The sequence below is a fragment of the Salinivibrio sp. ES.052 genome, from assembly GCF_900141775.1.
Classification (GTDB): domain Bacteria; phylum Pseudomonadota; class Gammaproteobacteria; order Enterobacterales; family Vibrionaceae; genus Salinivibrio.
Genome location: NZ_FSRI01000002.1, coordinates 22,501 through 77,659 on the forward strand (window position 1 = coordinate 22,501; position 55,159 = coordinate 77,659).

At 49.7% G+C, this 55,159-nt stretch carries 66 protein-coding genes, 1 tRNA gene and 3 rRNA genes (2 of these 70 running past the window's edge); 11 read left to right on the forward strand and 59 right to left on the reverse strand.

Annotation, left to right across the window (positions count from 1 at the left end):
- The 3 genes from clpB to rluD form a co-directional block, all read right to left on the reverse strand.
- Nucleotides 1–1,954, reverse strand: the 5' portion of a protein-coding gene (clpB, locus tag BUQ98_RS09555) for an ATP-dependent chaperone ClpB (protein ID WP_074213653.1). 623 nt of this gene lie to the left of the window's left edge; the window shows 1,954 of its 2,577 coding nt (coding positions 1–1,954); its start codon is at nt 1,952–1,954; the stop codon falls past the left edge of the window.
- 77 nt (nt 1,955–2,031) lie between these two features.
- Nucleotides 2,032–2,754: a peptidoglycan editing factor PgeF gene (gene pgeF / locus BUQ98_RS09560; RefSeq protein ID WP_074213654.1), complete on the reverse strand. Its 723-nt coding sequence runs from the start codon at nt 2,752–2,754 to the stop codon at nt 2,032–2,034.
- The gene (gene rluD, locus BUQ98_RS09565; RefSeq protein ID WP_074213655.1) at nt 2,754–3,728 is read right to left on the reverse strand and encodes a 23S rRNA pseudouridine(1911/1915/1917) synthase RluD; all 975 of its coding nucleotides are present in this window, start codon (nt 3,726–3,728) and stop codon (nt 2,754–2,756) included. Before rluD ends, pgeF begins: the two co-directional genes overlap by 1 nt.
- Nucleotides 3,729–3,926: 198 nt before the next feature.
- Between rluD and bamD the strand changes: the two genes are divergently transcribed.
- Entirely contained in the window at nt 3,927–4,652 is a 726-nt protein-coding gene (gene bamD, locus BUQ98_RS09570) for an outer membrane protein assembly factor BamD (protein WP_074213656.1), read from the forward strand.
- Between the two features lie 444 nt (nt 4,653–5,096).
- Here bamD and rrf read toward each other — a convergent pair.
- The 43 genes from rrf to fkpA all read right to left on the reverse strand — a co-directional run bounded on the left by rrf (nt 5,097) and on the right by fkpA (nt 33,023).
- Nucleotides 5,097–5,212, reverse strand: a 5S ribosomal RNA gene (gene rrf / locus BUQ98_RS09575).
- Between the two features lie 86 nt (nt 5,213–5,298).
- A 23S ribosomal RNA gene (locus BUQ98_RS09580) occupies nt 5,299–8,188 on the reverse strand.
- Nucleotides 8,189–8,483: 295 nt separating this feature from the next.
- A tRNA-Glu gene (locus BUQ98_RS09585) sits at nt 8,484–8,559 on the reverse strand.
- Between the two features lie 80 nt (nt 8,560–8,639).
- A 16S ribosomal RNA gene (locus tag BUQ98_RS09590) occupies nt 8,640–10,194 on the reverse strand.
- Together the 16S, 23S and 5S rRNA genes with 1 tRNA gene alongside form the textbook arrangement of a ribosomal RNA operon.
- Nucleotides 10,195–10,823: 629 nt before the next feature.
- The gene (gene rplQ / locus BUQ98_RS09595) at nt 10,824–11,210 is read right to left on the reverse strand and encodes a 50S ribosomal protein L17 (protein WP_021024489.1); all 387 of its coding nucleotides are present in this window, start codon (nt 11,208–11,210) and stop codon (nt 10,824–10,826) included.
- A 35-nt stretch (nt 11,211–11,245) separates the two neighbouring features.
- Complete coding sequence (gene rpoA / locus BUQ98_RS09600; protein ID WP_074213657.1) at nt 11,246–12,235, reverse strand: DNA-directed RNA polymerase subunit alpha; 990 nt, start codon at nt 12,233–12,235, stop codon at nt 11,246–11,248.
- A gap of 23 nt (nt 12,236–12,258) precedes the next feature.
- On the reverse strand, nt 12,259–12,879 hold the full coding sequence (gene rpsD / locus BUQ98_RS09605) for a 30S ribosomal protein S4 (protein WP_074213658.1): 621 nt from the start codon (nt 12,877–12,879) through the stop codon (nt 12,259–12,261).
- Nucleotides 12,880–12,919: 40 nt separating this feature from the next.
- Nucleotides 12,920–13,309: a 30S ribosomal protein S11 gene (gene rpsK, locus BUQ98_RS09610; protein WP_021024486.1), complete on the reverse strand. Its 390-nt coding sequence runs from the start codon at nt 13,307–13,309 to the stop codon at nt 12,920–12,922.
- Nucleotides 13,310–13,327: 18 nt separating this feature from the next.
- Complete coding sequence (gene rpsM / locus BUQ98_RS09615; RefSeq protein WP_021024485.1) at nt 13,328–13,684, reverse strand: 30S ribosomal protein S13; 357 nt, start codon at nt 13,682–13,684, stop codon at nt 13,328–13,330.
- A 146-nt stretch (nt 13,685–13,830) separates the two neighbouring features.
- Nucleotides 13,831–13,944 carry a 50S ribosomal protein L36 gene (gene rpmJ, locus BUQ98_RS09620; RefSeq protein ID WP_000868186.1) on the reverse strand — a complete coding sequence of 38 codons (114 nt, stop codon included), beginning with the start codon at nt 13,942–13,944 and terminating at the stop codon, nt 13,831–13,833.
- Nucleotides 13,945–13,971: 27 nt separating this feature from the next.
- Nucleotides 13,972–15,297 (reverse strand): preprotein translocase subunit SecY, encoded by a 1,326-nt coding sequence (gene secY / locus BUQ98_RS09625; RefSeq protein WP_074213659.1) that lies wholly within the window; start codon nt 15,295–15,297, stop codon nt 13,972–13,974.
- A gap of 23 nt (nt 15,298–15,320) precedes the next feature.
- Nucleotides 15,321–15,755, reverse strand: coding sequence for a 50S ribosomal protein L15 (gene rplO, locus BUQ98_RS09630; RefSeq protein WP_074213660.1), 435 nt, complete (start codon nt 15,753–15,755; stop codon nt 15,321–15,323).
- Between the two features lie 4 nt (nt 15,756–15,759).
- Nucleotides 15,760–15,939 (reverse strand): 50S ribosomal protein L30, encoded by a 180-nt coding sequence (gene rpmD, locus BUQ98_RS09635; protein ID WP_021024481.1) that lies wholly within the window; start codon nt 15,937–15,939, stop codon nt 15,760–15,762.
- 5 nt (nt 15,940–15,944) lie between these two features.
- Nucleotides 15,945–16,442: a 30S ribosomal protein S5 gene (gene rpsE / locus BUQ98_RS09640; protein WP_074213661.1), complete on the reverse strand. Its 498-nt coding sequence runs from the start codon at nt 16,440–16,442 to the stop codon at nt 15,945–15,947.
- 12 nt (nt 16,443–16,454) lie between these two features.
- A complete protein-coding gene (gene rplR / locus BUQ98_RS09645) occupies nt 16,455–16,808 on the reverse strand; it encodes a 50S ribosomal protein L18 (protein WP_021024479.1) in 354 nt (117 codons plus the stop codon).
- 9 nt (nt 16,809–16,817) lie between these two features.
- Nucleotides 16,818–17,351 (reverse strand): 50S ribosomal protein L6, encoded by a 534-nt coding sequence (rplF, locus tag BUQ98_RS09650; RefSeq protein WP_021024478.1) that lies wholly within the window; start codon nt 17,349–17,351, stop codon nt 16,818–16,820.
- Nucleotides 17,352–17,364: 13 nt separating this feature from the next.
- Nucleotides 17,365–17,757, reverse strand: a complete 393-nt coding sequence (gene rpsH, locus BUQ98_RS09655; protein ID WP_069362266.1) for a 30S ribosomal protein S8 — start codon at nt 17,755–17,757, stop codon at nt 17,365–17,367.
- Nucleotides 17,758–17,780: 23 nt separating this feature from the next.
- Entirely contained in the window at nt 17,781–18,086 is a 306-nt protein-coding gene (rpsN, locus tag BUQ98_RS09660) for a 30S ribosomal protein S14 (RefSeq protein ID WP_021024476.1), read from the reverse strand.
- Nucleotides 18,087–18,103: 17 nt separating this feature from the next.
- Nucleotides 18,104–18,643 carry a 50S ribosomal protein L5 gene (gene rplE / locus BUQ98_RS09665; RefSeq protein ID WP_074213662.1) on the reverse strand — a complete coding sequence of 180 codons (540 nt, stop codon included), beginning with the start codon at nt 18,641–18,643 and terminating at the stop codon, nt 18,104–18,106.
- A gap of 15 nt (nt 18,644–18,658) precedes the next feature.
- Nucleotides 18,659–18,973, reverse strand: coding sequence for a 50S ribosomal protein L24 (rplX, locus tag BUQ98_RS09670; RefSeq protein WP_074213663.1), 315 nt, complete (start codon nt 18,971–18,973; stop codon nt 18,659–18,661).
- An 11-nt stretch (nt 18,974–18,984) separates the two neighbouring features.
- Nucleotides 18,985–19,356, reverse strand: coding sequence for a 50S ribosomal protein L14 (gene rplN, locus BUQ98_RS09675; protein WP_021024473.1), 372 nt, complete (start codon nt 19,354–19,356; stop codon nt 18,985–18,987).
- Nucleotides 19,357–19,515: 159 nt separating this feature from the next.
- A complete protein-coding gene (rpsQ, locus tag BUQ98_RS09680) occupies nt 19,516–19,770 on the reverse strand; it encodes a 30S ribosomal protein S17 (protein ID WP_074213664.1) in 255 nt (84 codons plus the stop codon).
- A complete protein-coding gene (rpmC, locus tag BUQ98_RS09685; protein ID WP_046074796.1) occupies nt 19,770–19,961 on the reverse strand; it encodes a 50S ribosomal protein L29 in 192 nt (63 codons plus the stop codon). The genes rpsQ and rpmC overlap by 1 nt, the downstream gene beginning before the upstream one ends.
- On the reverse strand, nt 19,961–20,371 hold the full coding sequence (gene rplP, locus BUQ98_RS09690; protein WP_021024470.1) for a 50S ribosomal protein L16: 411 nt from the start codon (nt 20,369–20,371) through the stop codon (nt 19,961–19,963). The genes rpmC and rplP overlap by 1 nt, the downstream gene beginning before the upstream one ends.
- Before the next feature lie 11 nt (nt 20,372–20,382).
- Entirely contained in the window at nt 20,383–21,072 is a 690-nt protein-coding gene (gene rpsC, locus BUQ98_RS09695; protein WP_074213665.1) for a 30S ribosomal protein S3, read from the reverse strand.
- 19 nt (nt 21,073–21,091) lie between these two features.
- The gene (gene rplV, locus BUQ98_RS09700) at nt 21,092–21,424 is read right to left on the reverse strand and encodes a 50S ribosomal protein L22 (RefSeq protein WP_074213666.1); all 333 of its coding nucleotides are present in this window, start codon (nt 21,422–21,424) and stop codon (nt 21,092–21,094) included.
- Between the two features lie 10 nt (nt 21,425–21,434).
- On the reverse strand, nt 21,435–21,713 hold the full coding sequence (gene rpsS, locus BUQ98_RS09705; protein WP_021024467.1) for a 30S ribosomal protein S19: 279 nt from the start codon (nt 21,711–21,713) through the stop codon (nt 21,435–21,437).
- A gap of 20 nt (nt 21,714–21,733) precedes the next feature.
- Nucleotides 21,734–22,558: a 50S ribosomal protein L2 gene (gene rplB, locus BUQ98_RS09710; RefSeq protein ID WP_074213667.1), complete on the reverse strand. Its 825-nt coding sequence runs from the start codon at nt 22,556–22,558 to the stop codon at nt 21,734–21,736.
- Nucleotides 22,559–22,577: 19 nt separating this feature from the next.
- Complete coding sequence (gene rplW / locus BUQ98_RS09715) at nt 22,578–22,880, reverse strand: 50S ribosomal protein L23 (protein ID WP_021024465.1); 303 nt, start codon at nt 22,878–22,880, stop codon at nt 22,578–22,580.
- Complete coding sequence (gene rplD / locus BUQ98_RS09720) at nt 22,877–23,479, reverse strand: 50S ribosomal protein L4 (RefSeq protein WP_074213668.1); 603 nt, start codon at nt 23,477–23,479, stop codon at nt 22,877–22,879. Before rplD ends, rplW begins: the two co-directional genes overlap by 4 nt.
- A 16-nt stretch (nt 23,480–23,495) precedes the next feature.
- On the reverse strand, nt 23,496–24,125 hold the full coding sequence (rplC, locus tag BUQ98_RS09725) for a 50S ribosomal protein L3 (RefSeq protein ID WP_074213669.1): 630 nt from the start codon (nt 24,123–24,125) through the stop codon (nt 23,496–23,498).
- 13 nt (nt 24,126–24,138) lie between these two features.
- Nucleotides 24,139–24,450, reverse strand: coding sequence for a 30S ribosomal protein S10 (gene rpsJ, locus BUQ98_RS09730; RefSeq protein ID WP_002541412.1), 312 nt, complete (start codon nt 24,448–24,450; stop codon nt 24,139–24,141).
- Nucleotides 24,451–24,818: 368 nt separating this feature from the next.
- On the reverse strand, nt 24,819–25,307 hold the full coding sequence (bfr, locus tag BUQ98_RS09735; protein ID WP_074213670.1) for a bacterioferritin: 489 nt from the start codon (nt 25,305–25,307) through the stop codon (nt 24,819–24,821).
- Nucleotides 25,308–25,381: 74 nt separating this feature from the next.
- The gene (bfd, locus tag BUQ98_RS09740; RefSeq protein ID WP_046074828.1) at nt 25,382–25,573 is read right to left on the reverse strand and encodes a bacterioferritin-associated ferredoxin; all 192 of its coding nucleotides are present in this window, start codon (nt 25,571–25,573) and stop codon (nt 25,382–25,384) included.
- 187 nt (nt 25,574–25,760) lie between these two features.
- Entirely contained in the window at nt 25,761–26,945 is a 1,185-nt protein-coding gene (gene tuf, locus BUQ98_RS09745) for an elongation factor Tu (RefSeq protein WP_074213671.1), read from the reverse strand.
- Nucleotides 26,946–27,045: 100 nt separating this feature from the next.
- Complete coding sequence (gene fusA / locus BUQ98_RS09750; RefSeq protein WP_074213672.1) at nt 27,046–29,142, reverse strand: elongation factor G; 2,097 nt, start codon at nt 29,140–29,142, stop codon at nt 27,046–27,048.
- A 75-nt stretch (nt 29,143–29,217) separates the two neighbouring features.
- Nucleotides 29,218–29,688: a 30S ribosomal protein S7 gene (rpsG, locus tag BUQ98_RS09755; protein ID WP_025744277.1), complete on the reverse strand. Its 471-nt coding sequence runs from the start codon at nt 29,686–29,688 to the stop codon at nt 29,218–29,220.
- A gap of 97 nt (nt 29,689–29,785) precedes the next feature.
- Nucleotides 29,786–30,160 (reverse strand): 30S ribosomal protein S12, encoded by a 375-nt coding sequence (gene rpsL / locus BUQ98_RS09760; RefSeq protein ID WP_025673238.1) that lies wholly within the window; start codon nt 30,158–30,160, stop codon nt 29,786–29,788.
- A gap of 177 nt (nt 30,161–30,337) precedes the next feature.
- Nucleotides 30,338–30,628 (reverse strand): sulfurtransferase complex subunit TusB, encoded by a 291-nt coding sequence (gene tusB / locus BUQ98_RS09765; protein WP_074213673.1) that lies wholly within the window; start codon nt 30,626–30,628, stop codon nt 30,338–30,340.
- Between the two features lie 10 nt (nt 30,629–30,638).
- A complete protein-coding gene (gene tusC / locus BUQ98_RS09770) occupies nt 30,639–30,992 on the reverse strand; it encodes a sulfurtransferase complex subunit TusC (protein WP_074213674.1) in 354 nt (117 codons plus the stop codon).
- Between the two features lie 9 nt (nt 30,993–31,001).
- Entirely contained in the window at nt 31,002–31,394 is a 393-nt protein-coding gene (tusD, locus tag BUQ98_RS09775; RefSeq protein WP_074213675.1) for a sulfurtransferase complex subunit TusD, read from the reverse strand.
- Nucleotides 31,391–32,080, reverse strand: a complete 690-nt coding sequence (locus BUQ98_RS09780) for a helix-turn-helix transcriptional regulator (RefSeq protein ID WP_074214197.1) — start codon at nt 32,078–32,080, stop codon at nt 31,391–31,393. Before BUQ98_RS09780 ends, tusD begins: the two co-directional genes overlap by 4 nt.
- 160 nt (nt 32,081–32,240) lie before the next feature.
- Nucleotides 32,241–33,023: an FKBP-type peptidyl-prolyl cis-trans isomerase gene (gene fkpA / locus BUQ98_RS09785; RefSeq protein ID WP_074213676.1), complete on the reverse strand. Its 783-nt coding sequence runs from the start codon at nt 33,021–33,023 to the stop codon at nt 32,241–32,243.
- Between the two features lie 126 nt (nt 33,024–33,149).
- Between fkpA and BUQ98_RS09790 the strand changes: the two genes are divergently transcribed.
- Together BUQ98_RS09790 and BUQ98_RS09795 are read left to right on the forward strand one after the other, a co-directional pair.
- Nucleotides 33,150–34,133 carry a WD40 repeat domain-containing protein gene (locus tag BUQ98_RS09790; RefSeq protein ID WP_074214198.1) on the forward strand — a complete coding sequence of 328 codons (984 nt, stop codon included), beginning with the start codon at nt 33,150–33,152 and terminating at the stop codon, nt 34,131–34,133.
- Between the two features lie 12 nt (nt 34,134–34,145).
- Nucleotides 34,146–34,367, forward strand: a complete 222-nt coding sequence (locus BUQ98_RS09795) for a SlyX family protein (protein ID WP_074213677.1) — start codon at nt 34,146–34,148, stop codon at nt 34,365–34,367.
- Nucleotides 34,368–34,441: 74 nt separating this feature from the next.
- Here BUQ98_RS09795 and slyD read toward each other — a convergent pair whose 3' ends face one another.
- The 4 genes from slyD to kefG are packed head-to-tail and all read right to left on the reverse strand — an operon-like array spanning nt 34,442 to nt 37,570.
- Nucleotides 34,442–34,933 (reverse strand): peptidylprolyl isomerase, encoded by a 492-nt coding sequence (gene slyD / locus BUQ98_RS09800; RefSeq protein ID WP_074213678.1) that lies wholly within the window; start codon nt 34,931–34,933, stop codon nt 34,442–34,444.
- Nucleotides 34,934–34,983: 50 nt separating this feature from the next.
- On the reverse strand, nt 34,984–35,187 hold the full coding sequence (locus BUQ98_RS09805) for a YheV family putative zinc ribbon protein (protein ID WP_074213679.1): 204 nt from the start codon (nt 35,185–35,187) through the stop codon (nt 34,984–34,986).
- Nucleotides 35,188–35,196: 9 nt separating this feature from the next.
- Nucleotides 35,197–36,996 carry a glutathione-regulated potassium-efflux system protein KefB gene (kefB, locus tag BUQ98_RS09810; protein ID WP_074213680.1) on the reverse strand — a complete coding sequence of 600 codons (1,800 nt, stop codon included), beginning with the start codon at nt 36,994–36,996 and terminating at the stop codon, nt 35,197–35,199.
- On the reverse strand, nt 36,986–37,570 hold the full coding sequence (kefG, locus tag BUQ98_RS09815; RefSeq protein WP_074213681.1) for a glutathione-regulated potassium-efflux system ancillary protein KefG: 585 nt from the start codon (nt 37,568–37,570) through the stop codon (nt 36,986–36,988). Before kefG ends, kefB begins: the two co-directional genes overlap by 11 nt.
- Before the next feature lie 198 nt (nt 37,571–37,768).
- Here kefG and BUQ98_RS09820 point away from each other — a divergent pair, with 198 nt between their 5' ends.
- The 7 genes from BUQ98_RS09820 to BUQ98_RS09850 all read left to right on the forward strand — a co-directional run bounded on the left by BUQ98_RS09820 (nt 37,769) and on the right by BUQ98_RS09850 (nt 44,310).
- Complete coding sequence (locus BUQ98_RS09820) at nt 37,769–39,697, forward strand: ABC transporter ATP-binding protein (RefSeq protein ID WP_074213682.1); 1,929 nt, start codon at nt 37,769–37,771, stop codon at nt 39,695–39,697.
- Nucleotides 39,640–40,185 carry a TIGR02444 family protein gene (locus BUQ98_RS09825; RefSeq protein WP_083605266.1) on the forward strand — a complete coding sequence of 182 codons (546 nt, stop codon included), beginning with the start codon at nt 39,640–39,642 and terminating at the stop codon, nt 40,183–40,185. Before BUQ98_RS09820 ends, BUQ98_RS09825 begins: the two co-directional genes overlap by 58 nt.
- The gene (locus BUQ98_RS09830) at nt 40,172–41,134 is read left to right on the forward strand and encodes a hydrolase (protein WP_254813927.1); all 963 of its coding nucleotides are present in this window, start codon (nt 40,172–40,174) and stop codon (nt 41,132–41,134) included. The genes BUQ98_RS09825 and BUQ98_RS09830 overlap by 14 nt, the downstream gene beginning before the upstream one ends.
- A 159-nt stretch (nt 41,135–41,293) precedes the next feature.
- Nucleotides 41,294–41,512, forward strand: a complete 219-nt coding sequence (locus BUQ98_RS09835; RefSeq protein WP_074213685.1) for a YheU family protein — start codon at nt 41,294–41,296, stop codon at nt 41,510–41,512.
- A gap of 54 nt (nt 41,513–41,566) precedes the next feature.
- Nucleotides 41,567–42,436 carry a phosphoribulokinase gene (locus tag BUQ98_RS09840; RefSeq protein ID WP_074213686.1) on the forward strand — a complete coding sequence of 290 codons (870 nt, stop codon included), beginning with the start codon at nt 41,567–41,569 and terminating at the stop codon, nt 42,434–42,436.
- Between the two features lie 249 nt (nt 42,437–42,685).
- Nucleotides 42,686–43,318 (forward strand): cAMP-activated global transcriptional regulator CRP, encoded by a 633-nt coding sequence (gene crp, locus BUQ98_RS09845; protein ID WP_002535199.1) that lies wholly within the window; start codon nt 42,686–42,688, stop codon nt 43,316–43,318.
- Between the two features lie 128 nt (nt 43,319–43,446).
- Complete coding sequence (locus tag BUQ98_RS09850) at nt 43,447–44,310, forward strand: type 2 periplasmic-binding domain-containing protein (RefSeq protein WP_074213687.1); 864 nt, start codon at nt 43,447–43,449, stop codon at nt 44,308–44,310.
- A gap of 70 nt (nt 44,311–44,380) precedes the next feature.
- On the opposite strand, the gene BUQ98_RS09855 is transcribed toward BUQ98_RS09850, so the two are convergent.
- From BUQ98_RS09855 to rpe, 9 genes are all read right to left on the reverse strand, one after another.
- The gene (locus BUQ98_RS09855; RefSeq protein WP_074213688.1) at nt 44,381–45,172 is read right to left on the reverse strand and encodes a DUF1338 domain-containing protein; all 792 of its coding nucleotides are present in this window, start codon (nt 45,170–45,172) and stop codon (nt 44,381–44,383) included.
- Nucleotides 45,173–45,182: 10 nt separating this feature from the next.
- A complete protein-coding gene (astD, locus tag BUQ98_RS09860) occupies nt 45,183–46,664 on the reverse strand; it encodes a succinylglutamate-semialdehyde dehydrogenase (protein WP_074213689.1) in 1,482 nt (493 codons plus the stop codon).
- Between the two features lies 1 nt (nt 46,665).
- Nucleotides 46,666–47,688, reverse strand: coding sequence for an arginine N-succinyltransferase (gene astA / locus BUQ98_RS09865; RefSeq protein ID WP_074213690.1), 1,023 nt, complete (start codon nt 47,686–47,688; stop codon nt 46,666–46,668).
- Nucleotides 47,689–47,717: 29 nt separating this feature from the next.
- Nucleotides 47,718–48,935 carry an aspartate aminotransferase family protein gene (locus tag BUQ98_RS09870; protein WP_074213691.1) on the reverse strand — a complete coding sequence of 406 codons (1,218 nt, stop codon included), beginning with the start codon at nt 48,933–48,935 and terminating at the stop codon, nt 47,718–47,720.
- A 335-nt stretch (nt 48,936–49,270) separates the two neighbouring features.
- Complete coding sequence (locus tag BUQ98_RS09875; RefSeq protein WP_074213692.1) at nt 49,271–49,846, reverse strand: anthranilate synthase component II; 576 nt, start codon at nt 49,844–49,846, stop codon at nt 49,271–49,273.
- A 98-nt stretch (nt 49,847–49,944) separates the two neighbouring features.
- Nucleotides 49,945–52,284: an ExeM/NucH family extracellular endonuclease gene (locus tag BUQ98_RS09880; protein WP_074213693.1), complete on the reverse strand. Its 2,340-nt coding sequence runs from the start codon at nt 52,282–52,284 to the stop codon at nt 49,945–49,947.
- A 200-nt stretch (nt 52,285–52,484) separates the two neighbouring features.
- A complete protein-coding gene (gene trpS, locus BUQ98_RS09885; protein WP_175566313.1) occupies nt 52,485–53,498 on the reverse strand; it encodes a tryptophan--tRNA ligase in 1,014 nt (337 codons plus the stop codon).
- 60 nt (nt 53,499–53,558) lie between these two features.
- Nucleotides 53,559–54,239: a phosphoglycolate phosphatase gene (locus tag BUQ98_RS09890; RefSeq protein ID WP_074213695.1), complete on the reverse strand. Its 681-nt coding sequence runs from the start codon at nt 54,237–54,239 to the stop codon at nt 53,559–53,561.
- Between the two features lie 9 nt (nt 54,240–54,248).
- The gene (gene rpe / locus BUQ98_RS09895; RefSeq protein ID WP_074213696.1) at nt 54,249–54,923 is read right to left on the reverse strand and encodes a ribulose-phosphate 3-epimerase; all 675 of its coding nucleotides are present in this window, start codon (nt 54,921–54,923) and stop codon (nt 54,249–54,251) included.
- A gap of 150 nt (nt 54,924–55,073) precedes the next feature.
- On the opposite strand from rpe, the gene BUQ98_RS09900 reads away from it, so the two are divergent.
- On the forward strand, nt 55,074–55,159 hold the start of the coding sequence (locus BUQ98_RS09900; RefSeq protein ID WP_074213697.1) for a DUF2970 domain-containing protein. The gene runs 103 nt beyond the window's last position; only the first 86 of its 189 coding nucleotides appear in the window; it begins with the start codon at nt 55,074–55,076; its stop codon lies off the right edge, out of view.

Consider the following 55,159-nt stretch of genomic DNA (forward strand, 5'->3'; position numbering starts at 1 on the left):
CTGGAGGTGCTCCCACAAGACGCGCGACTGAGTGTTTTTCCATAAATTCGGACATATCAATCCGGACCATGGCGTCACGACTATCAAACATAAATTCAGCGAGCGACTTACACAGCTCCGTTTTCCCCACCCCTGTTGGGCCTAAAAATAGGAAGGAGCCTATTGGGCGATTAGGATCGGCAAGCCCAGCACGGCTTCGACGAATAGCATTGGCAACCGCGCTGACCGCTTCATCTTGGCCTATCACGCGAGCATGCAATGCCGATTCCATTTTTAGCAGCTTCTCTTTTTCGCTTTCCAACATACGAGAAACAGGGATCCCCGTTTGGCGGGCAATGACATCAGCGATCTCAGCCTCAGTCACCCGGTTTTTCAACAGGGTCATTTCCTGCATCTCGGCTTGACTAGCCAAGTCCAGTTGCTTTTCTAGTTCTGGGATCTTGCCGTATTGCAGCTCAGACATTCGACTCAAGTCACCCGCCCGACGTGCAATCTCCATATCGGTCCGTGCTTGCTCTAAGGCTGCTTTGATATGTTGTGCGCCAGATACCGCGGCTTTTTCGGTATTCCATACCTCTTCCAGTTCTGCATATTCACGCTCTTTCGCCTCGAGCTCTTCGCGAAGCGTCTCTAAGCGCTTTAGACTTGCACTGTCTTCTTCTTTTTCTAACGCTTGCTGCTCAATTTTAAGCTGAACAATACGCCGCTCAAGTCGATCCAGTGAATCAGGTTTGGAGTCGATTTGCATTCGGATGCTGGAAGCCGCCTCGTCAATCAGATCGATGGCTTTATCTGGCAGTTGCCGATCTGCAATATAGCGATGTGACAAGCTAGCAGCAGCAACAATAGCGGGATCCGTAATTTCTACCGCATGGTGCAGTTCATAACGCTCTTTCAAACCACGTAAAATCGCTACCGTGTCTTCAACATTCGGCTCATTCACCAAAACTTTTTGGAAACGACGCTCTAATGCCGCATCTTTTTCTACGTATTGGCGATATTCATCAAGGGTCGTTGCCCCCACGCAGTGGAGCTCACCACGTGCCAATGCAGGCTTGAGCATATTACCCGCATCCATCGCTCCTTCGGCTTTACCCGCCCCCACCATCGTGTGGAGTTCATCGATAAAGAGGATGACATTGCCTTCCTCTTTGGCGAGTTCATTAAGCACCGATTTGAGTCGCTCTTCAAATTCCCCACGGTACTTAGCACCAGCTACCAGTGAGCCCATGTCGAGAGAAAGGACACGTTTACTACGTAAGCCTTCTGGCACCTCACCGTTAACAATACGCTGAGCGAGGCCTTCCACAATGGCGGTTTTGCCGACGCCCGGCTCACCAATCAGCACAGGGTTGTTTTTAGTTCGGCGCTGAAGCACTTGTACCGTACGGCGAATTTCATCATCACGCCCGATTACCGGATCAAGCTTACCTTGCTCAGCCCGTTCGGTGAGATCGATGGTGAACTTCTCAAGCGCTTGTCGATTTTCTTCCGCATTGGGGTCATCAACTTGCTGGCCGCCACGAACTTTCTCTATCGCCTCTTCAACTTTTTGCGAAGTCAGGCCATGACTCCGTAGGAGTTCGCCAAGCTGACCTTTGTCTTCCACCGCAGCCAACACAAAAAGCTCAGAGGAAATATATTTATCTTTGCGCTTTTGTGAGACTTTGTCGCAGAGGTTAAATAGGGTGCCTAGATGATTAGAAAGTTGAACCTCACCGCCGGTGCCCGTGACTTGTGGTAACCGGTCTAGTAGTTCGGAAAGGCTAGAGCGCAACTGGCTCACATCCACGTTCATCATGGTCAATAATGGACGAATCGCACTACTGTCTTGATTCAGCAATGCGGTCATCAAGTGAACGGGTTCAATATATTGATGGTCTCGTCCTAATGCGAGTGATTGCGCATCAGAGATAGCAATTTGAAACTTACTCGTAAAACGGTCAAGGCGCATAGCTCCTCCCATTTAACACCTTTAGTTGATGAATAAATGGGCACGATACAGGTATTTTTCAAGCGTCGAGTATGACTTTATTTTGCTCGCCAGATACACGTTGCCATCCGCCCCGTCTGCCCATCTCTTCGATATGAATAGAACTGGTCAGCTTGCTGATAGGTGCAGAACTCTCCCCCATAGATCGCTGTCACGCCTGCCCGCCTAAGTCGCTGCGTGGCGAGCACATAAAGATCAGCAAGGTACTTGTGATCGCCTTTAGGCATAAAGGCGGCCTTTGCCTCCGGTGACAGAGAGGTAAATGCCAGGTAAACATCTTCTCCCACCTCAAAGGCTTGAGGCCCGATAGCCGGCCCTAACCAAACGAGGCACTGGCTTGGATCCGCAAACATCGATAACGTCGTTTCCAGGACACCATGCAATAAGCCGCGCCAGCCAGCATGAGCCGCAGCAACTTGGCGACCATCATGACTACAATAAAGTACGGGTAAGCAATCAGCGGTCATAACGGTGCACACATGTCCTGTGACGTCTGTGAATGCCGCATCCGCCTCTAAGTTCGGACCATAATGCGGTAAACGTACTACTTGAGTACCATGCACTTGCTCAAGCCAGGTTATATCACCACGAACCTGCCTCGCGAGTGTCACACGATTTTGTTGTACTGCATTCGGCTCATCGCCCACATGCATTCCAAGATTCCAACCGGCAAAAGCGCCTTGGCTCACACCACCCGTCCGTGTTGTCGTTAACGCCTGTATATTATCCGGCGCCGGCCAATCCGGTTGGAGGTACTGCATCAGTATTCATCTTCCCCATTTTGCGCTTGGTCGGCGCGTAAATGTTCGGCTAATGTCACCATATCTTCGGGAACGGGCGCATGCCACTCCATTTTTTCACCAGTGATCGGATGGTCAAGACGTAGCATCGCCGCATGCAAAGCTTGGCGCTTAAACTGCCGTAATGCTTGCACCAAGGTTTCACCCGCTTGGCGTGGTGGCTTTGCTTTACCACCATATAAAGGGTCACCAACGAGAGGATGATTCAAATAGGCCATATGAACACGGATTTGATGAGTTCGTCCTGTTTCTAACCGCAAACGTAACCGAGTATGCCCGCGAAAGTGCTCTGCAACACGATAATGTGTGATCGCGGGTTTACCGAGTTCATGTACCGCCATGTGAGTACGTTTGGTGGAATGACGACCTATCGGTTTATCAATCATGCCGCCCCCGGTCATATTACCGATAGCGATGGCCTCGTATTCACGGGTGATTTTCCGTTTTTGCAAGGCGCGAACTAAGCGTGTTTGTGCCGGAATGGTTTTCGCAACGACCATCAAACCGGTTGTCTCTTTATCCAAACGATGCACAATGCCAGCACGCGGTACGTCGCCAATGTCTGGGTAGCGGTAAAGCAAACCGTTCAACAGTGTACCATCAGGGCAGCCAGCACCGGGATGGACGACAAGCCCTGTAGGTTTATTAATGACGAGAAGATCATCATCTTCATAGATCACATCAAGTGGTATATCTTGCGCAATCCAGCGATCGTCATCTTCGATTTCCGCCGTGATCTCAACCGCTTCTCCCCCCATTACTTTCTGGCGCGGTTTATCAATCGCAATGCCGTCGAGTGATACTTGACCTGCTTGAATCCACGTTTTAATCCGAGATCGCGAATAATCTGGGAATAACTCAGCAATTGCTTGATCAAGGCGCTGGCCCAATTGGTGCTCTTGGATCTGGTGTGATAACTCTATCTGTTGTGCCATATCGAACTTTTCTATGGTTTCTATGACTAAACCCTCGCGACAGTCGTTATAGTGGCGCTCGGCATATCGCCTATAAACACCTTTTGCTATAGTCGCCTGTCACTGGATAAAATAGCCGGAATAATGACATTGTATCTGTTTGCCGCTGTGACCGTAATCCAGATGGCATAAAAACTTTTCAAGGAAGTGCGATAACCCATGAAACGCCTAACCCTTACTGCAATACTGGCAGCCTCTGTTCTCGTCGGTTGTTCAAGCAACAACCAAGTTGTTCAAGACGATCCGCCCTCTAAACTGTACCAGGATGCTGAAGCGCAGTTAAACAAAGGAGCATGGATAACCGCGATTGAAAAGCTTGAAGCGCTGGACTCTCGCTATCCCTTTGGTGCTTATTCCGATCAAGTACAACTGGATCTTATCTATGCCTATTATAAGAATGACGATCTTGCCTTAGCCGAGGCAACTATCGACCGTTTTATGCGCATGCATCCAGCTCACTCAGAAAGTGACTGGGTTGCCTACATGCACGGCCTCGTTCATATGGCACAAGATCGGAGCTTGATTCATGACATCCTGCGTATGGAGCGGGATGATCGAGACCCTCAACCCGCACGTAAGGCATTTTCTGATTTTCACCGCTTACTCGAGCGCTATCCCAATAGCGAGTACGCTGCTGATGCAAAAGCCCGTATGTTGGCATTAAAAAATCGCTTAGCTAACTACGAGCTTGCGACTGCTGATTACTATATTCGCCGAGAAGCTTGGGTTGCCGCGGTTAACCGTTGCCAAGCGTTGCAGCGTGACTTCCCTGATACTGAAGCCGCCAAGGCGTCTTTGCCTCTTATGCTAAAAGCGTATAAAAAATTAGGACTTGAGGAGCCGGCTGAACGTACTCGTAAACTGATGGAGAAGAACCCCGTTTAGCGAATCAAGACTAATCATAGTGATTATAAACCTCCCAAACAAAGGGAGGTTTTTTATGCCCGTTCATTTACCAGCACGCATGTCCTACCTCAATGAGCGAATCCACACATTGAGATATAGAGAGGGTCGGTATCAAGGCCGGCTTTCAGTTCGATATAAGGTTGCTAGTCACTAAGCACACAATAGCGATATCCCCAAGGCAGGGACGAACAGGGATAGAGCGATGAAGAGCCTAGTTCGGGCAGACCTATAAACAAAAAAAGCCCTGACCGTTAGGTCAGGGCTTACTGTTTCTGTCTCATCAAAGTCTTACGCATATCAGCTTTGATGCTTAAATTGCGAGCTATGCGCAGTGAGTTTTGAAGCGAGACGCACAATGTATGCCAATACATGAGCATCGCAGCTATCAAAAATCGCAAGCAATAGGCGCAATTTATAATCAAAGCCTGGCGATGTCCTACTCTCACATGGGGAGACCCCACACTACCATCGGCGCTGCTTCGTTTCACTACTGAGTTCGGCATGGAGTCAGGTGGGTCCAAAGCGCTATGGTCGCCAAGCAAATTCGGTAATCTAGAAAGCTGTTCGTTCTCGCCACAATCAACTGGCTTATTTCGAGTCCAACCCAAAACCTCTTGGGTGTTGTATGGTTAAGCCGCACGGGCAATTAGTACAGGTTAGCTCAACGCCTCACAGCGCTTACACACCCTGCCTATCAACGTCGTAGTCTACGACAACCCTTTAGAGAGCTCGAAGCTCTAGGGATGACTCATCTCGGGGCCAGCTTCGCGCTTAGATGCTTTCAGCGCTTATCTGTGCCGAACTTAGCTACCGGGCAATGCGTCTGGCGACACAACCCGAACACCAGCGGTTCGTCCACTCCGGTCCTCTCGTACTAGGAGCAGCTCCCCTCAATCATCCAACGCCCACGGCAGATAGGGACCGAACTGTCTCACGACGTTCTAAACCCAGCTCGCGTACCACTTTAAATGGCGAACAGCCATACCCTTGGGACCGACTTCAGCCCCAGGATGTGATGAGCCGACATCGAGGTGCCAAACACCGCCGTCGATATGAACTCTTGGGCGGTATCAGCCTGTTATCCCCGGAGTACCTTTTATCCGTTGAGCGATGGCCCTTCCATTCAGAACCACCGGATCACTATGACCTACTTTCGTACCTGCTCGAGCCGTCACTCTCGCAGTTAAGCGGGCTTATGCCATTGCACTAACCTCACGATGTCCGACCGTGATTAGCCCACCTTCGTGCTCCTCCGTTACTCTTTGGGAGGAGACCGCCCCAGTCAAACTACCCACCAGGCACTGTCCTCACCCCCGATAAGGGGGCTAAGTTAGAACATCAAACATACAAGGGTGGTATTTCAAGGTTGGCTCCACGACAACTGGCGTCGCCGTTTCAAAGCCTCCCACCTATCCTACACATGTAGGCTCAATGTTCAGTGCCAAGCTGTAGTAAAGGTTCACGGGGTCTTTCCGTCTAGCCGCGGGTACACAGCATCTTCACTGCGATTTCAATTTCACTGAGTCTCGGGTGGAGACAGCGTGGCCATCATTACGCCATTCGTGCAGGTCGGAACTTACCCGACAAGGAATTTCGCTACCTTAGGACCGTTATAGTTACGGCCGCCGTTTACCGGGGCTTCGATCAATGGCTTCTCTTGCGATAACCACATCAATTAACCTTCCGGCACCGGGCAGGCGTCACACCGTATACGTCATCTTTCGATTTTGCACAGTGCTGTGTTTTTAATAAACAGTTGCAGCCACCTGGTATCTGCGACTGCCCATAGCTCCATCCGCAAGGGACTTCACCGTGGGCAGCGTACCTTCTCCCGAAGTTACGGTACCATTTTGCCTAGTTCCTTCACCCGAGTTCTCTCAAGCGCCTTGGTATTCTCTACCCGACCACCTGTGTCGGTTTGGAGTACGGTTCCTACTTACCTGAAGCTTAGAGGCTTTTCCCGGAAGCATGGCATCAATGACTTCACCACCTTGGTGGCTCGACATCGGGTCTCGACCGTGTGTAATCCCGGATTTGCCTAAGATTACAGCCTACACCCTTGAACCTGGACTACCATCGCCAGGCCCACCTAGCCTTCTCCGTCCCCCCATCGCAGTAAGTAGCAGTACGGGAATATTAACCCGTTTCCCATCGACTACGCCTTTCGGCCTCGCCTTAGGGGCCGACTTACCCTGCCCCGATTAACGTTGGACAGGAACCCTTGGTCTTCCGGCGTGGAGGTTTTTCACCCCCATTATCGTTACTCATGTCAGCATTCGCACTTGTGATACCTCCAGCATGCCTCTCAGCACACCTTCAACGGCTTACACAACGCTCCCCTACCCAATACGATAAATCGCATTGCCGCAGCTTCGGTGTATCGCTTAGCCCCGTTACATCTTCCGCGCAGGCCGACTCGACCAGTGAGCTATTACGCTTTCTTTAAATGATGGCTGCTTCTAAGCCAACATCCTGGCTGTCTGAGCCTTCCCACATCGTTTCCCACTTAGCGATAACTTTGGGACCTTAGCTGGCGGTCTGGGTTGTTTCCCTCTCCACGACGGACGTTAGCACCCGCCGTGTGTCTCCCGGATAGCACTTACTGGTATTCGGAGTTTGCAAAGGGTTGGTAAGTCGGGATGACCCCCTAGCCTTAACAGTGCTCTACCCCCAGTAGTGTTCGTCCGAGGCGCTACCTAAATAGCTTTCGGGGAGAACCAGCTATCTCCGAGTTTGATTGGCCTTTCACCCCTAGCCACAGGTCATCTCCTAACTTTTCAACGTTAGTGAGTTCGGTCCTCCAGTTGATGTTACTCAACCTTCAACCTGCCCATGGCTAGATCACTCGGTTTCGGGTCTAATGCAAGCAACTGTGCGCCCAGTTAAGACTCGGTTTCCCTACGGCTCCCCTATGCGGTTAACCTTGCTACTTACATTAAGTCGCTGACCCATTATACAAAAGGTACGCGGTCACCCCACAAAGGAGGCTCCCACTGCTTGTACGTAGACGGTTTCAGGTTCTATTTCACTCCCCTCACAGGGGTTCTTTTCGCCTTTCCCTCACGGTACTGGTTCACTATCGGTCAGTCAGGAGTATTTAGCCTTGGAGGATGGTCCCCCCATGTTCAGACAAGATATCACGTGTCCCGTCCTACTCGTTTTCACAGATATGGCGCCGTCGGTTACGGGGCTATCACCCTTTGTTGCCAGGTTTTCCAACCTGTTCACCTAACGCCAAGTCTGCTTAAGGGCTGTTCCGGGGTCGCTCGCCGCTACTGCCGGAATCTCAATTGATTTCTTTTCCTTCGGGTACTTAGATGTTTCAGTTCCCCGAGTTCGCCTCTTAGCGCTATGTATTCACGCTAAGATACCTGCTTATGCAGGTGGGTTTCCCCATTCGGACATCCCAGATTCAAATGGCTTTTACTGCCTTATCTGGGCTTTTCGCAAGTTAATACGTCCTTCATCGCCTCTGACTGCCAAGGCATCCACCGTCTACGCTTAGTCACTTAACCATACAACCCCAAAAGGTCTTGCTTATTTACTTTCACTTTTAAAAAGTGAAAACAAACGGTTTAAACAACTAAGGTTTTGTTTTTGCCGGACTCAAAATAGAGACTTTGCTTATTGCTAAGACAAAGCCCAAGCACACTTGATTGTGTGAGTGACATTACATGTCACTGATTGAGAACTTTACTGTCATTCTTAAAGAATGACTTTGTCAGCTTTCCAGATTGTTAAAGAGCATGTGTGTTTATCACGAGGATAAAACGCCACTTCTTAACCACACTCGAAAATGTGTTCATGAAGTGGCGTCCCATAGGGGAGTCGAACCCCTGTTACCGCCGTGAAAGGGCGGTGTCCTAGGCCTCTAGACGAATGGGACACGCTGATATGTTTGGGAACATATCCTCTTATAACTTCAACCTATACAATCTGTGTGAACACTCGCAAGAATAGCGTCAGTAAGGAGGTGATCCAGCCCCAGGTTCCCCTAGGGCTACCTTGTTACGACTTCACCCCAGTCATGAACCACACCGTGGTAAACGCCCTCCCGAAGGTTAAGCTATCTACTTCTGGTGCAGCCCACTCCCATGGTGTGACGGGCGGTGTGTACAAGGCCCGGGAACGTATTCACCGTGGCATTCTGATCCACGATTACTAGCGATTCCGACTTCATGGAGTCGAGTTGCAGACTCCAATCCGGACTACGACAAACTTTAAGGGATTCGCTTAACATCGCTGTCTCGCTGCCCTCTGTATCTGCCATTGTAGCACGTGTGTAGCCCTACTCGTAAGGGCCATGATGACTTGACGTCGTCCCCACCTTCCTCCGGTTTATCACCGGCAGTCTCCCTGGAGTTCCCACCATTACGTGCTGGCAAACAAGGATAAGGGTTGCGCTCGTTGCGGGACTTAACCCAACATTTCACAACACGAGCTGACGACAGCCATGCAGCACCTGTCTCAGTGTTCCCGAAGGCACCAATCCATCTCTGGAAAGTTCACTGGATGTCAAGAGTAGGTAAGGTTCTTCGCGTTGCATCGAATTAAACCACATGCTCCACCGCTTGTGCGGGCCCCCGTCAATTCATTTGAGTTTTAACCTTGCGGCCGTACTCCCCAGGCGGTCTACTTAATGCGTTAGCGCCGAAAGCCAAAGTCTAAAACCTCAACCTCCAAGTAGACATCGTTTACAGCGTGGACTACCAGGGTATCTAATCCTGTTTGCTACCCACGCTTTCGCATCTGAGCGTCAGTCTTTGTCCAGGGGGCCGCCTTCGCCACTGGTATTCCTTCAGATCTCTACGCATTTCACCGCTACACCTGAAATTCTACCCCCCTCTACAAGACTCTAGCCTGCCAGTTTCAAATGCGGTTCCGAGGTTGAGCCCCGGGCTTTCACATCTGACTTAACAAACCGCCTGCATGCGCTTTACGCCCAGTAATTCCGATTAACGCTTGCACCCTCCGTATTACCGCGGCTGCTGGCACGGAGTTAGCCGGTGCTTCTTCTGCAGCTAACGTCAAGCAATGCACGTATTAAGTACACTACCTTCCTCACTGCTGAAAGTGCTTTACAACCCGAAGGCCTTCTTCACACACGCGGCATGGCTGCATCAGGGTCTCCCCCATTGTGCAATATTCCCCACTGCTGCCTCCCGTAGGAGTCTGGGCCGTGTCTCAGTCCCAGTGTGGCTGATCATCCTCTCAAACCAGCTAAGGATCGTCGCCTTGGTAAGCCTTTACCTTACCAACTAGCTAATCCTAACTGGGCCCATCCCAACGCGATAGCTTACATGTAGTGGCCACCTTTGGTCCGTAGACATTATGCGGTATTAGCCGTCGTTTCCAACGGTTATCCCCCTCGTCAGGGCAGGTTCCCAGCCGTTACTCACCCGTCCGCCGCTCGACGTCCAGTATGTCCACCGAAGCTTCAATACTGCCGTTTCCGCTCGACTTGCATGTGTTAGGCCTGCCGCCAGCGTTCAATCTGAGCCATGATCAAACTCTTCAATTTAAGTTCTTTTGTTCGCTTTCCCAAAAGGAAAGACAAACGGCTCGATAAATACTGTTTTGTTCGTCTCCTAAGAGACAAACGAATTGACTGTGCCGAATAACTAAAAGTTATCGTTTGGTCACTCAGTTCATCGAATAAATCTTTTTGTCTATTCTCAACGAGTGCCCACACAGATTGCATAGGTCAAATTGTTAAAGAGCGTTGACTGTGCGAAGCTGCGCTTCGCTTGGTCAGGGCTGCGTATCTTACGCGCCTTACCGTTAAAGTCAAGAAGAAATTTTATCTTTTCTTTTTAGCCAACCGGCCAAAACAAAACCTCTTATTAACTTCCCTAACGCGTTGTCTGCGTTAAGTAGGGGTGCATTCTAGAGAAAACGTGACAACCGTCAACAATAAATTTCATTTTCTTTTTTGATTGGTCAAAATAAAACCTCATCGTCGACTTTTCCAGCATGATGGGCAATATCCATTCAATATGTACTGTTAGGACTCATATCGAGTAACAGATATGAGTCCTAACAGCACTTTGATTTTATCTATGAGTAACTCGTATCTCTACGTTGTTTAAACAAAGAAAAAGCCAGGCGATTAGCCTGGCTTTCTAAATATACTACATAATAATAATTAAATTATTCTGCAGCTTCCTCAGCGTCTTGCTCAGGGCGATCTACGAGCTCAATGTAAGCCATTGGAGCTTTATCACCTGAACGAACACCGCATTTTAGAATGCGAGTGTAACCGCCTGCACGTGAAGCAAAACGTGGGCCGAGTTCATTAAACAGTTTCGCTACCACTTCGTCGTTACGAGTGCGGGCGAACGCTACACGACGGTTAGCAACACTGTCGTTTTTAGCTAAGGTAATCAACGGTTCAATGACGCGACGCAGCTCTTTTGCCTTTGGCAAAGTTGTTTTGATAACTTCGTGAGTTACCAGCGAGCTAGCCATGTTGCTGAACATCGCTTTACGATGGCTGCTGTTGCGATTGAGTTGACGACCACTCTTACGATGGCGCATGACCTAATCCTTCTAACTAAATAATCAGTCTCTGATTAATCTTCAGCGATTGATGCTGGCGGCCAGTTTTCTAAGCGCATGCCTAGAGATAGACCACGTGATGCCAGCACGTCTTTAATCTCAGTTAAAGACTTCTTACCAAGGTTTGGCGTTTTCAGAAGCTCAACCTCAGTACGCTGTACCAGATCACCGATATAGTGAATCGCTTCTGCTTTCAAACAATTGGCAGAGCGAACAGTTAGTTCAAGATCGTCTACAGGACGCAGTAGGATCGGATCGAACTCTGGCTTCTCTTCTTTTTCCTCAGGGACACGGACATCGCGTAAGTCAACAAACGCATCTAGCTGCTCAGCCAGAATAGTTGCTGCACGGCGAATCGCTTCCTCAGGATCCAGTGTACCGTTAGTTTCCATATCAATAACCAACTTGTCGAGGTCGGTACGCTGTTCGACACGCGCTGCTTCCACTTTGTAAGCAATGCGGTCTACTGGGCTGAACGTTGCATCAACAAGTAGGCGGCCGATTGGACGCTCGTCGTCTTCGCTATCAATACGCGCTGACGCTGGTACATAGCCACGACCACGCTCTACCTTGATACGCATGCTAATTTCAGCGTTTGCATCAGTCAGGTGGCAGATAACGTGTTCTGGGTTCGCAATCTCAACACCACCATCATGGGTGATGTCGCCTGCAACAACAGGGCCTGCACCAGACTTGGTCAGAGTAAGGATAACTTCATCTTTACCCTCAACCTTAATGGCTAGGCCTTTAAGGTTAAGTAGGATTTCCAGGATATCTTCCTGAACCCCTTCTTTGGTGCTGTACTCGTGCAATACGCCGTCAATTTCAACTTCCGTCACCGCACAGCCTGGCATAGATGAAAGTAGGATACGACGTAGCGCATTCCCTAGAGTATGGCCAAAACCACGCTCTAGAGGTTCAAGAGTTACTTTTGCGTGCGTCGAGCTAACTTGTTCTATATCAACGAGACGCGGCTTAAGAAATTCTGTTACAGAACCCTGCATTATGTCCTCTCTTTAGTTCAGCTTTACTTAGAGTAAAGCTCGACGATCAGGTGTTCGTTGATGTCAGCAGACAAATCAGAACGCTCTGGTAGGCGTTTGAATGTGCCTTCCATCTTCTTGCTGTCTACTTCGATCCAAGTTGGCAGTTCGCGCTGAGCAGCAACTTCAAGAGCTGCTTTGATACGCGCCTGGTTCTTAGCTTTCTCACGAATGCTAATCACGTCGTTTGCCGAAACCTTGAAAGAAGGTACGTTAACGACTTTACCGTTAACGAGAATCGCTTTGTGGCTTACCAACTGGCGTGATTCAGCGCGGGTAGCACCAAAGCCCATGCGGTAAACTACGTTGTCTAGGCGACCTTCAAGAAGCTGAAGCAGGTTTTCACCTGTATTACCCTTGATACGGGCAGCATCTTTATAGTAGTTACGGAACTGCTTTTCCATTACGCCATAGATACGACGTACTTTTTGCTTCTCACGAAGCTGAACGCCATAGTCAGACAAACGGCCGCGACGCTGACCGTGAACGCCTGGGACGTTATCGATTTTACACTTGGTATCAATCGCGCGTACGCCTGACTTAAGGAACAAGTCAGTGCCTTCGCGACGGCTAAGCTTCAGCTTAGGACCCAAATATCTTGCCATGATCTTTCTCCAATATTCTAAGAAACAGCGCTAGTGCGTATTAAACGCGGCGTTTCTTAGGTGGACGACAACCGTTATGCGGGATTGGCGTCGCATCAACAATGTTAGTGATGCGGAAGCCCGCAGCGTTCAGGGCACGAATAGTAGACTCGCGGCCTGGACCTGGACCTTTAACCATCACTTCGAGGTTTTTCAGGCCGTACTCTTTCGCCATTTCACCACAACGCTCTGCAGCAACCTGCGCCGCGTATGGAGTAGACTTACGAGAGCCACGGAAACCTGAACCACCGGCAGTTGCCCATGCGAGAGCGTTGCCTTGACGGTCAGAAATCGTCACGATTGTGTTATTGAAAGACGCATGAATGTGCGCAACGCCATCAGCGACTTGCTTGCGTACGCGTTTGCGTGCACGAGTTGCTTGTTTAGCCATAGTACTTACCTACCCCGATTATTTCTTGATCGGTTTGCGCGGACCCTTACGGGTACGAGCATTGGTCTTCGTACGCTGGCCACGTAGTGGCAAGCTGCGACGATGACGCAAACCGCGGTAACAGCCAAGGTCCATAAGACGCTTGATGTTCATGGAAATTTCACGACGTAGATCGCCTTCTACGGTGTATTTAGCCACACCGTCACGCAATTGGTCGATCTGTTCTTCTGATAGTTCACTGATCTTTGTGCTCTCAGCAATACCGACATCAGCTAAGATAGCTTGAGAGGTAGTTTTGCCGACACCGTAAATCGCAGTCAGTGCGATAACAGCGTGCTTTTGATCAGGAATGTTAATGCCTGCTATACGGGCCACTATTCACTCCTAGTACTTTTCAAGTAGAACCGCTGCAGAGCCCGTCGAGGATACGCAGCGGCATAACCACTTCTTTTGCACATACAAAAGGTGGGCTGGCTAATGTAGCCAGCCTGACCTCATTTTGCAAGAAAAATATTCTGCTATTAGCCTTGGCGCTGCTTGTGCTTTGGCTCACTGCAGATCACACGAACGACACCGTTACGCTTGATCACTTTACAGTTACGGCAGATTTTCTTAACGGAAGCACGAACTTTCATTGCTAAACTCCGTAAATAGACAACCTATTAGCGGCCGTAGCCTTTGAGGTTGGCTTTCTTCAACACGGACTCATATTGTTGAGACATCAAATGAGTCTGAACTTGAGCCATAAAGTCCATGATCACGACTACTACGATAAGTAGTGACGTACCACCAAAGTAAAAGTGGACATCCCACGCAATCATCATGAACTCGGGGATCAGACAGATAAAGGTAATATACATAGCGCCTGCGAGGGTTAACCGTGTCATTACTTTATCAATGTATTTAGCAGTCTGCTCACCCGGGCGAATACCAGGTACGAACGCTCCTGACTTCTTCAAGTTATCTGCTGTTTCACGTGGGTTAAATACCAACGCTGTATAAAAAAAGCAGAAGAAGATAATCGCTGCCGCATAAAGTATTACGTACGCTGGTTGCCCCGGACTCAGTGCCAATGACACATCGGTTAACCAGCTTGTCTGATCACCCTTACCAAACCAGTTAGCAAGCGTGCCAGGGAACAAAATAATACTTGATGCAAAAATCGCAGGAATAACGCCTGCCATGTTGATCTTAAGTGGCAGGTGCGTGCTTTGCGCTGCAAAGACACGGCGACCTTGTTGCCGTTTGGCGTAATTAACGACGATACGACGTTGACCACGCTCCATAAAGACCACAAAGTAGACGACCGCCAATACGATCACTGCGATACCTAGCAAGAGAAGCGGAGACATGTCGCCTTGACGCGCTTGCTCTATTGTCTGTCCAATTGCGGGTGGCAGACCCGCGACAATCCCGGTGAAAATAATCAGCGAGATACCGTTACCTATACCACGTTCAGTAATTTGCTCACCTAACCACATTAAGAACATGGTACCTGTGACCAAACTGACTACCGCAGTGAAGTAAAATGCAGGACCTGGATTAATCACCAGACCTGGCATCATACTCGGTAACCCAGTCGCGATTCCAATTGCTTGGAAGGTTGCCAACACCAACGTGCCGTAGCGGGTGTACTGGTTAATCTTACGACGACCAGACTCACCCTCTTTCTTCAACTCCGCTAATGCGGGGTGAACGACTGACAAGAGCTGGACAATAATCGATGCCGAAATATACGGCATAATGCCCAATGCCAGTATCGAAGCACGCTCAAGGGCACCACCAGAGAACATGTTAACCAAGTCAATGATGGTCCCTTGTTGCTGTTCGAACAGATCGGCAAGTACAGCAGCGTCAATACCAGGAATTGGCACAAAAGAGCCGGCACGGAATACCAATAATGCCATAGCTACAAAAAGTAAACGACTTTTCAGCTCCGCAACTCCGCCCTTTGCACTACTGAAGTTTTGTCCTGGTTGTTTTGCCATCTGTACCTCGTCCTCGAGCTAAATTATTCCTCGATTTTACCGCCTGCAGCTTCGATTGCCGCTTTAGCGCCTTTCGTGACACGAACACCTTTTACAGTCACTGCGCGAGCGATCTCACCAGACAGTACGATTTTCGCCGTACGCGTGTCTTGTGCGATCACATTCGCTGCTTTTAGTGACTCTAGGCTTACCACGTCACCGTCAACTTTCATCAGTTCGCCTAGACGAACCTCAGCAGACGTTAGGCCTTTACGCGAAGTAAAACCGAATTTTGGCAGACGCTGTTTCAAAGGCATTTGACCGCCTTCGAAACCTGGGCGTACTGAACCACCTGAACGTGATTTCTGACCTTTGTGACCACGGCCACCAGTTTTACCCAAGCCAGAACCAATACCACGGCCTACACGCTTCGCAGAAGGCTTTGAGCCTGCAGCCGGAGATAGAGTATTCAAACGCATGTGATTACTCCTCCACTTTAACCATGTAGTTGACTTTGTTGATCATACCGCGAATACACGGTGTGTCTTCAAGTTCAACAGTGTGGTTGATGCGACGTAGGCCCAAGCCACGCAGGGTCGCTTTGTGTTTCGGCAAGCGGCCGATAACGCTACGAGTCTGAGTTACTTTAATTGTCTTAGCCATGTCGATTACCCCAGGATTTCGTTAACAGGCATGCCACGCTTAGCAGCTACCATCTCTGGAGACTTCGTACCACCCAAACCATCGATCGTTGCACGAACAATGTTGATTGGGTTGGTCGAACCGTATGCTTTCGCCAGAACGTCTTGAACGCCTGCTACTTCAAGCACGGCACGCATCGCACCACCTGCGATGATACCTGTACCTTCTGATGCTGGCTGCATATACACTTTAGAACCAGTGTGGCGGCCTTTAACAGCGTGGTGCAGAGTACCGTTATTCAACGCGACCGTAGTCATATTACGACGCGCTTTTTCCATTGATTTCTGGATCGCAGCAGGTACTTCACGGGCTTTACCGTAACCGAAACCTACGCGACCGTTACCGTCACCAACCACTGTTAGGGCAGTGAAGGTAAAGATGCGACCACCTTTAACCGTCTTAGATACACGGTTTACAGCGATCAGCTTCTCATGCAAATCACTTTGTTGTTTATCGTTAGCCATCTTCCACCTACCTTAGAATTTCAGACCAGCTTCACGGGCAGCATCTGCCAGTGCAGCCACACGGCCGTGGTATTGGAAACCGGAACGGTCAAAAGCAACGGCTTCGATGCCTTTTTCCTTCGCTCGCTCAGCAATGATCTTACCCACGGCTGCAGCGGCGTCTTTGTTCCCGGTGCTCTTAACTTGTTCACGGATCGCTTTTTCTACGGTAGAAGCGGCGGCGATAACTTCCGCGCCATTACCAGCGATAACCTGTGCGTACACATGACGTGGAGTACGGTGTACCACCAGGCGAGTCGCACCCATTTCCGCGATCTTGCGTCGTGCTTTGGTCGCACGACGGATACGAGATGCTTTCTTATCCATAGTGTTACCTTACTTCTTCTTAGCTTCTTTAGTACGCACAGCTTCGTCAGCGTAACGAACACCTTTACCTTTGTAAGGCTCTGGCTTGCGGTATGCGCGGATTTCAGCAGCAACCTGGCCAACTGCTTGTTTATCAGCACCGCTGATAACAATTTCAGTTTGGCTTGGGCACTCTGCTTTTACACCCTCAGGTAGAACGTGTTCTACCGGGTGAGAGAAACCAAGTGTCAGGTTAAGTTTGTTACCGGCAATGTTTGCGCGATAACCAACACCTTTCAGGATCAGTTTCTTGGTAAAGCCTTCTGTTACACCAACAACCATGCTGTTGACCAGTGCGCGCGCTGTACCAGCATGAGCCCATGCTTTAGCGTGTTCCACACTTGGTGCGAAGGTAATGGTGTTTTCTTCTTGGTTTACTGCCACCATATCGTGAAGCGTGCGGCTAAGTTCGCCTTTGCTTCCTTTTACAGTGATGTCCTGACCGTCAAGTTTCACCTCTACGCCGGCAGGAACTACGACAGGTGCTTTTGCAACACGAGACATTTCCTACTCCTTATTACGCTACGTAGCAGATGATTTCACCGCCCAGACCCGCTTTGCGAGCTGCGCGATCGGTCATCAAACCTTTCGAAGTTGATACAACCGCAATACCAAGGCCACCCATCACTGAAGGCAACTCATCTTTCTTTTTGTAGATGCGCAGGCCTGGACGGCTAACTCGTTGGATTTGCTCGATAACTGGTTTAGATTCGAAGTATTTCAACGTCACTTCCAGTTCAGGCTTGGCGTCGCTATTTACGGCGACATCAGCCACGTAACCTTCTGCTTTTAGTAGCTCAGCAATTGCCACTTTTAGCTTTGACGAAGGCATTTTAACAGCAACTTTCTTTGCTGTCTGACCGTTGCGTAAGCGGGTCAGCATATCCGAAATCGGATCTTGCATGCTCATAAGTCTTTACTCCCGTGATTCAATTACCAGCTTGCCTTACGCAGACCCGGAATCTCGCCTTTCATGCAAGCTTCACGAACCTTGATTCGGCTTAAACCGAATTTGCGTAGGTAGCCATGTGGACGACCAGTCTGGTTACAGCGGTTACGCTGACGAGACTTCGCAGAATCACGTGGTAGCGACTGAAGCTTCAGGACGGCGTCCCAACGCTCTTCGTCTGACGTGTTGACACTCTTAATGGTCGCACGCAGGTTCGCACGCTTTTCAGCATAACGAGCTGCGAGCTTCGCACGTTTTACATCACGTGCTTTCATCGATTTTTTAGCCATAACAGTAACCCTTCACCTTACTTACGGAATGGGAAGTTAAAGGCAGCCAGCAGAGCTCGACCTTCCTCATCTGTACCTGCAGTAGTCGTGATAGTAATATCAAGACCACGGATACGATCGACTTTGTCATAGTCAATCTCAGGGAAGATGATTTGCTCGCGAACGCCCATGCTGTAGTTACCACGACCGTCGAACGCTTTCGGGTTCAGGCCACGGAAATCACGGATACGAGGAACTGCGATCGCGATTAAACGCTCGAAGAAGTCCCACATACGCTCGCCACGTAGGGTTACTTTACAACCAATTGGGTAGCCCTCACGGATCTTGAAGCCTGCGACTGACTTACGTGCTTTAGTGATGAGCGGCTTTTGACCAGAAATCGCGGTCATATCAGCAGCTGCATTTTCAAGCAGTTTTTTGTCGTTCAGAGCTTCGCCCACACCCATGTTAAGGGTGATCTTGTCGATCCCTGGGACTTGCATGATGCTTTTGTAACCAAATTGCTTAGATAGCTCAGCTACAACTGTCTCTTTGTAGTAATCATGCAGTTTCGCCATTGTACTACTCCAGAATTACTTAATAGTTTCGCCATTCGATTTGAAAAAACGGACTTTTTTGCCGTCTTCAAATCGGAAGCCTACACGGTCACCTTTACCAGCTGCTGCGTTAAAGATAGCCACGTTAGAAACATCAATTGCGGCTTCTTGTTCTACGATGCCGCCTTGAGTACCCAGAGCCGGAACCGGCTTCTGGTGTTTCTTCACGAGGTTAATACCTTCAACGATAATTTTACCGGTGGGTAGAACCTTAGATACTTTACCTTTCTTGCCTTTATCTTTACCGGCAAGAACGATAACTTCGTCGTTACGACGGATTTTAGCTGCCATGAGATCGCTCCTTACAGAACTTCAGGCGCCAGAGACACAATTTTCATAAACTTCTCGTTACGAAGTTCACGTGTCACAGGGCCAAAGATACGTGTGCCGACTAGTTGCTCGTTCGTGTTGTTCAACAACACGCAAGCATTGCGGTCGAAGCGAATGACAGAGCCGTCTGGACGACGTACGCCTTTACGGGTGCGAACTACCACCGCCTTAAGCACATCACCTTTTTTTACTTTACCGCGAGGAATTGAATCCTTAACGGTAACTTTGATGATGTCGCCAACGTGGGCGTAACGACGGTGAGAGCCACCCAGAACCTTAATACACATTACACTGCGAGCGCCAGAGTTGTCGGCTGCGTCCAGCATACTTTGCATTTGGATCATTGTTAGTGCTCCGCTGTTATTACATCTAGACCCATCTCGGGTCGGGCTGCCTTTTTACAAGGGCGGCGAATAATAACACTATTTTGACCAGATGGGTAGATAAAAAATAAACGGCCCCCCAAATGAGAGCCGTTTGCTTATTATTGTATGAAAAATCGCTTAGATACGTGACTTTTCAACAACGCGAACCAATGTCCAAGACTTTTTCTTAGAGATTGGACGACACTCACGAACCTCAACAGTGTCACCTTGGTTACACTCATTCGATTCATCGTGTACATGTAGCTTACTCGTGCGCTTAATGTACTTACCGTAGATTGGGTGTTTCACAAAACGCTCGATAGCAACGACGATAGTTTTATCGCCTTTGTCGCTGACAACGCGACCTTGCTGAGTGCGGATGTTCTCGCTCATTATGCGTTAGCCTTCTCAGTCAGTACGGTTTTAACACGTGCGATATCGCGACGAACTGCTTTAAGAGTGTGAGTTTGCTGAAGTTGGCCAGTAGCCGCTTGCATGCGCAGGTTAAACTGCTCACGTAGCAGGCCCATTAGCTCTTCGTTCAGTTGCTCAGCAGTCTTTTCACGTAGTTCTTGTGCTTTCATCACATCACCGCCTTAGTTACGAAAGTGGTTTTGATCGGTAGCTTACGTGAAGCTAATTCAAACGCTTCGCGAGCCAGTGATTCAGGAACACCATCCATTTCGTACAGGACTTTGCCTGGTTGGATTTGGGCAACCCAGTAATCAACTGAACCTTTACCCTTACCCATACGAACTTCCAACGGCTTACCAGTAATTGGCTTGTCAGGGAAGACACGAATCCAGATTTGGCCTTGACGTTTAATGTGACGAGTCATCGCACGACGAGCCGCCTCGATTTGACGCGCAGTGATACGACCGCGACCAACAGCTTTCAGGCCATAGGTACCGAAGCTTACGTCAGTACCGTGCGCCAGACCGCGGTTACGACCTTTAAAGGTCTTGCGGAACTTAGTACGTTTTGGTTGAAGCATCGATAGACTCCTTACTTACGGCCTTTACGCTGCTTCTTCGGCTTGTCAGCCTTTTGCTCCACTTCAGCCATTCCACCTAGGATTTCACCTTTGAAGATCCAGGTTTTAATGCCGATAACACCGTATTGGGTGTGAGCAGAAGAAGTTGCGTAATCAATGTCAGCACGAAGCGTGTGCAGTGGCACACGGCCTTCACGGTACCACTCGGTACGAGCGATTTCAGCGCCGCCAAGACGGCCACTTACTTCCACTTTGATACCTTTGGCACCTAGACGCATAGCGTTTTGTACCGCGCGCTTCATCGCACGACGGAACATAACACGACGCTCTAGCTGTGATGCGATGCTGTCGCCAACGAGTTGCGCATCTAGCTCAGGTTTACGTACTTCAGCGATATTGATCTGCGCTGGTACACCGGCCAGTTTTGCAACACGAGCGCGCAGCTTCTCAACATCTTCACCTTTCTTACCGATCACCACACCAGGGCGCGCAGTGTGAATAGTCACACGGACGCTCTTAGCAGGACGCTCGATAACGATGCGAGAAACAGACGCTTTTTTCAGTTCATTGTTCAAGAACTGACGTACCTTAAAGTCGCCGTCTAGGTTGTCAGCGAAATCTTGGTTACTAGCAAACCAAGTGGAATTCCAAGGCTTTACAATGCCAAGACGAATACCATTAGGATGTACTTTTTGACCCATTGCTTTATCTCCTCGTCTCTTAGCGGTCTGCTACAACAACAGTGATGTGGCTAGAACGCTTCAAGATGCGATCGGCACGGCCTTTAGCACGAGGCATAATACGCTTCATGATTGGGCCTTCATCAACGAAGACTTTGGCGACGTTTAGGTCGTCGATGTCCGCACCTTCGTTATGCTCGGCGTTTGCAATAGCAGATTCCAACACTTTCTTAACCAGATCAGCGGCTTTCTTGTCGCTAAAAGTCAGTAGTTCCAGTGCTTGTGCTACGTCTTTACCGCGCACTTGATCCGCAACCAAACGTGCTTTTTGAGGCGAGATACGAGCAAAGCGATGTTTAGCAATAGCTTCCATTTCTTACCCCTTAACGCTTCTTAGCTTTCTTATCTGCGGCGTGGCCGCGATAAGTACGTGTTGGTGCAAATTCGCCTAGCTTGTGACCGATCATTTCTTCAGAAACGAAAACAGGTACGTGCTGACGACCATTATGGACAGCGATGGTCAATCCGATCATCTGTGGGATGATCATTGAACGACGGGACCAAGTCTTTAAAGGCTTCTTGTCACCGCTTTCCACCGCTTTCTCTACCTTCTTCAGCAAGTGCAGGTCAATAAAAGGACCTTTCTTGAGAGAACGTGGCATGGCTTATCCTCTGATAATAATTACTTGTTACGACGACGTACAATGTACTTGTCGGTACGTTTGTTCTTACGGGTCTTGAAGCCTTTAGTTGGCATACCCCAAGGTGATACTGGATGACGGCCACCTGAGGTACGACCTTCACCACCACCGTGTGGGTGATCAACTGGGTTCATTGCAACACCACGTACGCTTGGACGTGCGCCTTTCCAGCGCGCGGCACCGGCTTTACCCAGTTCGCGTAGCATGTGCTCAGAGTTACCCACTTCACCAAGAGTCGCACGACCCTCAGCAAGAACCTTACGCATTTCACCGCTGCGCAAGCGGAGTGTGACGTACGCGCCGTCACGAGCTACGATTTGTGCATAAGCACCCGCTGAACGAGCTAGTTGAGCGCCTTTACCAGGCTTAAGCTCGATATTGTGGATCGTTGAACCCACTGGGATGTTACGCATTGGTAGGCTGTTACCCACCTTAATAGCTGAATCTGCACCAGATTGAATCTGATCACCGGCTTTTAGGCCTTTCGGTGCGATGATGTAACGACGTTCACCATCCGTATACAGTACAAGCGCGATGTTTGCACTACGGTTTGGATCATACTCAAGACGCTCAACTTTCGCTGGGATACCGTCTTTAGTACGTTTAAAGTCAATTACACGGTAATGATGCTTGTGACCACCACCGATGTGACGCACTGTGATTCGACCGTTGTTATTGCGACCACCAGACTTAGAGTTTTTCTCTAGAAGTGGCGCGTATGGTTTACCTTTATACAGATCATGGTTAACCACTTTAACAAGGTGACGACGACCCGGTGAAGTCGGCTTACATTTCATAATAGCCATTTGCTGTTACTCCTCCGTCTTACTCAGCGCCGCCAACGAAGTCGATGTCCTGACCTTCTTTCAAGGCAACATACGCTTTTTTCCAGTCGCTACGGCGACCTTCGCGCATACCTTGACGTTTGGTCTTACCCTTTACAAGAAGGGTACGAACAGACTTCACTTCAACTTCGAACAGTTTTTCAACTGCCGCTTTGATCTCTTTTTTTGTTGCTTCTTTAGCTACTTTGAACACAACAGTGTTGTTGTTTTCAGCAGCCATCGTCGCTTTTTCAGAGATGTGCGGAGCACGCAGAACTTTTAGGATACGCTCTTCAGTGATCATGCCAGCATCTCCTCAACTTGTTTAACTGCATCAGCAGTCATCACGACTTTGTCGAAAGCGATCAAGCTAACTGGGTCGATGGTTTCTGTATCGCGTACGTCAACCTTATAAAGGTTACGTGCTGCAAGGAACAGGTTCTCATCAACTTCGGCAGTGACGATCAGAACATCATTCAACTCAAGCTCTTTCAGCTTAGCGACGAGCTCTTTAGTTTTAGGTGCTTCAACAGAGAAGTTATCAACAACGATCAAACGCTCTTGACGAACCAGCTCTGACAGGATGCTCTTAAGAGCACCGCGGTACATCTTTTTGTTAACTTTCTGAGCATGATCCTGGGGACGTGCTGCGAAAGTGACACCACCGCTGCGCCAGATTGGGCTGCGGATTGTACCTGCACGGGCGCGACCAGTACCCTTCTGACGCCATGGCTTTGCACCGCCACCAGACACGTCTGAACGAGTTTTCTGAGCGCGAGTACCTTGACGGGCACCAGCTGCGTATGCAACGACTACCTGGTGAACCAGGGATTCGTTGAATTCACGCCCGAAGGTAGTTTCGGAAACAGTTAGCGCGTCGGCGCCTTTTACTACCAATTCCATTACTATCTCCTCGACGTTACGCTTTAATGGCTGGTTTAACGATCACGTTGCCACCTGTAGCACCTGGTACCGCACCTTTAATAAGGAGCAGATTGCGCTCAGCGTCAACACGTACGATCTCGAGGTTTTGAGTCGTTACACGCTCAGCACCCATGTGACCTGCCATTTTTTTGCCTTTGAATACGCGACCTGGAGTCTGACATTGACCGATAGAACCAGGAGCACGGTGAGACAAAGAGTTACCGTGGCTCATATCTTGAGTACGGAAGTTCCAACGCTTAACGCCGCCTTGGAAACCCTTACCCTTCGACGTGCCAGTAACGTCTACTTTTTTGATTTCATTGAACAGCTCTACGTTTAGCTCAGCGCCAACTTCGAACTCTTCATCGTTTTCCAAACGGAATTCCCACAAACCACGGCCTGCTTCGACACCTGCTTTCGCAAAGTGACCCGCTTGTGCCTTGTTAACACGGCTTGCTTTCTTCTCGCCTGTAGTGATTTGAATTGCAGCATAACCATCAACTTCAGGCTTACGTACCTGAGAAACACGGTTTGCTTCAACTTCAACTACGGTAACCGGGATAGAAACGCCATCTTCGTTGAAGATACGAGTCATACCGACTTTACGACCGACTAGACCAATCATTATCTACTCCCCCTTAACCCAGGCTGATTTGAACATCAACGCCCGCAGCAAGGTCAAGACGCATCAGGGCGTCAACAGTTTTATCTGTTGGCTCAACGATGTCGATCAGACGTTTGTGAGTACGAATTTCGTACTGGTCACGTGCGTCTTTGTTTACGTGCGGAGAAATAAGAACGGTGAAGCGCTCTTTACGAGTAGGCAGAGGGATAGGTCCCTTAACCTGTGCGCCAGTGCGCTTAGCGGTTTCAACGATTTCCGCTGTAGACTGATCGATCAAACGATGATCGAATGCCTTCAGGCGGATACGGATACGTTGGTTCTGCATGAGACAGAGCTCCAAATTCTAAAATATTTACACAAACAATATCGCCATTCCTTCTCACTAAGGCGAGGGAATGCCGATTAATTTATGTGAAACCGTAGTGCCAAAATTAGGCACATTGTCAGCCATTATTCTATGACTGCGAACATAAGCGGAGTATACATTAAACGAACAGTTTACTGTTCCATTCCTCGATGCTCATTGGTTCACAACTGCGTCGGAAGTCGCAATGACTTAAGCAGTGCCCGGCATTATACCGATACACCATGGCTTTGCAAGCCTTGGTTAAAAATCAATCCATAAAAAAACGCGCATAACCGCGCGCCTTTCTTTTGCACTTAGCGCTAAGCCGTTTCAGGAGATAGACAACATCAACCTTTGTCGCTCGCGTCTTCGATGATTTGGGCTTGGTTATAATTGGCGATACCGACCTTATCAATCAAGCCGATTTGGGTTTCCAGCCAATCGATATGCTCTTCTTCATCATCGAGGATATACTGGAACAGATCGCGCGACACGAAATCACGGATGCTTTCGGTGTAGGCAATCGCTTCTTTCAAGTCTTCGTGCGCTTGCATCTCTAGCGCCAAATCACACTCGAAAATTTCTTGTGTATCTTCACCAATGCGTAACTTGCCTAAATCTTGCAAATTGGGCGTCCCTTCTAAAAACAAGATACGCTCAATGAGCTTGTCCGCATGTTTCATCTCATCAATGGACTCTTCATATTCTTTGTCCGCGATGACTTTTAAGCCCCAGTCTTTAAGCATGCGCGCATGCAAAAAGTACTGATTAATCGCAATCAGTTCATTGCCGAGTACCGTGTTGAGAAACGCTATCGATTTTGGATCGCCTTTCATGGCAAAAGCCTCCTTATGGGTTCTACTTAACAAATGTAGAACCCATAAGGAGGCTGTCAAATATTGACTGCAGGTTAACTCGCTTTTTGTAGCGTGATCAGTTGGCTCTCGTCATATATTACCTCTTTGGCTTGACGGACACATTTACCACATTGCGAACCCAGAGGGGTCAGCTGGCGTAACTCACGGATACTGGTGACGCCTTGCTGACGCACCCAATGCTTAATGGTCTTATCCGACACGCTGTGGCAAATACAAACTAACATCTCTGTCATCTCAAAACATGAACTATAACGAGAATAGTTCGCATTACTCTCAAGGTAAAGGTTTTTTATATAACGCTTGGTTATTGATGACTAACTCATTTATATCAAGTTATCGCGAAAGAAAGCGCAAACAAAAAGGGAGCGCAAATGCGCTCCCTTTGATTGATAAGACAAGATGTCTATCAAATTAAGCGATGATGTTAGCAACAACACCCGCGCCTACAGTACGGCCACCTTCACGGATAGCGAAGCGTAGACCTTCGTCCATCGCGATAGGTGCGATCAGCTCAACAACCATCTTGATGTTGTCACCAGGCATCACCATCTCAACGCCTTCTGGCAGTTCGATAGTACCGGTCACGTCAGTTGTACGGAAGTAGAACTGTGGACGATAGCCTTTGAAGAACGGCGTATGACGGCCACCTTCGTCTTTACCTAGTACGTAGACTTCTGACTCGAACTTGGTATGCGGGGTGATTGAACCAGGCTTCGCCAGTACTTGACCACGCTCTACTTCGTCACGCTTAGTACCACGCAGAAGAACACCAACGTTCTCACCTGCACGGCCTTCGTCTAGAAGCTTGCGGAACATCTCAACACCGGTACAAGTGGTCTTGGTGGTGTCTTTCATGCCCACGATTTCAACGTCGTCACCCACGGTGATGATGCCTTGCTCAACACGACCAGTTACTACAGTACCACGGCCTTGGATTGAGAATACGTCTTCGATTGGCAGGATGAACGGCTTGTCGATTGCGCGCTCTGGCTCTGGAATGTAAGAATCCAGGGCTTCTGCTAGCTCAACAATCTTCTGCTCCCACTGCTCTTCGCCGTTCAATGCACCCAGTGCAGAACCTTGAATTACTGGGCAGTCGTCTCCTGGGAAGTCGTACTCTGAAAGCAGCTCACGGACTTCCATTTCAACCAGCTCAAGCAGCTCTTCATCATCAACCATGTCACATTTGTTCATGAACACGAGGATGTTTGGAATGCCTACCTGACGGCCTAGCAGGATGTGCTCACGCGTCTGTGGCATTGGGCCATCAGTCGCTGCAACAACCAGGATACCACCGTCCATTTGCGCAGCACCGGTGATCATGTTTTTCACATAGTCAGCGTGTCCTGGGCAATCTACGTGTGCGTAGTGGCGGTTTGGCGTATCGTACTCAACGTGAGACGTCGCGATGGTGATACCACGATCACGCTCTTCTGGTGCGTTATCGATTGACGCGAAGTCACGCGCAGCACCGCCGTGTACTTTTGCAAGTACCGTACAGATAGCAGCGGTCAGCGTAGTTTTACCATGGTCAACGTGGCCAATAGTACCAACGTTAACGTGCGTTTTCGTACGTTCAAATTTTTCTTTAGACACGATCGTCTTCCTTCCTAGTTGTGAGTTAAAGGGCTTGGCCTAGTAACTCAGAAGTCAGTGTTTGATGCCGGTCATCGTACCGGCATCTGGACCAAAATAATTAGCTACGCTCTGCAATCAGGGCGTCAGCGATGTTCTTAGGCACTTCACCATACTCGCTGAATTCCATCGAGTATGACGCACGGCCTTGTGTTGCACTACGGAGATCAGTAGCGTAACCGAACATTTCAGACAGTGGCACTTGGGCACGTACGATCTTCAGACCCGCTGGGCCTTCGTCCATACCACCGATCAGGCCACGACGACGGTTCAAGTCACCAACAACGTCACCCATCCACTCTTCTGGCGTGGTTACTTCAACCTTCATCATTGGCTCAAGCATAACAGGTTGCGCGTCATGTGCACCTTTCTTGAAGGCCATTGATGCAGCGATCTTAAACGCCATTTCGTTAGAGTCAACATCGTGGTAAGAACCATCGAACAAGGTCGCTTTAACGTCGAGCACTGGATAACCGGCGAGTACACCGTTTTTCATTTGCTCTTCGATACCTTTCGATACCGCGCCGATGTATTCACGAGGAACCACACCACCCACGATTTCGTCAACAAAGACGAAGCCTTCGTTTGGCTCTGATGGTTCGATCTTCAGCCATACGTGACCGAACTGACCACGACCACCAGACTGCTTAACGAACTTACCTTCGACTTTGGTGCTACCACGGATGGTTTCGCGATAAGCAACCTGAGGCTTACCAACGTTACATTCAACGCTAAACTCACGACGCATGCGGTCAACGATGATGTCTAGGTGAAGCTCACCCATTCCCGAGATCAACGTTTGGCCAGATTCTTCATCAGACTCAACGCGGAAAGATGGATCTTCTGCCGCCAGTTTACCTAGCGCAATACCCATTTTCTCTTGGTCAGCTTTAGACTTAGGCTCAACCGCGATCTGGATAACGGGATCTGGGAACTCCATGCGCTCTAGGATAACTTTTGAATCCATGGCACACAGTGTATCACCCGTTGTCACGTCTTTTAGACCGATGGCAGCTGCAATATCACCCGCGCGAATCTCTTTCACTTCTTCACGCTTGTTAGAATGCATCTGTACGATACGGCCTAGACGTTCACGCTTCTCTTTAACAGAGTTGTAAACCGTGTCGCCTGAATTAACCACACCAGAGTAAACACGCATAAAGGTCAGCGTACCGACGAATGGGTCAGTTGCAATTTTGAATGCCAGCGCTGAGAACGGTTCTTTGTCGTCTGCGTGACGCTCAATTGGGTTACCTAGTTCGTCTTCACCTTTAATTGACTTAACGTCGATGGGTGAAGGCAAGTATTCGATAACCGCATCCAGCACGGCCTGTACACCTTTGTTCTTAAACGCAGAACCACAGGTTGCTAGAACGATTTCGTTATCAAGCGTACGCTGACGTAGCGCTTTCTTGATTTCTTCTTCAGACAATTCACCTTCTTCAAGGTATTTGTCCATCAACTCTTCAGACGCTTCTGCAGCAGACTCAACCAGGAAGTTGTGCCATTCTTCTGCTTGCTCTTTCAGATCATCTGGAATCTCTTCATAGGTATAAGTCATACCCATGTCTTCTTCATTCCAGTTGATCGATTTCATTTTGATCAGATCGATCACGCCCTTGAACTGGTCTTCAGCGCCAATGTTCAAGTGGATTGGCACAGGGTGTGCACCAAGACGGTTTTTGATTTGATCAACAACGCGCAGGAAGTCAGCGCCCGCACGGTCCATCTTATTGACGAAAACCATGCGTGGAACTTCGTATTTGTCAGCCTGACGCCATACGGTTTCAGACTGAGGCTCAACACCAGAAGAACCACAGAAAACAACCACCGCACCATCAAGAACACGCAGTGAACGCTCTACTTCGATAGTGAAGTCAACGTGTCCTGGAGTATCGATGATATTGACGCGGTGCTGTTGGAACTGCTGATCGGAACCGGCCCAGAAAGTAGTGGTCGCAGCCGAGGTGATAGTGATACCACGCTCTTGCTCTTGCGACATCCAGTCCATGGTCGCGGCGCCGTCGTGAACCTCACCGATCTTGTGTGACAGACCTGTATAGAACAGGATCCGCTCGGTAGTCGTGGTTTTACCGGCGTCTACGTGAGCACAAATACCGATATTACGGTAGCGCTCGATAGGGGTTTTACGAGCCACAATAGTATCCTCTTGCTAAGGTTAACCTTAGAAAATGGGTTTGGCGCGCCCCGAACGGGACACGCCATGAAGGCATTACCAGCGGTAATGTGCGAACGCTTTGTTCGCGTCTGCCATACGGTGAACGTCTTCACGTTTCTTAACAGCAGTACCTTTGTTTTCTGACGCGTCTAGCATCTCGCTTGCTAGGCGCTGAGCCATAGATTTTTCACCACGCTTACGAGCGGCTTCAACCAACCAACGCATAGCCAGCGCATTACGACGTACAGGACGTACTTCTACTGGCACCTGGTAAGTTGAACCACCTACACGGCGAGATTTAACCTCGACCGCTGGGCGTACGTTTTCAAGAGCTTGTTCGAATACAGCCAAGTGATCTTTACCAGAACGCTCAGCCATGATGTCTAGTGCACCATAAACGATTTTTTCAGCGGTTGACTTCTTACCGTCAACCATCAGGATGTTTACAAATTTTGCCAGCAATTCTGATCCGAACTTAGGATCTGGAAGAATTTTACGCTGACCAATTACGCGACGACGTGGCATGGATTATCTCCGTTGTCTTCTTCAGGTTTTATCCAAAACTTTTCAGTTTTTTCAAAATTCAATTGTTTGAGTGTTTGGCCTTACTTAACGGAATCCATTAAGACTTAGGACGCTTCACACCGTACTTAGAACGACCTTGTTTACGGCCGTTAACGCCTGCACAGTCGAGTGCGCCACGAACAGTGTGATAACGCACACCCGGCAAGTCTTTTACACGACCGCCGCGGATCAGAACAACACTGTGCTCTTGCAGGTTGTGGCCTTCACCACCAATGTATGAGGTAACTTCAAAGCCGTTAGTCAAACGCACACGGCATACTTTACGCAGTGCAGAGTTTGGTTTCTTTGGAGTAGTGGTGTAAACACGAGTACATACACCACGTTTTTGTGGACACGCTTCCAACGCAGGCACGTTGCTTTTCGCAACTTGCTTTAAGCGTGGCTTGCGGACCAGCTGGTTAATAGTTGCCATTAAATAGCTCCTGATATTACTTAACGTATAAGTGTGAAAAATCTAGCCCCAATACAACAGGGACGCGAAATTTTAGGCGTCGGGGTATGGGGTGTCAAGATTTATACAGAGATCTTTGCATTGTTTGTTTTTTGATCAGCGAGAAAGGGCTTTGAATGTGCCCGCGAAACGCGCCCATTACCATGTCATTTGCGTAGTATGCTCAACACTCAAGGCAACCAATTTGTCCATATCAATCATCTCAATCGCAGAGTCTATCCGCTTGTGTAAACCCCGCGCGCGCGCATCGTTGCGAAGCACGTAAACAGAACGACTTTCGGTAACTAGCTGCGAGGCCCACTCACTCCCCGCCACACCTGCAAGGACGGCATCACTGATCAATACAACCACACTGTTTTGGTCGGCATAATGTAAACACTGCCAAAGCGCTTGATGACTGTAGGGGGATGTCTTTACCAAATGCAGCACAGCCAACTCCTTAAAAATGTAGTATGCGGTCGCAGTCTGACAACTGCTTTTTTATCTGCTCAAGCGAGAGCTTGTGTGCCGGTAATACTTGCTCGGCCTGTTCCAGTCCACGTACCGCCAATGACGATTGGCAAACGTAGATGTTCTCAACATCGCAAAGCGGTAGCATTTTGAAGCTAGCAATATAATCTCGGCTATATATCTGACTGGGTTGTTGTCCATCGATCAGTTGAAGGACGCCATCACCGATAAAAAACACTGACAATGTGTCACAAAAAGCGGAGGTGGCGAGTAAGGCATCTAATCCTTCTCTGCCACTCGCACTGCCATGGGGCGCAGTGGAAAATACAAAGCCTATTTGCATGAAACCCTCTTAAAATTGCATCACACGATCAGCGGTCAACAAGGCCTCTGCCAACGCGCCTAAGCCGGCTTGAGAAAACCCGGCGGCCAATGTGGCCTGTGACAACTGATGTTGCGCCGCTTCTTGTTCACTAATAATACCGCGCCGCAGTGCTGCAGCCACACAGGTTTCCAGTTCCACTTGGTGATCACGGGCTAACGCCTGCCACGCGCCCACCAAATCAAATTCATCATTTGCAGGGACAGTGCTCGCTGCCCCATTCAATACGCCATCTTGATAGAAAAATACCTTACTGACTTGATGGCCAGCCTCTATTGCCGCACAGGCAAACTGATAAGCCGTACGCGCTAATTGTGATCCGTAAGCCGGTTCAGTGACCACAAGAACATAACGTAGGCTCATGATTCCGCGTCCTCTGTTTTACGCTGCCTAACGTAGAGATAGACCGTGTGCTTAGAAATATTGAGCCGAGAGGCGACGCGATGGATGGCATCTTTGATATCAAAAATTCCTTTGTCATAAAGGGCCATCACGATTTGGCGATTCTTCGTGTTGTTGGAGACACTCTTATCGGCGTTGACTTCCTCAACCGTTCTCTCAACGGTTTGATCCACTAGCTCTTCGACATCACTGGCGAAATTAACCGATGAAGCGGCTTGTTTCGCTAAGTCATCAGGAATAAAGGCTTGCAGTACCTGAGAAAAAGGCGCATCTAAGTTGATGTTGATACACAACAACCCAATGATACGGTTATCGCCATTGCGAATGGCCACCGTGATCGATTTCATCAAGGTGCCACTTTTTGCTCGGGTGAAGTACGCCCGCGAAAAATTACGCTCAGAGCCTTCAATATCACGCAGCATACGTAATGCTAAGTCGGTGATGGGTGATCCCACTTGTCTACCCGTGTTTTCGCCATTAGCGATCTTTATCGCCGATTTATTCAAATCGTCTAATGCGTGTAGCACGATCTCACAATGCCCACCAATGAGGGCTGCTAACCCATCCACCACAGCGGCATATGAGCGCAAGATAATGCTGTCTTGCTGATTCAAGGGATTAGGCTCAATGAGCTCATTCTCCGTCATAATGTTCGCGTCAAAACCCTCTGTCGGTACCACGTACGCCTATCCTTATTCGACCGTCAATCTCTATTTCTCTGCGCCCAGTTTAACAGAAATTGACGCTAAAAATGCAAAAGCCCCGGCAATGCCAGGGCTCTTTGATACGCAATAAGACAGTGGAGGCTTAGCCCTCGCTGGCACTATCCTTTTTCGCATCATCTTTAATTTCAAGTAGTTCGACATCAAAAACCAGTGTCGAGTTAGCCGGGATAGAGGCCGTGTCTTGATCACCATATGCCAATTCTGGCGGGACAACAAACGTAAATGTAGATCCCACTGGCATCAGCTGCACACCTTCTGTCCAGCCTGGAATAACACGGTTAAGCGGGAAGGTTGCTGGCTCGCCACGGTCGTACGAGCTATCAAATTGGGTGCCATCCGTCAGCGTGCCTTTATAATGGACAACGACGGTGTCTTCCGCTGATGGCTTATCGCCCTTACCCATGTTATCGACTTTGTATAAGAGACCTGAATCGGTTTCTTTGGCACCTTCTTGTTTCGCAAACTCAGCACGGTATTTTTCACCGTCAGCAATCGCGGCTTCGGCTTTCTCTTTGGCTTGCTGTTGTGCGAGTTTGGTCACACGTTGGTCCAGCGATTGCAGCGCGGCTTGCGCTTGCTCATCCGTTAGCTTGGACTCGCCTTTAAAGACGTCTTGCACCCCTTGCAATACCACTTCTTTATCAAGATCTAGACCGATATCAGCCTGTTGCTCTAAGTTGGCATTGAGATATTGTGCCAAAGAAGCGCCAATCGCGTAAGCTGCTTTGTCGTCTTCGTTCGCAAACGCCGCTTCCGCTTGCTCTGCGGCTTGGTTAGTTTGCTCTACTTTTGCGTCTTCCTGCTGACAGCCGACGGCAAAGGCAACGGTTGCCGCGAGTAGCGACATCTTCATTACTGATTTCATTGGGTACTCCGTTGATGGTAAGGATTAATCCTCGTATTGTAGTTACTGACGCATCAACAATGCGAAAGCCTGATTCTATCAATATACTCATGGTTATATGGCTGCATACTCTGGAACTCAAGCATGATGCCCAAAATCCGCCACATTATTTGCATTTTTATTCTCGTTGGTGGCCTCACTGGCTGTTGGCAGTCTGGCAAAGAAGCCCAGCGCTGGTCAATCCATCCTGAAGGCGCGACCAGCTTTAGCCTCAGCCGTGACGGCCGTTTTGCCCTGCTCGCATCTAAGGAAACCGACATTGTCCTTTGGGACCTTGTAACCAATCAGCAACTGGCTGAGCTCGGTGCACAAGATCCAAGCGCCAATCCGGTCGTCGTCAGCCATATATCCGATAATAAGCGCTATGCCATTACTGCGACAGCCCAAAATTTTGCCGTTTGGGATCTCGCTTGGAGCCAGTCACAAGGGCTATGGTCCATTTCTGAGGGCATCATTCGCGATGCCGCTATCAGTAATAATGGCGAAAAAGTGGTGCTCGCCATGTCGAATGATAAAGCGCTATTTATCGACTTAGGCACGGGGAGACGCTTAGAGTTCCTGGCCCATCGCGATAAAATTAATGCCGTCGCTATTTCACCGAACGGGGCCTATGTGCTCTCTGGCGGGAATGACCATCATGCCTATTTCTGGGACACCCAGTCCGGCCAGATCATCAGTGACTTTGCCTATGATCAGCGAGTAAAACAAGTTGCTTTGCACCGGGAAGGGAAGTACGCATTTGTGTCTGACGGGGGCAATCAAGCCGTGATTTGGGCGTTGCCAAGTGGTGATAAAGTCAGTGAGTTGGATATCTTTGCCCGCCAAGCCATTTATGCCAGCGCGCGCTTTTCTGATGATGGCACCCAACTCGCGACCGGCACGCCGTCTCAACGGGTGGAGTTATGGGATGTACAGACCGGCGAAAATATCGGCCGCTGGCAAGCATTGGCCCAGCCCGACACTCGCCCACCAAGCGCAGTGGTGTATGATGTGGCCATCGACCCAACCGGACGTGTCATTTCTGGTACGTCAGCCGGGATCGCCCAGGCCTGGTTAACCGACGCGCAATAACGAGAGTACAGCATGAGCGAGATTGATAAACTACAGCAACAAATTGACGATCTTGAATACAAGATCGCTTTTCAAGAAGATACCATCGACCAACTCAACAGCGCGTTGACTCAGCAGCAAGGAGACATTGAGCGTATGACGGCACAAATTCAGTACTTAGTCAGCAAACTAAAGAATATCGAGCCCGAAAATATCGCCAGCCAAGCTGAAGAAACGCCACCGCCGCATTATTGATCTGGGGCTAATCGCAACGATCAAAAAAAGGCGCCGCTGGCGCCTTTTTGTTTTACTGCGTGAGTCACGACAAATTAGTGGTCGTGGCCGCACTCTTCACCGTCTTGGTGGATATGACCGTGTGACAACTCTTCTTCCGTCGCTTCACGTACATCCGTAATATCCACAGAGAAAGACAGGGTTTGGCCTGCAAGCATGTGGTTCGCATCAACAACCACTTCATCGCCTTCCACCTCAGTCACTTCGACTGGGATCTGGCCTTGGTCGGTTTCAGCCATAAAGCGCATACCGACTTCAACTTGGTCTACGCCTTGGAATACGTTTGCCGGTACACGTTGTACCATGGCTTCTTGGTAGTCACCATAAGCTTCATCTGGGCCTACAGTCACTTCAAAACTTTCGCCTTTCTCACGGCCTTCCAGTGCCTTCTCAAGACCGACGATCAGGTTACGATGACCGTGCAGGTATTGGAGGGGCTCTTGTGCTGTTGATTCATCAACGAGTGCACCGTCTTCATTTTTTACTTGGTAAGCCAGGCTGACTACCACATCTTTTGCAATTTTCATGCTCGCTCCGAGACCGGAAGGTAAATGGACTGCCGATGATAACGGATCCCCTACTCCGGTTTAAAGATCCCAATGACATTCTCTGTCGACTCGACGCCAGATTGTGACTGTTGTGCCGAATCCGGCAACCGACTATCATGATAATCGCAGCTGACACATTCCACTTTGTCAATGTTATTTTCACGCCACACTCGCAATGTATCGCGTTGTTGGCATGACGGACAGGCTGCGCCTGCAATAAAACGTTTTTTCACATCAACACCTTATTCATCTCGATTCCAACTCTGGTGCCGCTCACTGTCACCACGCATTTCTCTGTCAAAAATTTCTTCCAGCTCCTTGCGTGCCTCTTTGACTCGTGATGCGGTGGCCAAGTCCTCACTGTGCTGGGGTAACAAGTCTTGCAACACACGCATATCCAGTTTGCGAAACAATATTTCTGCACGTTTAGCTTTGTAAGGGTGCATGCCTAGCGATTCGAGTGTTTGCCGCCCTAGCTCCAAAGCGCCCAAAAACGTCTCGCGTGAGAATTGATTCACGCCCTGAGCCATCAGTTGGTACGCTTCGACCCGACTTCGTGCCCGCGCCATTACTTTTAGATTAGGGAAGTGGCGCGCACAAAGATCAACAATCTCCATGACTTCATCGGGTGAATCAGTACAAATCACAATCGCTTCAGCCGTCTGAGCACCCGCTGCACGTAACAAGTCTAACTGGGTCGCGTCGCCATAATACACTTCGTAGCCAAAACGTCGTAGCAGCTTAATTTGCGTCGGGTCACGTTCCAGTATGGTCACCCCTATTTTATTGGCGAACATCAAGCGACCGACCACTTGGCCAAACCGGCCAAAGCCAGTAATGATCACTCTCGCATCTGTTTCACCAAATTGTCCTTGTGAAGGTAACTCTTCTGGTTCGTTAAATGTACGTGCAAACCAGCGCTGTTGTAAGGTGAGCATCAATGGCGTAGTCATCATCGATAGGCTGACTACCACCAGCAAAAACGCATTTAACTCTTGATCGAGTAGCCCTTGGCTGCGCGCTGCCGTAAAAATCACAAAGGCAAACTCTCCACCTTGGCTCAAGAGGACCGCCATTTGACTACGCGCCTTTGGTGCCACACCAAACGCACGAGCCAATCCATAAAGCAGCAATGATTTACCACAAACCAGAGCCAGTACCGCACCAATAATGGCCAACGGGTAGTCGAATAGTAGCCCTAAATCGACCGTCATCCCGACCGCGATAAAGAAAAGCCCAAGCAGCAACCCTTTAAAGGGCTCGATGGCCGTTTCTAACTCGTGTCGGTATTCACTTTCCGCTAACAGAACCCCAGCCAGAAATGCGCCTAGCGCCATGGAGAGCCCGAGGCTTTGCATTGCCAGCGCGATGCCAAGAACCAAGGCTAATGCCGCGACATTAAACAGCTCCGTCACACCACTCATTGCCACTAAACGGAACAAGGGGCGCAATAAAAAGTGACCGCCGGCCAGTAGCGCGCCGATCCCCACAAACATCCACAGCACATCTAACCAGCTGCCCGCACTGCCACCGGCTAATGCGGGGATCACCGCTAACATGGGGATTACCGCAATGTCTTGAAACAATAAAACCGCAAAGCCAGATTGGCCGGATTCGCTGCGCATTAGCCGCTGATCTTCAATGATTTTCATCGCAATCGCGGTAGAAGAAAGGGCCAAACCCACGCCGATCACAACGCCTTGTTGTAAGGTCAATCCAGCAAAAACGCTGATCGCGCCGATGATCACCGCGGTCACTAAAACCTGGCTTCCCCCCAGCCCAATAATCGGTCGTCGCATCTGCAGCAGCTTTTTCGGATTTAGCTCCAGACCAATCAGAAAGAGCAGTAGCACCACGCCAAATTCAGCAAAATGGAGGATCGCGTCCACATCGCGAATTAAACCCAGCCCCCAGGGCCCAATCACTATGCCCGCCAATAAGTAGCCAAGCACAGAGCCCATCCCCAAGCGCTGCGCTAACGGAACAGCAATGGCCGCGGCTAACAAAAAGACAAACGCGACCGCGAGGAGATTATTGTCCATTGGACTCCTCCTGAAGATATAAAGGGTCAATTAACCAATCAGTATAAAGCTCCGCAAACGCATCGCGATCGGCATCACCCACTCGACGCGCCCAGTGCAGCACAAGCGGAGGAAGCCAATGCATACGACACAGTGATGCCGTCAGCTCAAACGGTTGAAGCAACTCACCCATGGAGTATTTGTTGTACCCTTCCTGGCTAAAGGCTTCTGCTGCGCCGCCCGTCGTGACCACAAAGCGACACGTTTTCCCTGCCAATGCATCACCTCCTTGCCCGTGAGCAAAACCTTTGCCAAGGACCACGTCTATCCATTCTTTTAATAACGCGGGGCAGGAATACATTTGCAACGGGTGCTGGAAAACCAATACCTCGGCCTCGGTGATCAATGCACGCTCATGATGAACATCAACCACAAAGTCAGGGTAAGCGGCGTAAATATCATGCACATTAACGTGGGGCAGTGTGTTTATCGCAGCCAGTAGTCGACGATTGGCAACCGATTCGTCCGGATCAGGGTGAGCAAAGATCACGACGACCTTGGGAGGTCGTTGGTATTCAGCCTTATTTTGGGGCATAGGCTTCCTTGTCGTTATGATTATTGTGCGAGCGCAATGTGCTCATTTATTGCCTATTTTTAACTTTAACACACAAAAATGCCAAGCCCGTGCCTGAGCTGTCGCTTCACTGACACGAATTTGGCAATCCCACCATCAAGCTGGTATAACGACCGCGCGTAACCTCGCATCCATCAACCCGAGACAGACTGAGTAATCATGATTCGCTTCTCCGACATTCAACTGCTTCGTGGTGGTAAGCCCCTGCTTGACCACACCTCCGCCACCATCGCACCAGGCGACAAAGTCGGCTTGGTAGGCAAAAATGGCTGTGGTAAGTCCAGCCTGTTTTCCCTCTTACGTCATCAATTATCGCTGGATGCTGGGCAGTGTGATTACCCTAGTCAATGGCAAGTGGCTTGGGTAGCGCAAGAGACCCCCGCACTTGATAAAAGCGCACTTGAATATGTTATTGATGGCGACAGCGAATACCGCGAGCTCCAGCAAGCCCTAAGCGACGCCGAAGCCCGTGATGATGGCAATGCAGTCGCCATGTTACACGATAAGTTGGATGCGATTGGCGGCTATACCGTGGAAGCCAGGGCTGCCAGCCTGCTGGATGGATTAGGTTTTAGTCAGCCACAAATTCACTGGTCACTCACTCAGTTTTCGGGCGGCTGGCGAATGCGACTCAACTTAGCGCAAGCACTGCTATGTCGCTCCGACCTCCTATTGTTGGATGAGCCCACCAACCACTTGGATCTCGATGCCGTACTATGGTTGGAAAAGTGGCTACAACACTATCCTGGGACGTTAGTCCTCATTTCGCATGACCGCGACTTCCTTGATCCTGTGGTTAATCGCATCATCCATATTGAGCATGAACAACTCAATGAATACACAGGCAACTATTCCGACTTTGAAGGGATGCGGGCACAAAAACTCGCTCAGCAGCAAGCGCAATACGAAAAACAACAAAAACAAGTTGCGCATATGCAATCCTACATTGACCGTTTTCGCTACAAAGCCACCAAAGCCCGCCAAGCGCAAAGCCGCATTAAAGCGCTGGAGAGAATGGAAAAAGTGCTGCCTGCGCAATACGATAATCCGTTCAGCTTCACTTTTTTTGCTCCTGATGCGCTACCCACTCCTATCCTCATGATGGATAAAGTTGCCGCAGGCTATGGCACAACGCCGATCATCGAAAATATCCGTTTAAACTTAGTGCCCGGAGCAAGGATTGGTTTACTGGGTCGTAACGGCGCGGGCAAATCGACACTGATTAAACTGCTAGCAGGGTCCTTACCGACCATGGCGGGGGAGCTAAGCTATTCGCAGGGGGTGAAAGTGGGATATTTCGCCCAGCATCAACTCGATACCCTACAAATTGATGAAACGCCTCTTCAACATCTCAACCGATTAGCACCGACCACGGCGGAACAAACACTGCGTGATTTTTTGGGTCGGTTTGGTTTTCAAGGCGACAAAGCGCTCGAAACCATAGGCCCGTTTTCTGGCGGGGAAAAAGCACGCTTAGTCTTGGCTTTACTGGTTTGGCAAAAGCCTAACTTGCTGTTGTTGGATGAGCCAACTAACCATTTAGATCTCGATATGCGCCAAGCGCTAACGCTGGCGTTACAATCCTATGAAGGGGCAATGGTAATTGTCAGCCACGATCGTTTCTTGCTTCGCGCCACCACGGATGACTTGTATTTGGTCGACAACGGCACAGTGCTACCCTTTGAAGGTGACTTGACTGACTATCACCGCTGGCTCACCGACCAACAGCGCGCTGATCGTGCTGAGAATAAAAAACAGGCCGCGGCAGAAAAGACAGCCCCACAACCGTCACAGCTAGACCGTAAAACCCAAAAGCGTCGAGAAGCCGAATTTCGAAAACAAACCGCGCCGTTGCGAAAAAAAATTGACCATCTCGACACAAAGATAGAACAACTTTCTGCCACGATTGCAGAGGCAGAAGCCCAGTTGGCAGACCCGGATATTTACCACAGTGACAACAAAACGCGTCTGACGGAGCAATTGCAGCGCCAAGCCGCGGCAAAATCGACGCTCGAAGAGGTGGAACAAGAATGGATGGAGCGACAAGAAGAGTTGGAAACCCTGGAGGCGGCATTCAATCAACATTAACCCCTGGCATGGCGAATGCTGCCGATTTGTGGCAATTTTGTTTGCACCACTATGACAAACAAGAGGTAAAGCAAGCCTGTCTCAAGCTACAAGACGAGCATCAAGGCAATGTCAACCTTGCCTTGCTGTTGGCATGGATTGAAAGCTACGGTTACGGTCTCGCCCCCGAAAGCCTAACCCAGCTCAAGCACGCCCTCAGTCGCTCTGAGCATCTACTGATTGCCTACCGACACCTGCGGCGCGATCTCAAGCCGCGTGTGGGCAGTGGCCAGTACAAAAAAATGCTCAACTTTGAGCTCAGTTTGGAAAAATTCCAACAGCAAGACTTAGTCGATGCACTGAACCGTCAAACTTGGCTGACGCAAGCCGCGTCCCCCTTGGCGTACTACTGCCGACAGCTCTCACCATCGGCACGTAACCTTTATACATCACTGCAGGTCACCCCGCCTGCAGAAAGTGATGGATCGGACCATGATGATACCGTTTAACCCTATTCCAAGCGCCCGAAACGCACATTTACAAACACTGCTACCACGCTTACTCCGCCGTGAACCTCTGTTCGTCCCTGTTTGGCAACAGTTTGATCTGCCCGATGGAGACTTTATCGATCTAGCGTGGACCCATCAACCTAGGCCTGGACAGCCAATCATTGTTCTTTTTCATGGGCTTGCGGGTAGCTTTGACAGTCCGTATGCCAACGGTTTACTCTCGGCGTTCCAAGACCAAGGCTGGTGCGGCGTCGTCATGCACTTTCGTAGCTGCAGTGGTCGGCTCAATCGCTCGGCGCGGACCTATCACTCGGGAGAAACCCAAGACGCGCGCGCCTTCTTAACCCATTTGCGCACTACCTACCCAACGAGTCAGATTGCAGCGGTGGGGGTCTCATTGGGAGGCAATATGCTGGTCCGTTATCTGGCGGACTATCATGATGATCCTATCGTTACCTGTGGTTGTGCTGTCTCACCGCCACTCGATTTAGCTGCCTGTTCGGCCCGTATTCAACAAGGGTTTTCCCGCATTTATCAAGCATACTTACTACGCTCAATGCGCCAAACCCTCTCAGAAAAGCTAACTCGGCATCAGCAAGTGGGCCGATGGCATGCGGGTGAGCGCCCAGCGATCAAAACTCTGCTCGAGTTCGATCAAACCGTTACCGCCCCGCTTCACGGCTTTGACGATGCCCACCATTACTATCAAGCGTGCAGTGGCTTGTCGGTACTCCATGTGATTAAGGTGCCTCTGGCGATTATTCATGCCAAAGACGACCCTTTCATGACCGACGCAGTGATCCCCACTTTACCCCTGCCGGCCAATATCGATTATCAATTAACCGAACATGGTGGCCATGTTGGCTTTGTGGCAGGCAGTTGGCGCCAACCGCAATTTTGGCTCGAGCAAGCCGTGCCCAACTGGTTAGCCACCTATCTGCCCGTGTAATAGCATCATTCAGATCTTGTCAGCAAACACCGCGCGATCGATAAAGCGTAGAGAACCACTGCATTACGCTGAATGATCGGGTAAAATGCGAACTAATTCACAACATTCGCATCAGGCACCCTCGCGTGCCACCCTGAGAACAGTAAAAGGTGATGTAGTATGATGGTTCCTTGGCAATCGGTTCCCGATGACACCCTCACCCAATTAATCGAGCACTTTGTGTTACGGGAAGGAACCGATTATGGTGAGCAAGAAGTCAGCTTTGCGCAAAAAGTTGACGATGTTCGCCAACAACTGCAATCCGGTGAGGCCGTGATTGTGTATTCTGAGTTGCACGAGACAGTGGATATTCGTCGTAAAGCAGCACTCAGATCCTAGCATCGCAGTACACAGTATCGCGATACAAATTCAGACTGAATGACAGGGCGCGTCATGTCGGCTAAACATCCAATTATTGCGGTCACCGGCTCTTCAGGAGCCGGTACCACCACCACCTCGGAAGCCTTTCGCAAGATGTTCCAGATGATGAACATCAAAGCAGCGTGGCTAGAAGGGGACAGCTTTCACCGCTTTACTCGTCCCGAAATGGACGTCGAGATCCGTAAAGCACGCGAGCAAGGACGGCACATTAGTTATTTTGGTCCCACCGCCAACGACTTCCCACGTCTAGAGCAGTTTTTTCGTGAGTATGGCGATCAAGGGACAGGAAAATATCGTCGCTATTTGCACACCTTTGATGAGGCCGTGCCCTACAATCAGATGCCAGGCACTTTCACACCTTGGCAAGATCTGCCAGACAATACCAATGTGCTATTTTATGAAGGGCTGCATGGCGGCGTGGTCGACGGTGAAGTGAACGTCGCCCAACATGTTGATCTATTGATTGGCATGGTGCCCATCGTCAACTTGGAGTGGATCCAGAAATTTGTCCGCGACACCCGTGAGCGCGGTCATTCGCGTGAGGCCGTGACCGATTCGATCGTTCGCTCTATGGACGACTATTTGCACTATATTACGCCCCAGTTCTCGCGCACCCACATTAATTTTCAACGTGTCCCGACAGTCGATACGTCCAACCCACTTAACGCGAAAGGGATCCCTTCACTCGACGAAAGCTTTGTCGTGATCCGCTTTCGGGGAATGAAAAATGTCGACTTTCCCTATCTGCTGCAAATGATCACCGGAGCCTTTATGTCACGACATAATACCCTCGTGGTACCGGGTGGAAAAATGGGCTTTGCGATGGAGTTAATCATCCGCCCACTGATCCAACAGTTGATAGAAAAAGGCAAGATTGGCTAAGCCGTAGCGCATCCGTGATGTATTACTTCTCAAGCCGTGATCTTAGCCACGTTTTTGCCAGATTTTTAGGCGGTTGGCCTAGATCAAAATCAAGAAATCACCAACAAAAAAAGATACACTCTTGTTAACATACAGTGAGCTTGTCGCCCGCGCTCAGACTTCGTATTCTGTGGAATGATCTGATGGGTTACCCCTCAGATAAAGACAGGACGTTGTTGCCGGGCAACACATGCAGAGGAAATAAGTTATATGGTTCCAGGAAAACCTCAAACGGACCCTACACTCGAGTGGTTCCTTTCACATTGTCATATCCATAAGTATCCGTCGAAAAGCACGCTGATCCATGCAGGCGAAAAGGCGGAGACCTTGTATTACATCGTGAAAGGCTCTGTGGCCGTACTGATCAAAGATGAAGAAGGCAAGGAAATGATCCTGTCTTACCTTAACCAAGGTGACTTCATTGGTGAGCTAGGTCTTTTCGAAGAAGATCAAGAACGCACCGCTTGGGTTCGTGCCAAATCACCCTGTGAAGTGGCAGAAATCTCATTCAAAAAGTTCCGCCAGCTAATCCAAGTTAACCCTGATATTTTGATGCGTCTATCCTCGCAAATGGCGCGCCGTTTGCAGGTAACAAGCCAAAAAGTGGGGGATCTTGCCTTCCTGGATGTCACGGGGCGCATTGCGCAAACCCTTTTGAACTTGGCGAAGCAGCCTGATGCGATGACGCACCCTGACGGGATGCAAATTAAAATCACGCGTCAAGAAATCGGCCAAATCGTTGGCTGCTCACGTGAAACAGTGGGACGTATTCTTAAAATGCTGGAAGAGCAAAACCTTATTTCAGCCCATGGTAAAACCATCGTGGTATACGGTACACGCTAATCGCACCGCTCTCTGTATCTAACCGACGCCCTGGCGTCGGTTTTTTTATCTCTATTATCTGGAAACCCTGCCGATTACATCTAAACTCAACACCATGCCGTTAACATTTAACTAACAAGGTGTCGTTTATGAAGAGCCTATACGCTGTCCTCCCTTTCGTGATATCAATCTTTACCTCACAAGCCCTCGCCACTGTCACCATTGTCCACCCTGAGCCCAGATCAGGCTCTGCGTTGGATCTTTATGCGATTGAACTTATTGAATTTCTCGCCGACAAGTCGGGTGAATCGGTCACCTTGCAGGCGTTTGATGGTCAGATTGGCTCTCAATCGCGGAAAGTGGAAATGATGAAACAAGGGAAACTGACCGTGGATTGGCTTGGCGCCGATCGCACCTTGGAATCAGAGCTTATCCCTATCCGCTACCCAGTCTTCCGCGGTTTACTCGGACATCGTCTATTTATTACCAACCAAAAGACCGAGCCGACACTGGCGCCAATTAGCGACGTTGAGGGCTTAAAATCGTTAACCATGATCCAAGGGCAAGGGTGGGCTGATGTCAATGTCCTAAAGTCCGCCGGATTTCGTGTCAGAGAAATATCCAGCTTTGAAAACATTTTCAAAGCAGTCAATGCTGGGCGCGCTGATCTGTTTCCTCGCGCATTGATTGAGCCCTTTAGCGAATTGAATGAACGGCAACAGTATGAAAATTTACTGGTTGATCCACATCTGATGCTGATTTATCGCTTCCCAATGTTTTTATTTGTTTCTCCGCAACATTCAGACGTCGCCGATATGTTGAACAGTGCGTTTGAAACCGCGTATCAAGATGGCTCCTTCATTGAGTTTTTCGATAGTGCGCCCTTGGTCAAAGAGACGTTTGAAAAAGCCAATATCAGTGGCCGTACGGTTATCCGCGTCGATAACCCTCACCTAAGCAACGAAACGCAGGCCATTCCTGAGACGTTCTGGCTCGACATTGAAGCGCAGTAACAACCAAAAAGAGGGAGCACCTTGTGCCCCCTCTCTTCATTGGTGTTTCAGTCTATACTTGCCGCTATGGCTAGTGAGTACTTTCAAAGATTTTATCCGCTGAGGCGGCTACAAACCCCTGGTACAACCCACCGTTGGGCAACACATAACGTTTGGCAAACTCATAAAACCCCCCAGGGATGGTTTGCGTGCAATCGGAGAAGGCAACCGGTACGCGATCAGCCATGGTGGAGGATTGCTCCAGATACACCGAGGCATCGCCTTTCACTTCACCGCCCGCTTCATTGATCGCAAAGCCGTTGTCACGCAGTGCTTGGTTAACTGATTGGCAATCATCATGCGCATTCAGCTGATTCACACTCACGGTAAAGTGGTTTGCGCCATAACCATGTGCGGCCACCCAGGACGCATATTCACTCTCTTCAGCGAGCGTTTGGTAGGTTGCCCAATCGATATCCCATAGGCGGCCCTGATGCAGAAAGTCACTGCTCGTCAATGACGATGCATCCACTTGTGCCACCAGCTTTTCGACGATGGCCTGAAGTGCTGGCGAGCATTGCTCCACCATCAACTCACTGATAAAGACTTTCGGCATCAAGGGATCAGGATGCTCATAGTGACGTGCATTTAGCTTCTTCGCCTCAAAGGTATACTCCCCTTTTTGCTGATAGCCCAGCGCAAGAAACGGACGCGCAAGCACCTCAAGCCCTACTTTAGGTAACCCAAATGTCCGTAAAGCAATATGATCATTGATCAACGGCTGCCCTTCCTCTAATAAGGCATGCACCTTATGTGCCGACGGGCAAAGCCGATGGATATAGTCTTGCCAAAGTTTATCGAATAACTCTTGGCCACTGTCCATGTTGGTCTCCTTAGTCCTGTTGCGCCGGGATCCCAGGCGCGAACGTCTCTGGCAATACGACCTGATCACCTTCCATTGATGCCATTGGATAGGCGCAATAATCCGCCGCATAATAGGCGCTGGGGCGCAAATTACCGGATGCGCCTGGACCGCCAAACGGGGCATCACCACTCGCACCTGTCAGTTGACGGTTACGGTTTACGATCCCTGCACGAATATGATCGAGGAAATATTGCCACTCACCATCGTCTTCACTGATCAGGCCGGCGGATAACCCATAACGGGTATCATTGGCTTTGGTGATCGCATCGTCCATATCATGATAACGCTGCACTTGTAATAGCGGGCCGAAGTACTCTTCGTCGGGCAAGTCCTGGATGCCACTCACGTCCAAAATCCCCGGCGAGATCACCGCATCATGTTGATGCTCACACTCAATCACGGGTCTACCGCCGAGATCAATCAGCTTTTGCTGTGTGGCTAAGATCCCTTCGGCCGCCGCCATTGAAATTTGAGCCCCCATAAAAGGAGGTGGATCATCAAATTGTCCACCGACGCGAATCGTTTTGGTCCAGTCGGCAAGACGCGTTAAGATCGTGTCGCCTACCTCCCCTTCTGGCAGTAATAAACGCCGCGCACAAGTACAGCGTTGGCCTGCGCTCAGATAAGCAGACTGGAGAATGGTATATACGGTTGCATCCAGATCGCCAAACTGGTCACTGACTACCAAGGGGTTATTACCGCCCATTTCCAGCGCCAACATTTTATCGGGCTGTCCGGCAAACTGACGATGGAGGATGTGACCGGTATTGGCGCTACCGGTAAACAACAAACCATCGATTCCACGCGCTTGCGCCAACGACTCTCCGGTATTTCGACCACCTTGAACAAGATTAATCAAGCCGTTAGGGAGGCCTGCTTCTAACCAGTACCCCAGCGTCTTTTCTGCCACTTTTGGTGTCAGCTCGGAGGGTTTGAATACCACACTGTTCCCGGCAAGCAATGCGGGGACAATGTGCCCGTTGGGTAAATGTCCGGGAAAGTTGTAAGGACCAAATACCGCCATGACCCCAAGGGGGCGATGACGTAAAACCGCTTGCGTGCCATTCACGTCTTTTTCACGCGAACCAGTCCGCTCGTGATAGGCGCGCAATGAGATTGCGATCTTCCCCACCATGGCGCCGACTTCCGTTTTGGTTTCCCAAAATGGCTTACCTGTTTCTTCAGCAATGGTGCGTGCCAGATCATCTGTGTTGGCCTTCACTATCTCGGCAAAGCGTTCAACCAACGCTTGGCGCTCAGAAAAATCCGTATTACGCCAACGAAGAAAAGCCTCTCGAGCCGCGCGAACCGCTTGATCAACTTGGGAGCGACTCGCTTCCTCACCTTGCCAAATACATTGGCTGTCAAAGGGGTTTTGCGAGGTCATCACTTCGCCCTCGCCTTTGGCCCATTCACCGTTAATCAAATGGCCTGCTGATTGCTTTGTCATTTTACCCCTCCATGGCAATCAACCGCAGCTGATCGCCTTCTTTTACATTCAACGCATCGGCAACGTCTGGATGAATCACAACCTGATTGGTCTCATGATCAATCGCTGCTTTCGCTGCGGTCGCACGGAAGCCCGCAAAGTCCGTGTTCGAGATTAAGTAGTCCTGAGCGCTGCTATGTTCACGTACGTTAGCGGTCGCGGTAAACGAATGACGGACCGATTCAATATTGTTTCGCAGGCATTCCACCGTGGGGCCTGCATCAAAAATGTCGACATAACCTCGGCAGGAAAAGCCTTCTTTTTCGAGTAAGCGCAACGCCGGACGCGTATTGGGATGTACTTGACCAATAACCGCTCGCGCTTCTTCGCTGAGCAAGCTCACGTAAATTGGCAATTTGGGCATCAAATCGGCAATGAAGCCTTTCGCGCCAATACCGGTGAGGTAATCGGCCATCGTGAAATCAATGGAGAAAAAGTTGTCTTTCAACCACTGCCAGAATGGAGAGTTACCGTCCTCATCGGATACGCCACGCATTTCTGCAAACACCACATCAGCAAAGCGTTCAGGGAATTGCGCAAGCATCAAAAAACGGCATTTAGACAATAACTTGCCGTTTAGCCCGCCGCGAAATTCCGGGCGCAAAAACAAGGTACAAATTTCAGTCGTCCCGGTGTAGTTGTTGCCAAACGTCAGCACTTCAACAATATTGTGGACGTTGAGTTTACGCGATGAATGTACCACTTTGGTCAGGTGGTAACTGTAAAAAGGGTTGTCGAGACCAATCGCGGCCTCGACGCCTGTTGTCCCTGCTATCTCACCGGTTTCTAGGTCTTCTGCCACCATCAGGTAGCCTTCTGGCCCCGGCTCCGTGACCTGTTTAGCAAAACTCTCTAACGAATTATTAATCCGTCCCTGTAGCAAATCGGCATCGACCGGCAAGGAGGTAAACCCATGGCCAGACGCTTCCGCACACAACATCAGTGCATCAAAATCTGATGCACGGATAGGCCGAATAACTAACATCTCAAATCCCTCCGAATATATGAAGTCGCTTATCCTGCAACGACTTTCGCAATCGCACGGTCTAGGCGCGCCATCCCTTCTTCAATATCGGCTTTAGTAATCACCAATGAGGGAGTAAAACGGACAACGTTTGGTCCGGCGACGAGGACGAGCAATCCTTCATCCCCTGCTGCAACCAAGATATCCCGTGCACTGCCTTCCCAGTCTTTACTCAACGCGGCACCCAGTAACAGCCCTTTCCCACGCACTTCACTGAAAATGCCATATTTATCGTTGATCGCTTCTAAACCGTCGCGGAACCATTGCTCTCGCTCAATCACACCGGCGAGGACTTCCGGTTTGGTGACTTCGTTAACCACCGCTTCAGCCACCGCACAAGCCAGTGGGTTACCGCCATAAGTTGAGCCATGAACACCAGGTTTCATGTGCGCCGCTAAGCTTTCCGTGGTGAGCATGGCGCCAATGGGGATCCCCCCACCTAGGGATTTGGCAGTGGCCAAAATATCCGGTTCAACACCCGACTCTTGGTAGGCGTAGAAGGTCCCTGTGCGACCATTACCGGTTTGCACTTCATCAAAAATCAACAGGGCATGATGCTTATCACACAGCTCGCGCACCGCCTGTAGAAAGCCGGGCTCTGGCGGCACGATCCCACCTTCCCCTTGCAGGGGCTCCATCATCACCGCACAGGTCCGATCGGAGATGTGATCCGCCAGAGCGGCAATATCGTTGTATGGCAGATGGGTGATATCTCCCGGTTTGGGGCCAAAGCCGTCGGAATAGGCAGGCTGGCCACCAACGGTCACGGTAAAGAAGGTACGACCGTGGAAACCTTTGGTAAAGGCGATGATCTCGCTCTTGTGCTCACCGTGCTCTTCTTTCGCCCAACGACGTGCCAGTTTCAGTGCGGCTTCGTTCGCTTCTGCACCCGAGTTGGCGTAAAAAACGCGATCGGCAAATGAAAGCTCTGTAAGGCGTTTAGCCAGACGCAATGCTGGGGCGTTAGTCATCACATTACTGAGGTGCCACAGTTTCTGTGCTTGCTCTGTGAGCGCATCGACCATGACCGGATGACAATGGCCTAAACAGCTCACCGCAATGCCGCCGGCAAAATCGATATACTCTCGGCCTTCTTGGTCCCAGATGCGCGACCCTTTACCGTGATCGGGGATCATTGGCATTGGGTTGTAACACGGCACCATGACTTCATCGAAGAGTTTACGTTCTACTTTGTGCTCCATTGTCATCACTCAATCCTTCTGTGTTTTATCTATGATGCATAGTATTTACATTATTTTAACTGCAGCAATAGCAGATTATGTTTTGTTTCCAGCAGGATAACAAACCTCATGCAGTTTAAAGAGATAGTTATGCATAAACTGAGAGCAAAGAGAAGGCGAGAGTGAGCAAGGGTATGATGCGATTGAGGCAAGGGTGGTCACCCCCACTGCCGAGGCTGCATAAGGTTGCAGCCATTGATAAAGCAGTCAAATATAGCGAAATGTAAAATTAGTGATAAAGATCGCTATTTATTGCAACTGTTTCTGTAAACAGTGAGTAGGAAAATCGCTGCACCAAGAGATTATTGCTGTAAAAAATTGGCCAGTAAGGCATGCCCGTTTTCGGTCAAAACGCTCTCTGGGTGGAACTGAACCCCTTCAACGGCAAGGTGGCGATGCTTAAGGCCCATGATGATCTCGCGACCATCAACGCCAGCAGTGGTTGCGGTCACCGAAAAACAGGCAGGAAGGCTCTGCGGGTCAACCAATAAAGAATGATAACGTGTCACTGTCATCGGCGTTGATAAGCCTGCGAAGACGCCTTCTCCTTGGTGCGTCACCGGGGAGGTTTTGCCGTGCATGACTTGGTTAGCACGTACCACCTGAGCTCCGAAGACTTGTGCGAGCGCCTGATGACCAAGGCATACGCCTAAAATAGGTATTTTTCCCGCGAAGTGCTCAATCACCGCTAACGAAATTCCGGCGTCATCTGGGGAGCAAGGGCCGGGGGATATCACGATATGAGTCGGCGCCATTGCTGCTATCTCGGCCAAGCTAATCGCGTCATTACGCTTGACGCACACCGATGCGCCTAGCTCACAGAAGTATTGATACAGGTTGTAGGTAAAAGAGTCGTAGTTATCGATGATAAGAAGCACTGTGCTAAGCCATGCGATGAGAGAATCGGCATGATGCTAACACAGTGCTTATAAGGCGTCATCCTAGCGCGGGCAGGTGCTCGCTGCTCACATTAGGATTAGCGTAGCTGACAGCGAAATCCCGTATATCGCACGGTCATTGGCGTATCGGCTGGCGCACTGCCGCAATAAACTGGAAACAAGCCCAGTGCTTTGACCGAGACCATAATGCGGTCGTCACCCTGCAGTGCCAATGATTGAACCAAAGGGCTCGCTTGGTCAAATTGACGCTGACTACGCCATTTCATCCATGCGTGTACCGGACTTTTTTTCCCGTTCAGCAATGGAATAATCGGCAGAAAACTGCGGTTATTCACAGTGACCGAGACGGGCACCACAGGTTCCGGGTAGTTGAGTGACACTAGAACCGGATCGTGGTCTGACGACGAGAATGGATTACTCGATTTGACCAAATCCCCGGTATATTGACGGCTGTATTCAAACAAGGTGCTCTCTACCGAGTTAATATGCCAATCCTCAACCCCTACCACTTTGTTGGCCAAGCTGGCATTGGCGAGTGCATGGTCAAGGCTGCCTAACTCACCGGAATAAGAGTAAGAGTAAGCTTTTTCACCTAACCAATCTGTCGCAAGATTCGTATAACCGAGCCCTTGCTCGACCGCTTTTGCCGTTGGATGCATGGGCACGCCACGAATTTCCGTCCCTGCAGCGGTCATAATGTCCCGATCGCTTGGTGTTCGCTGGTAGTCAGTAAGAACACGGACCGGATCTTCTTTGGCGTAAGCATTGAGGTCACCCAAAATTAATACGTCACCGTCAACGGCTTTGAGACGATCGCGTAGTGCAACGGCTGCAGACACCCGGAACGCATTACAATGTCCTTGCATATCAGCCGTGTCAGTTTCAAATTCACCGGCGATCCAATCTTCATAGCACCCCGAGCCTTTCGATTTAAAATGATTCACCACCACACTCAGCGGCTGATCGTTGATCGTAAAGCGCTGGATTAAACTATCACGCTGATATTTGTTCAGCGCTTTGGTCTCTCCGTCTGGGTTTTCACCACTGATATGCTGCTCTGGCATCCGAACGGCTTGCGCATCACCGGCAAGGTCAACCTTAGCCGGCCGGTAAATCATCCCCACCATAATGGCATCCGAACCAAAGAAAGCACCTTGGGTTTTCTCTGCATCGCTCGGTTCGACAAATTGGTAATGATCATCCGGATGGCTAAATTGGGCATTTAAATGGGTGACCAAATCAGCAATGGCACTCCCCGTTTCAAAACCGTTATTTTCGATCTCCATCAAACCAACAATATCGGCATCCATCGCGGTTAACGCATTAACGATTTTGCTTCGTTGGAGGTCAAATTCGGCAGCGGTTTTCGCGCCTCGGTTGCATCCACGATTGGCGTCAGCATCAGCACGGTCTTCACACGTCACGTTCAATGGTCCGCCCACCGCGCTGGCGCTGGTAAAATAGTTCAGTACGTTAAAACTCGCGACCTTAATATCCGCCCCCGGGACAGTATCTGGCGCGGCTTGGCGATCACGACGATGAACAATATCGCCGGCGGTGATGGTATTGGTCGTGACTAACCGATATTGGCTATAGCTGTAACCCACCACACCGTTCAGACGCTCTATTCGATCACCAATACGTAAATATCCCTGCTCAGCATCTAAGCCAGGGAAGTAAGGGATCTCACCGTCTTTCGCTTTCTGATCGCTTTCGATGTACAGCTGATTATTCGCATTATGCTCAGCCAAAGCTTGGGTGTCGGGTGTTAACGCCGGATAAAGTTGAGTGGGTTTATATAAAGGCGTTTGATGCGATAACACCATATTGTTACGGAAGGCATCATAGTCAAAGCCAAAGTTACGCGTGATCACTAACTCACTGTCCGCATCCATGGTCACATGCATGCCTTCATAACGCTCCAATGCATCATGCAAGGTTTCCTCTGGTGCCACACGGATCGTGGTCGGTGGGAGCGCCCCCTGATACACGCCTTTTGCCACCTGTCCATCGGTGACCCCTAATTGGGTATGACCGTAATACTCTTTAACTTTACCACTGGCACAAAGCATATCGCCTGGCGCCAAGTCCAAGCGTTGAGCATCGCCCAAATAGACAAACAGGCCGTCTGATGTTGCCGGATCACCGTCTCCTTGACGATCTTGAATCCATACCCCTTGATATAAGCCTTCCGTCACCGCCGTGACCACGCCTTCTACCGCATAGGTTTTCTCTGAGCTGTACTTCCCATCAGGGACGAGTGGGCTACGCTCTCCATCTCCTTGAATCGCGTAAATGGGGGTTGGGGGGGTCACCCCACACTGATAGTTTTCTGTGAGCGGTGCTTTTGCCGAAGCAGGGAGGGTAATCCCCGCTATCACCAACGCAAGCGGTGACCACATCAATGACTTTTTCATACCTGTTCCTTCACGTAAATTGAGTGTTTACTCGAAAATCGCATGTATTATTCACGATAGATACAAGGTATGACGTGATATGAATCGCACCAAAATCAGCCGCTATTGATGAAGTGATAAGAAGTGAGAGGCCGGTTCAGTGTTGATCAAAAAAGCAGCGAGATCAGCTCGCTGCTTTTTTGTACGGTAACAATGATGTGCTAGACGCGTGGAACAAAACCGACAGCATCGTACACATTACGCAACGTTTCCTGAGCCCTGGCAGAAGCGTGTTCCGCCCCTTTTTGCATCACGCTATCAAGCAGAGTGCGATCGGCTCTATACTCACGGTAACGCGCTTGTAGTGGTTCGAGCATCGCCACCACAGCCTCAGCGGTATCTTTTTTCAAGTGACCATACATTTTGCCTTCATAGGCTTTTTCCAACGCATCAATCGATTCACCTGTCGCACCAGACAGCAAGCCAAGCAAATTAGAGACACCTGGCTTTTCTGCACTATCAAAACGCACACGTGGTGGCTCTTCTGAGTCGGTGACCGCCCGCTTTATCTTTTTAGCGATGGCTTTCGGGTCTTCCAACAAACCGATCACGTTATTGCGGTTATCGTCTGACTTCGACATCTTCTTGGTCGGATCCTGCAGGCTCATCACCCGTGCATTCACGTCTGGCGTATAAGGCTCTGGCAACGCGAACACATCGCCATACCGATTGTTAAAACGCGTCGCCACGTCACGCGCCAGTTCCAGGTGCTGCTTCTGATCATTCCCCACCGGCACTTGGTTCGTTTGATACAACAGAATATCCGCGGCCATCAACACCGGATAACTGAACAATCCGGCATTGATGTTTTCAGCATGGCGCTGGGATTTATCTTTAAATTGGGTCATGCGGTTTAGTTCACCCATTTGGGTGTAGCAATTCAGTACCCAGCTGAGTTGAGCATGCTCCGGCACATGAGATTGAACAAACAAATTGCTCTTTTCTGGGCTGACACCAACCGCTAAGCATAACGCCAACGCATCCAGTGTGGCTTCACGCAGTGCGTTAGCATCTTGATGCACAGTGATCGCATGTAAATCCACCACACAATATTGGCAATCATAATCATCTTGCATCTGTTCCCACTGACGCAGTGCGCCCAGATAGTTACCAATACTTAACTCGCCTGAGGGCTGCACACCACTCAATACAATGGGTTTCGAAGATTGACTCATGATGATTCAGTTCCTTTACATATTGCCCGTGTGGGCGATCTTATTTGCGTATTTAAATCGCTATGCGGGGTGGTTGGCAACCACCTGTCCTAGCGCACTAAAGTGGTCAAGCACATAGCTTGGCTGGCTATCGCTGATGGGTTCACCGTAGTTGTAACCATATGTTAGCCCCACTGAGGCAATACCCGCATTGTGCGCTGCTAAAATATCATTTTTTGAATCGCCGACCATCAACATCTGGGCATTGGTTAACGCATGCTTATCGCGCAACAGATGCAAGCCTTCTGGATCTGGCTTGCTGGTTGATAGACTATCACCGCCAATCACATCACTAAACAAGGACGCTAAGCCCAAATCTTCTAAGATGGCTGGCACAAAAGCGTATGGCTTATTGGTGACCACACCCAGTTGATAACCCTGCTGGTGCAGCGTGGTTAGCGTTTCTTTCACCCCAGAATAGAGCACCGTTTTTTCATGCCCATTGTGTTCATAGTGATAGTTAAAGCGTGCTCTCGCTTTTGCGACGAGTGCAGCGTCAAGGCTAGGATCGTGATCATGATGACGTGACAAGGCACGGCGAATCATAATATCCGCCCCGTTACCGATCCAACCCGTCACCTCCGCCACCGTGACGGTCGGCATCTCCAAGTCTGCCAGCATCATCTGCAGCGCTTGGGTCAAATCCGGCACACTATCAACCAAGGTGCCATCTAAATCAAATGCAATATAACGCAGGCTCATACGACTTCATTACCTTTCTACTTTGGCCAGTTCGGCACGCATTTCTTCAATAGCGGTTTTATAATCAGGTTGACCAAAAATGGCTGAACCCGCGACGAACATATCGGCGCCCGCTTGTGCCACTTCAGCAATGTTATTGGCTTTCACGCCACCATCGATTTCCAAGCGAATATCACGGCCACTGGCATCGATACGTTGGCGGACTTCACGCAGTTTATCTAACGTGGTAGGAATAAAAGATTGGCCACCAAAGCCTGGGTTAACGGACATAAGCAGGATCATATCCAGTTTATCCATGACATAATCTAGGTGGTGGAGCGGCGTTGCTGGGTTAAAGACCAAGCCAGCTTGCATGCCGTGCTCTTTGATCAACTGCAAGGTGCGGTCAATATGCTCACTGGCCTCCGCATGAAATGTCACCATATTGGCTCCCGCATTGGCAAAATCGGGAATAATGCGGTCTACTGGTTTCACCATCAGGTGAACGTCAATGGGCGCGGTGATACCATAATCACGCAAGGCTCGGCAAACCGGAGCACCAAACGTCAAATTGGGTACATAGTGATTATCCATCACATCAAAGTGAATCACATCCGCTCCCGCGGCGAGCACGTTTTCAACTTCTTCGCCTAACCGGGCAAAGTCTGCAGATAAAATCGATGGCGCGATTAAAAAATCCTTCATAGTACGGTCGCCTCAGTTGCCAAAAAGTCGCCATAATTCTACCCGATATCCATAGTGAAGTCTTATCTGATCGGTGTTTTCTCGCCCTGGCAATTGGCAAGTACCAGACACTTAACTAAAGTAACAAGAGATGCCGAAAAAGGAGGCAGGATGGGTAACAAACCTAGACCTAAAGACGTGATGAAGAGTGTGATTGCCGCTTTATTTGGGGTCCAATCACAACACAATCGCGAGCG

What these genes read in the sequence shown, in the direction of transcription:
- fkpA (WP_074213676.1), bottom strand. Translation starts at nt 33,023, where the DNA reads ATGAAATCAGTAATGAAGATGTCGCTACTCGCGGCAACCGTTGCCTTT.
- bfd (WP_046074828.1), bottom strand. Translation starts at nt 25,573, where the DNA reads ATGTTAGTTTGTATTTGCCACAGCGTGTCGGATAAGACCATTAAGCAT.
- rpmJ (WP_000868186.1), bottom strand. Translation starts at nt 13,944, where the DNA reads ATGAAAGTTCGTGCTTCCGTTAAGAAAATCTGCCGTAACTGTAAAGTG.
- rpsC (WP_074213665.1), bottom strand. Translation starts at nt 21,072, where the DNA reads ATGGGTCAAAAAGTACATCCTAATGGTATTCGTCTTGGCATTGTAAAG.
- kefB (WP_074213680.1), bottom strand. Translation starts at nt 36,996, where the DNA reads ATGGACAATAATCTCCTCGCGGTCGCGTTTGTCTTTTTGTTAGCCGCG.
- rplR (WP_021024479.1), bottom strand. Translation starts at nt 16,808, where the DNA reads ATGGATAAGAAAGCATCTCGTATCCGTCGTGCGACCAAAGCACGACGC.
- rpsD (WP_074213658.1), bottom strand. Translation starts at nt 12,879, where the DNA reads ATGGCAAGATATTTGGGTCCTAAGCTGAAGCTTAGCCGTCGCGAAGGC.
- rplO (WP_074213660.1), bottom strand. Translation starts at nt 15,755, where the DNA reads ATGCGTTTGAATACTCTATCTCCGGCTGCAGGCTCAAAGCCTTCTGCG.
- rpsK (WP_021024486.1), bottom strand. Translation starts at nt 13,309, where the DNA reads ATGGCTAAACAAGCAACTCGTGCACGCAAACGCGTACGCAAGCAAGTC.
- BUQ98_RS09850 (WP_074213687.1), top strand. Translation starts at nt 43,447, where the DNA reads ATGAAGAGCCTATACGCTGTCCTCCCTTTCGTGATATCAATCTTTACC.
- rpsL (WP_025673238.1), bottom strand. Translation starts at nt 30,160, where the DNA reads ATGGCAACTATTAACCAGCTGGTCCGCAAGCCACGCTTAAAGCAAGTT.
- rplD (WP_074213668.1), bottom strand. Translation starts at nt 23,479, where the DNA reads ATGGAATTGGTAGTAAAAGGCGCCGACGCGCTAACTGTTTCCGAAACT.
- astA (WP_074213690.1), bottom strand. Translation starts at nt 47,688, where the DNA reads ATGTTAGTTATTCGGCCTATCCGTGCATCAGATTTTGATGCACTGATG.
- BUQ98_RS09790 (WP_074214198.1), top strand. Translation starts at nt 33,150, where the DNA reads ATGCCCAAAATCCGCCACATTATTTGCATTTTTATTCTCGTTGGTGGC.
- BUQ98_RS09855 (WP_074213688.1), bottom strand. Translation starts at nt 45,172, where the DNA reads ATGGACAGTGGCCAAGAGTTATTCGATAAACTTTGGCAAGACTATATC.
- trpS (WP_175566313.1), bottom strand. Translation starts at nt 53,498, where the DNA reads ATGAGTCAATCTTCGAAACCCATTGTATTGAGTGGTGTGCAGCCCTCA.
- rplQ (WP_021024489.1), bottom strand. Translation starts at nt 11,210, where the DNA reads ATGCGCCATCGTAAGAGTGGTCGTCAACTCAATCGCAACAGCAGCCAT.
- rpsJ (WP_002541412.1), bottom strand. Translation starts at nt 24,450, where the DNA reads ATGCAGAACCAACGTATCCGTATCCGCCTGAAGGCATTCGATCATCGT.
- rplW (WP_021024465.1), bottom strand. Translation starts at nt 22,880, where the DNA reads ATGATCACTGAAGAGCGTATCCTAAAAGTTCTGCGTGCTCCGCACATC.
- rplV (WP_074213666.1), bottom strand. Translation starts at nt 21,424, where the DNA reads ATGGAAGCTATTGCTAAACATCGCTTTGCTCGTATCTCGCCTCAAAAA.
- rplN (WP_021024473.1), bottom strand. Translation starts at nt 19,356, where the DNA reads ATGATCCAAATGCAAAGTATGCTGGACGCAGCCGACAACTCTGGCGCT.
- rpsN (WP_021024476.1), bottom strand. Translation starts at nt 18,086, where the DNA reads ATGGCTAAAAAATCGATGAAAGCACGTGATGTAAAACGTGCGAAGCTC.
- BUQ98_RS09835 (WP_074213685.1), top strand. Translation starts at nt 41,294, where the DNA reads ATGATGGTTCCTTGGCAATCGGTTCCCGATGACACCCTCACCCAATTA.
- BUQ98_RS09880 (WP_074213693.1), bottom strand. Translation starts at nt 52,284, where the DNA reads ATGAAAAAGTCATTGATGTGGTCACCGCTTGCGTTGGTGATAGCGGGG.
- rpmD (WP_021024481.1), bottom strand. Translation starts at nt 15,939, where the DNA reads ATGGCTAAGACAATTAAAGTAACTCAGACTCGTAGCGTTATCGGCCGC.
- rpsS (WP_021024467.1), bottom strand. Translation starts at nt 21,713, where the DNA reads ATGCCACGTTCTCTCAAGAAAGGTCCTTTTATTGACCTGCACTTGCTG.
- rplF (WP_021024478.1), bottom strand. Translation starts at nt 17,351, where the DNA reads ATGTCTCGTGTTGCAAAAGCACCTGTCGTAGTTCCTGCCGGCGTAGAG.
- bamD (WP_074213656.1), top strand. Translation starts at nt 3,927, where the DNA reads ATGAAACGCCTAACCCTTACTGCAATACTGGCAGCCTCTGTTCTCGTC.
- rplC (WP_074213669.1), bottom strand. Translation starts at nt 24,125, where the DNA reads ATGATTGGTCTAGTCGGTCGTAAAGTCGGTATGACTCGTATCTTCAAC.
- tusC (WP_074213674.1), bottom strand. Translation starts at nt 30,992, where the DNA reads ATGCAAATAGGCTTTGTATTTTCCACTGCGCCCCATGGCAGTGCGAGT.
- tusD (WP_074213675.1), bottom strand. Translation starts at nt 31,394, where the DNA reads ATGAGCCTACGTTATGTTCTTGTGGTCACTGAACCGGCTTACGGATCA.
- crp (WP_002535199.1), top strand. Translation starts at nt 42,686, where the DNA reads ATGGTTCCAGGAAAACCTCAAACGGACCCTACACTCGAGTGGTTCCTT.
- slyD (WP_074213678.1), bottom strand. Translation starts at nt 34,933, where the DNA reads ATGAAAATTGCAAAAGATGTGGTAGTCAGCCTGGCTTACCAAGTAAAA.
- BUQ98_RS09825 (WP_083605266.1), top strand. Translation starts at nt 39,640, where the DNA reads ATGGATGGAGCGACAAGAAGAGTTGGAAACCCTGGAGGCGGCATTCAA.
- BUQ98_RS09780 (WP_074214197.1), bottom strand. Translation starts at nt 32,080, where the DNA reads ATGACGGAGAATGAGCTCATTGAGCCTAATCCCTTGAATCAGCAAGAC.
- rpsH (WP_069362266.1), bottom strand. Translation starts at nt 17,757, where the DNA reads ATGAGCATGCAAGATCCGATTTCGGATATGCTGACCCGCTTACGCAAC.
- BUQ98_RS09870 (WP_074213691.1), bottom strand. Translation starts at nt 48,935, where the DNA reads ATGACAATGGAGCACAAAGTAGAACGTAAACTCTTCGATGAAGTCATG.
- BUQ98_RS09890 (WP_074213695.1), bottom strand. Translation starts at nt 54,239, where the DNA reads ATGAGCCTGCGTTATATTGCATTTGATTTAGATGGCACCTTGGTTGAT.
- rpsQ (WP_074213664.1), bottom strand. Translation starts at nt 19,770, where the DNA reads ATGAGCGAGAACATCCGCACTCAGCAAGGTCGCGTTGTCAGCGACAAA.
- rplX (WP_074213663.1), bottom strand. Translation starts at nt 18,973, where the DNA reads ATGGCAGCTAAAATCCGTCGTAACGACGAAGTTATCGTTCTTGCCGGT.
- pgeF (WP_074213654.1), bottom strand. Translation starts at nt 2,754, where the DNA reads ATGCAGTACCTCCAACCGGATTGGCCGGCGCCGGATAATATACAGGCG.
- astD (WP_074213689.1), bottom strand. Translation starts at nt 46,664, where the DNA reads ATGACAAAGCAATCAGCAGGCCATTTGATTAACGGTGAATGGGCCAAA.
- rpsG (WP_025744277.1), bottom strand. Translation starts at nt 29,688, where the DNA reads ATGCCACGTCGTCGCGTAATTGGTCAGCGTAAAATTCTTCCAGATCCT.
- secY (WP_074213659.1), bottom strand. Translation starts at nt 15,297, where the DNA reads ATGGCAAAACAACCAGGACAAAACTTCAGTAGTGCAAAGGGCGGAGTT.
- rpsE (WP_074213661.1), bottom strand. Translation starts at nt 16,442, where the DNA reads ATGGCTAACGATAAACAACAAAGTGATTTGCATGAGAAGCTGATCGCT.
- rpmC (WP_046074796.1), bottom strand. Translation starts at nt 19,961, where the DNA reads ATGAAAGCACAAGAACTACGTGAAAAGACTGCTGAGCAACTGAACGAA.
- BUQ98_RS09830 (WP_254813927.1), top strand. Translation starts at nt 40,172, where the DNA reads ATGATACCGTTTAACCCTATTCCAAGCGCCCGAAACGCACATTTACAA.
- rpe (WP_074213696.1), bottom strand. Translation starts at nt 54,923, where the DNA reads ATGAAGGATTTTTTAATCGCGCCATCGATTTTATCTGCAGACTTTGCC.
- BUQ98_RS09820 (WP_074213682.1), top strand. Translation starts at nt 37,769, where the DNA reads ATGATTCGCTTCTCCGACATTCAACTGCTTCGTGGTGGTAAGCCCCTG.
- rluD (WP_074213655.1), bottom strand. Translation starts at nt 3,728, where the DNA reads ATGGCACAACAGATAGAGTTATCACACCAGATCCAAGAGCACCAATTG.
- BUQ98_RS09840 (WP_074213686.1), top strand. Translation starts at nt 41,567, where the DNA reads ATGTCGGCTAAACATCCAATTATTGCGGTCACCGGCTCTTCAGGAGCC.
- kefG (WP_074213681.1), bottom strand. Translation starts at nt 37,570, where the DNA reads ATGCCCCAAAATAAGGCTGAATACCAACGACCTCCCAAGGTCGTCGTG.
- rpoA (WP_074213657.1), bottom strand. Translation starts at nt 12,235, where the DNA reads ATGCAGGGTTCTGTAACAGAATTTCTTAAGCCGCGTCTCGTTGATATA.
- rplP (WP_021024470.1), bottom strand. Translation starts at nt 20,371, where the DNA reads ATGCTTCAACCAAAACGTACTAAGTTCCGCAAGACCTTTAAAGGTCGT.
- BUQ98_RS09795 (WP_074213677.1), top strand. Translation starts at nt 34,146, where the DNA reads ATGAGCGAGATTGATAAACTACAGCAACAAATTGACGATCTTGAATAC.
- rplB (WP_074213667.1), bottom strand. Translation starts at nt 22,558, where the DNA reads ATGGCTATTATGAAATGTAAGCCGACTTCACCGGGTCGTCGTCACCTT.
- bfr (WP_074213670.1), bottom strand. Translation starts at nt 25,307, where the DNA reads ATGAAAGGCGATCCAAAATCGATAGCGTTTCTCAACACGGTACTCGGC.
- rplE (WP_074213662.1), bottom strand. Translation starts at nt 18,643, where the DNA reads ATGGCGAAACTGCATGATTACTACAAAGAGACAGTTGTAGCTGAGCTA.